Below are 55,357 nucleotides of genomic sequence, written 5' to 3'. Positions count from 1 at the left end.
GCAACTGCCACAAGTCGATCCTGCACGCGATCACGATGACGGGCGCGATCCCGGTGTTCCTGACGCCGACGCGCAACCACTTCGGGATCATCGGGCCGATCCCGCGCGACGAATTCAAGCCGGAGAACATCCGCAAGAAGATCGAGGCGAACCCGTTCGCGCGCGAAGCGATGCGCGAGAACCCGGACATGAAGCCGCGCATCCTGACGATCACGCAGAGCACGTACGACGGCGTCGTCTACAACGTCGAGATGATCAAGGACCTGCTCGGCGACCTGCTCGACACGCTGCACTTCGACGAAGCGTGGCTGCCGCACGCGACGTTCCACGACTTCTACCGCGACATGCACGCGATCGGCGACGGCCGTCCGCGTACCGGCGCGCTCGTGTTCGCGACGCACTCGACGCACAAGCTGCTCGCGGGCATCTCGCAAGCATCGCAGATCGTCGTGCAGGATTCGGAGAACCGCACGTTCGACAAGCACCGCTTCAACGAGGCGTACCTGATGCACACGTCGACGAGCCCGCAGTACGCGATCATCGCGTCGTGCGACGTCGCGGCCGCGATGATGGAGCCGCCGGGCGGCACCGCGCTCGTCGAGGAATCGATCGCCGAGGCGATCGACTTCCGCCGCGCGATGCGCAAGGTCGACGCCGAATACGGAGACGACTGGTTCTTCAGCGTGTGGGGCCCGGACAACCTGTCGGAAGAAGGCATCGGCTCGCGCGAAGACTGGATGCTGAAGCCAAACGACCACTGGCACGGCTTCGGCCCGCTGGCGGAAGGCTTCAACATGCTCGACCCGATCAAGGCGACGATCATCACGCCGGGGCTCGACGTAGACGGCGAGTTCGGCGAGACCGGCATTCCGGCCGCGATCGTCACGAAGTACCTGGCCGAGCACGGGATCATCGTCGAGAAGACCGGCCTGTACTCGTTCTTCATCATGTTCACGATCGGCATCACGAAGGGCCGCTGGAACTCGATGGTGACCGAGCTGCAGCAGTTCAAGGACGACTACGACAACAACCAGCCGCTGTGGCGCGTGCTGCCGGAATTCGTCGCGCAGCATCCGCGCTACGAGCGCGTCGGCCTGCGCGACCTGTGCGCGCAGATCCACGACGTGTACCGTGCGAACGACATAGCGCGCCTGACGACGGAGATGTACCTGTCGGACATGGAGCCGGCGATGAAGCCGTCGGACGCGTTCGCGAAGCTCGCGCACCGCAAGATCGACCGCGTGCCGCTCGACGAGCTCGAAGGCCGCGTGACGAGCATCCTGCTCACGCCGTACCCGCCGGGCATCCCGCTGCTGATCCCGGGCGAGCGCTTCAACAAGACGATCGTGAACTACCTGCGGTTCGCGCGCGACTTCAACGAGCGCTTCCCGGGCTTCCACACCGACATCCACGGCCTCGTCGCGGAAGAGGTGAACGGCCGCGTCGAGTACTTCGTCGACTGCGTGCGCGACTGATGGCGACGCACGGACGAATCCAGGCGATGCGCGCGGCGCTGGCCGCGCTCGTCGTCTGGGCGGCAGGGTCGGCCGGGCTGGCGGGCGTGGGTGTCGCGCATGCGGAAGTCGCGGCGGCCGACCCGATCGACGTCGCGATGCGGCAATGCCTCGCGCGGCGCGACCGGTCTTCGCCGGCCGGCCAGATCCAGTGCATGGGCGAAACGCAGCAGCAGTGGCAGGCCGTGGTGGACGGCGCGTATCAGCGCCTGTTGAAGGATGCGCCGGCCGACGCGAAGCGTGGCTGGCAGGACAGCCAGCGCCATTGGCTCACGTGGCGCAAGGACGAAGTGCATCTGCTGAAGGCCGTGTATGACACGACGCGCGGCACGTCGTACGCGATGTCGAGTGCCGACCTGCAACTGCAGCCCGTGCGCGATCGCGCGCTGGCGCTGCGCGCCGCGGCGGATCGCTATGCGCCGCCGCCCGCTGCCGTGCCGGTCGCGGCGACGAGCGGCGCGCAGGGCAGTGCGAGCGATGCCCCGAGCGCGGCCAAACCGAACGGCAAGCCGGCGAACGCCCCGCGCGATCCGGCCGTGCGCCGCGTGCGGCCGTGCGAACAGGACGCCGCATGCGAGCACGCGCTGTTCGACCTGAACCGCTATTACCAGAAGTTGCGCCGCAAGATGCCCGCGCATTCGGCCGCGACGCTCGTCCGCGCGCAGCGCGCGTGGGTCGGGTTCCGCGATGCGACGGCGCCGCTCGTCGGCGAAGAGGGCCGCGTCGACCTGATCGGCGCGCGCATCGCGACGATGAAGCGGCTGTCGGAGACGGCCGGCAACCAATAAGCGCAAGCGCGACGCCGATTGTGCGGCGATACGGCAAAACGGGCACCCGAGGGTGCCCGTTTTGCATTGAGCCGCAGGTGATCTACGCGGGCCGCTGCGTATCGTGCCCGCCGAACCACGACGGCACGAGCGCGACCGCATCGTCGAGCGAGGCGAGCACATGCAGGCTCAGCGCGACGATTTCGGGCGTCGGCGCCTTCAGGTCGGGCACGGTGACGACCGATGCGCCGGCACCGGCGGCCGACTGCGCGCCGAAGTCGCTGTCTTCGAATGCGACGCATGCGTGTGCCGGCACGCCGAGGCGTTCGGCCGCGAGCCGGTAGACCGCCGGGTCGGGCTTGCCGCGCGCGACTTCGTCGCCGCCCGCGATTGCGCGGAAGAACGGCAGCACACCGACCGCGTCGAGCCGCGCGCGGATCACGTCGCACGCGGACGACGACGCGACCGCACACGGAATGCCGGCCTGCGCGAGTGCGTCGAGCAGCGCGAACGCACCGGGCTTCAGCGGAAACTTCGGATGCGGTTCGGGCGCCGCGAGCTGCTCGCGCACGCGGGTGCGCACCGCGTCGAACGTATCGGGGTTGCCGATCAGCCGCGCCAGGATGACCTGGCCCTCGGCGAACGAGCGGCCGACGATCTGCAGGTAGTCGGTGGTGGTCAGCGTGACGCCGTGTGTATTCGACACGTCGATCCACGTATTCATGATGGTCCGCTCGGAATCGACGAGCAGGCCGTCCATGTCGAAGAGCGCGGCGGAAAAGGTCATCGGCGGCATTCGGGAAGCAGGGAAGGCGATGGGCGGCGCGACGGCCGCCCGAATGAAAAACGGACGCCGAAGGCGTCCGTCCGGAACAGCGGGCTTACTGGCCGAGCGCGGCGCGCGCAGCCTTGACCGCTGCACGTACCTGGTCGGGCGCGGTGCCGCCCGGGTGGTTGCGGCTGGCGACCGAACCCTCGAGCGTCAGGTAGCCGAACACGTCTTCGCCGATCAGGTGCGCGACGTTCGGCAGCTCCTGCTTCATTTCGTCGAGCGTCAGGTCGGCGAGATCGATGCCGCGGTCGTCGCAGATCTTCACGGCGTGCGCGACGGCTTCGTGCGCATCGCGGAACGGCAGGCCGCGCTTCACGAGGTAGTCGGCGAGGTCGGTGGCGGTCGAGAAGCCCTGCAGCGCGGCCGCGCGCATCGCGTCCGGCTTCACGGTGATGCCGGCAACCATCTCGGCGAAGATCCGCAGCGTGTCGGCGACGGTGTCGACCGTGTCGAACAGCGGTTCCTTGTCTTCCTGGTTGTCCTTGTTGTACGCGAGCGGCTGGCCCTTCATCAGCGTCAGCAGCGCCATCAGATGGCCGTTCACGCGGCCCGTCTTGCCGCGTGCGAGTTCAGGCACGTCCGGGTTCTTCTTCTGCGGCATGATCGAGCTGCCGGTGCAGAAGCGGTCGGCGATGTCGATGAAGCCGACACGCGGGCTCATCCACAGCACGAGTTCTTCGGAGAAACGCGACACGTGCGTCATCACGAGCGCGGAGGCGGCCGTGAATTCGATCGCGAAGTCGCGATCGGACACCGCGTCGAGCGAGTTCGCGCAGATACCGTCGAAGCCGAGCGTCTTCGCCACGGCGTGACGATCGATCGGGTAGCTCGTACCGGCGAGCGCGGCCGCGCCGAGCGGCAGGCGGTTCACGCGGGTGCGGCAGTCGCGCATGCGCTCCGCGTCGCGCGAGAACATCTCGACGTACGCGAGCAGGTGGTGGCCGAACGTGACGGGTTGCGCGACCTGCAGGTGCGTGAAGCCCGGCATGATCGTGTCGGCGTTCTGTTCCGCGAGGTCGAGCAGCGCGCCGCGCAGGTCGTTCAGCAGGCCGCCGATGCGGTCGATCTCGCCGCGCAGCCACAGGCGAATGTCGGTCGCGACCTGGTCGTTACGCGAGCGGCCCGTGTGCAGGCGCTTGCCGGCGTCGCCGATCAGCGCGGTCAGGCGCGCTTCGATGTTCAGGTGGACGTCTTCCAGGTCGAGCTGCCATTCGAATTCGCCGCGCTCGATTTCACCCTTGATCTGCGCCATCCCGCGTTCGATCGCGGCCAGGTCGTCGGCGCTGATGATCTTCTGCGCGGCGAGCATGTTCGCGTGCGCGAGCGAGCCGGCGATGTCGACGAGCGCGAGGCGCTTGTCGAAAAATACCGACGACGTGTAGCGCTTGACCAGCTCCGACATCGGTTCCGAGAAGCGGGCCGACCAGGCCTCGCCCTTTTTGTGCAGTTGGGACGTCATGGCGATTCTTCGAAGGGAGATTGAGCGGCGTGCGCCGCCGAGGGATCCCGCGATTCTAACATTCGCGGGCCTGCCCGCCGCGGCGCGCGGCCGTTCGCGGCGGCTTGCCGGCCGTGGCCGGCGCAGGCCGGCCCGTTCAGTCGCGCACCAGCACCACCAGCTTCAGGTCCTCGCGGTGCGCGGGCTTCAGCGTGATCTGCTGGTACACGAGGCGGCCGTCGGCCGGATGGTCGAATTCGCGCAGGCCGCCTTCGCGTTCGAACACGTCCTGCGATGCCCAGTACTGCGCGAAGGCGTCGCTGCCGGCGGTCAGCGCGTCGATCAGCGCGCGCGTGGGCGCATCGGTCAGGTGACGGATCGAATCGGCGCGGAATTCGGCCGCGAGCCGCCGCGCACGGGTTTCCCAGTCGACGATCAGCGTGCGCGCGGCCGGCGACATGAACGTGAAGCGCAGCAGGTTGCGGTCGTGCTCGCCATCGAGCCAGCCGGAGAACAATGCGGCGGCCGGTGCGTTCCATGCGAGGGCGTTCCATTGCCGGTCGAGCACGTACGCAGGTGTCGCGATTGCCGCGACGGTCGCGGCGAGCGTCGGCGGCAGGTCGCCGCCCGCGACGTCGGGCTCGGCCGGGTCGCGCTGCGCGGCCAGTTCGAACAGGTACGCGCGCTCGGCCTTCGACAGCTGCAGTGCGACGGCGATCCGCGCGAGCGCGTCAGCCGACGCAGACACGGGGCGGCCCTGTTCGATCCACGTGTACCAGGTCGGGCTGACGCCGCACAGCTGCGCGACTTCCTCGCGCCGCAGCCCCGGCGTGCGGCGGCGCGGTCCGGGCGGCAGGCCGACGGCCTGCGGCGACAGCCGCTCGCGGTGAGCACGGATGAATTCGCCGAGCGCACGGGCGGGCGTGGCGTCGAGCGGCAGGACGGGGGCGGAGGACGGGTGGTTCATGCGGAAACGGCGAAAGGGAAGCGGGGATGCGGCAACGATCAGACAGGTGTTTCGAATACCAGAATAACTGCTTAACTTGTACTGGTACAAACGCAGGCCTATTGTAGCGGCTCGCGCGCTGGCACGGCAGCGGGCGTCCCACAAAACGCGTTGCATGGGGCCGGAACAGGCGCTGAGGCGTCTGTCGCACCGGCAACGGTACCAAGGAGCGAACGATGAAACACCACGACCAGGTCGCCGACGCATTCGGCACGACGGCCGCCGCCTATCTGACGAGCACGGTCCACGCGACGGGCGCCGATCTGCAGACGCTCGCCGACGCCGTGCGCGCGACGCCCGATGCCGCGGTGCTCGATCTTGGCTGCGGCGCCGGCCATGCGAGCTTCGCGGTCGCGCCGCACGTGCGCGACGTGGTCGCCTACGATCTCGCCGCGCAGATGCTCGCGACCGTCGACGCCGCCGCGCGCGAGCGCGGGCTCGCGAACATTCGTACGCAGCAGGGCCCGGCCGAGCAACTGCCATTCGAGACGGCGACGTTCGACTGGGTCGTGAGCCGGATGAGCGCACACCACTGGCATGACATGCGCGCGGCGCTCGCCGAGGTACGCCGTGTGCTGAAACCGGGCGGTCGCGTGCTGATGATCGACATCGCCGGCAACGACCATCCGCTCCTCGATACGTACCTGCAGGCCGCGGAAGTGCTGCGCGACGCGTCGCACGTGCGCGACTACCGCGCGGACGAATGGCTCGCGATGTTCCGCGATGCCGGCTTCGACGCACACGTGCACAGCCGCTGGCGCCTGCCGATCGATTTCGATACGTGGGTCGCGCGGATCCGCACGCCGGCCGACAGCGTCACCGGCATTCGCGCGCTGTGGGCGCATGCGCCGGACGAGGTGCGCGGCTACTACGCGGTGCAGCCCGACGGCTCGTTCGAACACGACGCACTGCTGATCGACGCGCACTGAGCGCGCGGTGTGCGGCTACTGTTTCGCCGGCGCATGAAAAAAGCCGCGATACGCACCGTGGGTACGGTGGCGTATCGCGGCTTTCACGATGCCGGTTGGCGCGGAATCACACCGCGCCGCATGCGGGTCAGCCCGTGTTGCGCAGGCCGGCCGCGATCCCGTTGATCGTCAGGTGAATCCCGCGGCGCAGCCGCGCGTTCGTGTCGCCCGCGCGGTGGCGCTTGATCAGCTCGACCTGCAGGTGGTTCAGCGGATCGAGATACGGGAAGCGGTTCTTGATCGAGCGCGCGAGCAGCGGGTTGGTCGCGAGGCGGCCTTCGTGCCCGGTGATTTCCGCCAGCGCCTGCGACGTGCGCTCCCATTCCGCGACGATCCGCTCGAACACGTGCTTGCGCAGCTTGCGGTCGGAAACGAGCTGCGCGTAGCGCGACGCGACCGCGAGGTCGGTCTTCGCGAGCACCATGTCCATGTTCGACAGCAGGTTCGCGAAGAACGGCCAGGTCTTGTTCATCTTCTTCAGCAACGCGACGCGCTTCGTGCGTTCGGCGTCGTCCTGCGCGCCGTCGAGATACGCGCTCACCGCGCTGCCGAAGCCGTACCAGCCGGTCAGCAGCAGCCGGCACTGGCCCCACGAGAAGCCCCACGGAATCGCGCGCAGGTCCTCGATCTTGCGCTGCTTCGGATCCTGCAGCTTGCGCGAAGCCGGGCGACTGCCGATGTTCAGCTCGGCGATCTCGGTAATCGGCGTCGACGAGAAGAAATAGTCGGTGAAGCCCGGGGTTTCATAGACGAGCGCGCGGTACGCGGCCATCGCCGAATCGGACAGCGTCTGCATCGCGGCCTCGAACGCCGGTAGTTGCGCGGGCGCGTTGTTCTGCGGCAGGAGCGTCGCCTCGAGCGTCGCGGCGACGACCGTCTCGAGGTTGCGGCGGCCGATCTCCGGGTTCGCGAACTTGCTCGCGATCACCTCGCCCTGTTCGGTCAGGCGGATCTGGCCGTTCACGGTGCCCGGCGGTTGCGACAGGATCGCCTGGTAGGTCGGGCCGCCGCCGCGGCCGACCGTGCCGCCGCGGCCGTGGAACAGGCGCAGCGTGATCTTGCGGTCGCGGAACAGGTCGACGAGCGCGAGTTCCGCGCGATACAGCTCCCAGTTCGACGTGAGGAAGCCGCCGTCCTTGTTGCTGTCCGAATAGCCGAGCATCACTTCCTGCTCGGCGCCTTGGTGCGCGATCAGCGCGTCGATGCCCGGCAGTGCGAAGTATTCGCGCATGATGCGCGCGGCGTCGCGCAGGTCGGGAATCGTCTCGAACAGCGGGATCACCATCAGGCTGTTCTTCGCATCGCCGCCCGGTACGCCGAGCGCGCCTTCGAGCAGGCCCGTCTCCTTCTGCAGCAACAGCACTTCGACGAGGTCGCTGACGGTTTCCGTATGCGAAATGATGTAGTTGCGTACCGCGCGTGCGCCGAATTGCGCGCGGACTTCGCGCGCTTTCTCGAACACGCCGAGCTCGCTCTGCGCGAGCGCCGAGTATTCGAAGTACGGCGAGCGCAGCGGACGCGGATCGGCAAGCGCGGCGAGCAGCACGCGCAGCTTGTCTTCCTCCGCGAGCGCCGCGTAGTCGGCCTCGACGCCCGCGCGCGCGAACAGTTCGGCGACCACGGCTTCGTGGACGTCGGAGCTCTGGCGCAGGTCGATGCTCGCGAGATGGAAGCCGAACACTTCGGCCGCGCGCACGAGCGGCGCGAGGCGCGGCGCGGCGAGCGACGTGCCGTGGTGTTCGTCGAGCGACGCGGTCAGCACCTTCAGGTCGGCGACGAACGCTTCGGAATCCGCATACGGGATCGCGCGCACCGGCGGCGCGCCGCGGCCCGCGCTGCGCACGGGCACCGTGCCTTCGCCGAGGCGCACGCGCGCGCTGGCGGCGAGGCGCGTGTAGATGCCGATCAGCGCGCGGCGATACGGCTCGTCGACGCGGTGCGGCGACTGGTCGGGGGACGCTGCCGCGAGCGCCTTCACGGCGTCGTTCGCGCCGACGAGCAGGTTCGACACCGACAGCTCGGCGCCGAGCTTGTGCACCTGCTCCAGATAGTGCTCGAGGATCACCGCGGCCTGGCGGTTGATCGCCTCGTCGAGCGTCGGGGCCGTGACGTTCGGGTTGCCGTCGCGGTCGCCGCCGATCCAGCTGCCCATCTGGAAGAACGCCGGCACGCGCGCGGACAGGCCGTGCTCGGCGAGCGCGGCCTCGATGTCGCCGTACAGCGCGGGCAGTTCGTCGAGGAACGTTGCGCGGTAGTACGACAGCGCGTTCTCGATTTCGTCGCCGACCGTCAGGCGCGCGTCGCGCAGCATGCGCGTCTGCCACAGCGTGGTGACGCGGGCGCGCAGCATCGACTCGTTGTACTGCCGCTCACGGCCGGTCAGCTCCTGGTCGCGCTCGGCGAGCAGGCGCGCGATGTCGTGCTGTGCATCGAGGATGCTCTTGCGCTGCACTTCGGTCGGGTGCGCGGTCAGCACCGGCACGATCAGGGCATCGTCGAAGAAGCGCTGCAGCAGGCGCTTCGACGCGTTGCCGGTCGTCTTCAGCTGTTCGAGCGCGTACGCGACCGTGCCGGGCTGCGATGCCGAGCCGGCCAGCGCGTGGATGCGGCGGCGGCGGTTGTGATGACGGTCTTCGGCGATGTTCGCGAGATGCGAGAAATAGCTGAACGCGCGCACGACGCTCACCGTCTGCTCCGGCGTCAGCTTGCGCAGCTTCTTCTCGAGCGTCTGCGCGGCTTCGCTGTCGTCCTCGCGGCGGAATTTGACCGCGGTCTGGCGAATCGTCTCGACGACGTCGAACACGGTGTCGCCTTCCTGCTCGCGCACGACGTCGCCGAGCAGGCGGCCGAGGAAGCGGATGTCGTCGAACAGCGGGCCGTCCTTGTCTTCGCGCGTGCGCGTGCCGGACTTCGTCGCACCGGCCGTGCGGGCCGCGGTGCGGGCTGCCGGGCCGGCGGTTTTCGCCGGGCGTTTTGTCTGACGTATCGGGTCTTTCGGTTTCGTTGCCGTTTTCGCACGGCCGTTCGCGGCGGTGGCGACGGTGTCCGTCGAGGCGTCGGAGGAGGACAGGGCAGCATTGCGGCGCGCCGTACGCGCCGATCCGGAAGACTTCACGATGGGTTTCCTTGGGAAAGCTCGAGTCAAAAGGAACTGCGGAAACTGCGAAACTGCGGTCAAGCAACCAGCTACGTGCGGCACATCCGCACATCGGCGCCGCGACCCGCTCGGCGGCAGGCCGGGCGCAGGCTCCGGGCCCGGGCGGGCAGGGGCGTGCGTGCTACCATTGTTCGATCTTCAATCCCGTTCTTCGATGTTCCAGCAATGAATTCCGAGACCCCTGCGGCCGGGCCGCAACAGGCACTGTCGCCCACGACGTTGACGATTGCTTCGCGCGAAAGCCGCCTGGCGATGTGGCAAGCCGAACATGTGCGTGATGCGCTGCGCAAATTATATCCAGCTTGTGACGTGAAAATCCTCGGGATGACGACGCGCGGCGACCAGATTCTCGATCGCACGCTGTCGAAGGTCGGCGGCAAGGGCCTGTTCGTGAAGGAACTGGAGGCCGCGCTGGCCGACGGCCGCGCCGATCTCGCCGTGCATTCGCTGAAGGACGTGCCGATGGCGCTGCCCGACGGCTTCTCGCTTGCCGCGATCATGGAGCGCGACGATCCGCGCGATGCATTCGTGTCGAACGACTACGCGTCGCTCGACGCGCTGCCGGCCGGCGCCGTGGTCGGTACGTCGAGCCTGCGCCGCGAGGCGATGCTGCGCTCGCGCTACCCGCACCTGGACGTGCTGCCGCTGCGCGGCAACCTCGACACGCGCCTGTCGAAGCTCGATCGCGGCGACTACGCGGCGATCATCCTCGCGGCCGCCGGCCTGAAGCGCCTCGGCCTCGAAGCGCGGATTCGCGCGCTGCTCGACGTCGACGCGAGCCCGCCCGCCGCGGGCCAGGGCGCGCTCGGCATCGAGATCGCATCGCACCGCAGCGACGTCGCCGCGTGGCTCGCGCCGCTGCACGACCCGCAGACCGCGCTCGCGGTCGAGGCGGAGCGGATGGTGTCGCGCGCACTCGGCGGCAGCTGCGAGGTGCCGCTCGCCGCGCACGCGGTGTGGCGCGCGGGCGAGCTGTACCTGACGGGCCGCGTGTCGACGACCGACGGCAAGCGCGTGCTGACGGCCGAGGAGTGCGGGGCCGTCGTGACCGTCGCCGATGCGCTCGCGCTCGGCCGCGCCGTGTCCGACGAACTCGAGGCGCAAGGCGCGCTCGACATCGTCCAGGCGCTGCTCGCGGGCTCGCCGGCCGCCGGCAAGGGCGACGCCTGATGGCGGGCGGCGCGCGCGCGTTCACCGCTGTCCTGACGCGCCCGGACGGCCAGTCCGGCGCGCTTGCGTCGCAACTGGCCGAGGCCGGCTGCGACGTGCTCGAATTTCCGTTGATCGACATTGCGCCGGTCGACGATCCGGCGCCGCTCGACGAGGCGTTCGCGGCGCTCGCCGACTACGCGCTGGTGATTTTCGTGTCGCCGAATGCGATCGACCGCGCGCTCGCGCAGTACGGCGCGATCTGGCCGAACGCGCTGCCGGTCGGCGTGGTCGGGCCCGGCAGCGTCGCGGCGCTCGAGCGGCACGATATCGCGGCGCCCGCGCATCGCGTGATCGCGCCGCAGGCGCCGGCCGACGGCGGCGTACCCCATTACGATTCAGAAAGCCTGTTCGCGTGCATCGAGGCCGCGTTCGGCGGCGCGCAGGCGCTGGCGGGCAAGCGCGTGCTGATCGTGCGCGGCGACGGCGGGCGCGAATGGCTCGCCGAGCGGCTGCGCGAGGCCGGTGCGGACGTCACGCTCGTCGCCGCGTACCGGCGCGTCGTGCCCGAGCCGCGCGTCGGCGCGTGGGAGCGCGTGCATGCGCTGCTCCACGGCGAACCGCATGCGTGGCTCGTCACGAGCTCGGAAGGCGTGCGCAACCTGCACGAACTTGCGCGGTCGCACCTGAACGATGCCGAGATCGATGCGCTGAAGCATGCGCCGCTCGTGACGCCGCATCCGCGGATCGAGCAGACCGCGCGTGCATTGGGTTTTGATAGGATTACGCTGACCGGCGCGGGCGATGAGCGCATCGTCCGCGCGTTTCGAACGATGGCCGACGAGGCCGTCCAACCGGCGACAGCCGCACCGGTGACTAAACGCATGACAGATACCAACGATTCCAAAAGCGTCGCTTCCCAGCCGGCCGCTGCATCCGCACCGCCGTCCCGTCCCGCCTATATGGCGTCCGAACCGCCTGCGCGCCGCGGCGGCAGCGCGGTGCTGTGGTTCGTCGTCGTCGTGCTCGGCTGCGCGGCGGGCGTCGGCGGCTACGCGCTGAACCGCAAGATCGACCGGCTCGACGGCACGTTCGTCGCGCGCCAGAAGGCGCTCGATGCGCAGACGGCCGAGACGCGCACGAAGACCGAGCAGGCGCTCGCGAGCGCGCATCAGGTCGACACGCAGCTCGCGCAGCTCGACGGCAAGCTTGCCGACGCACAGAGCGCGCAGCAGGCGCTGCAGCAGCAATACCAGGACCTGTCGCGTAACCGCGATGCGTGGATGCTCGAAGAAGTCGACCAGATGCTGTCGAGCGCGAGCCAGCAGCTTCAGCTGACCGGCAACACGCAGCTTGCGCTGATCGCGCTGCAGAATGCCGACGCACGCCTCGCGACGTCGCAGAGCGCGCAGGCCGTCACGGTGCGCAAGGCGCTCGCGCTGGACATCGAGAAGCTGAAGGCCGCACCGGCGGCCGATCTCACGGGTCTCGCGATCAAGCTCGACGACGCGATCGCGAAGATCGACGCGCTGCCGCTGTCCGGCGAGGCGATCGTCCCGCACGAAGCGCCGAAGGCCGCGCCGGCTGACGCCGCGTCGTCGGCCGTGGCCGGCGAGCCGCGCTGGAAGGTGTGGTGGCACGACTTCTCGGCCGGCCTCGGCCAGCAGTTGAAAGGGCTCGTGCAGGTGCGCCGGATCGACAACGCGGACGCGATGCTCGCGTCGCCCGACCAGGGCTACTTCGTGCGCGAGAACGTGAAGCTGCGCCTGCTGACCGCGCGCCTGTCGCTGCTCGCACGCAACGACAGCGCGATGAAGGCCGACCTGCACGCCGCGCAGGCGTCGCTCGGGAAGTATTTCGACCAGGCATCGAAGGACACGCAGACCGTCGAGGATCTGCTCAAGCAGGTTGACGGTGCATCGCTGACGGTTGCGGTGCCGAACCTGAACACGAGCCTGAACGCCGTTCAGCAGTTCAAGAGCCGGGGGTAACGATGACGCTTCGAGGAATCGTCTGGCTCGCGGTCCTGTTCGCGATCGCCGCTGCGCTCGCCACCGTCGGTCGTTTCGACGCGGGGCAGGTGCTGCTCGTCTATCCGCCGTACCGGATCGACGTGTCGCTGAACCTGTTCGTGATCGCCATCGTCGTGCTGTTCATCGTCGTGTATGCGCTGCTGCGCATCGTGCGCAACATCTGGCGCATGCCGCAGCGGGTCGCCGCGTATCGGGCGCGTTCGCGCAACGAGAAGGCGCAGGCATCGCTGCGCGACGCGATCGCGAACCTGTACGCAGGCCGCTTCTCGCGCGCCGAGAAGGCCGCGCGTGAAGCGCTGTCGGTCGATGCGAACCAGGGCGCGGCGAGTCTCGTCGCGGCCACCGCCGCGCACCGGATGCACGAGTACACGCGCCGCGACGACTGGCTGTCGAAGGTCGACGCACCTGAGTGGCAGGATGCACGGTTGCTCGCCGCGGCCGACATGCGCGCGGATGCGCGCGACGCCGACGGCGCGCTCGCCGCGCTGGCCGACCTGCAGGCGGGCGGCAAGCGCATTCATGCGCAGCAGGTCGCACTGCGTGCGCAGCAGCAGCTGAAGAACTGGGCCGAGGTGCTGAAGCTCGCGAAGGCGCTCGAGAAGCGCGAGGCGCTGCATCCGGCCGCGGCCGTGCGGCTGCGCCAGCAGGCCGCGGAAAACCTGCTGCGCGAACGCCGGCACGACCCGGACGCGTTGCTCGAAGTGTGGCAGTCGCTGTCGCCGGTCGAGCGCCAGTCGCCGCGTCTCGCCGATCTCGCGGCCGATCTGCTCGTGCCGCTCGAACGTCGCAACGAAGCGCGCCGCATCGTCGAGGACGCGCTTGCGCACAACTGGGATGCCCGTCTGCTGCGCCGTTACCCGGACACGGCCGGCGCCGATGCGCTGCCGCTGATCCAGAAGGCGGAAGGGTGGAAGAAGGATCACCCGGAGGATGCCGATCTGCTGTTCGCGCTCGGCCGCCTGTGCCAGCAGCAGCAACTGTGGGGCAAGGCGCAGTCGTTCCTCGAATCGGCACTGAAGCTGGCCGACAACGAGGCGCTGAAGGTGCGTGCGCATCGCGCGCTCGCACGCCTGTTCGAGCATCTCGGTGAATCCGACAAGGCTGCGAAGCATTATCGCGAAAGCGCGCTCGCGATTACCGTGGTCTGATGCGGGCGATGTGGCTGCCTGCTGCAGGCGGCTCGCGCCACTCGCGCAAAAAAGCCCCGAATGCTGGAAGGCATTCGGGGCTTTTTTTCGTCCAGGGTGACCTGGACGACACGTCATGCACCGAGCTTGCGCAGCAGGTCGTCCTCGTTCGCGACGAACCACACCGATGCGCCGCGATTGGACTCGCGAACGAGCGCGCGAAGCGCTTCGCTGCGTGCAAGCCAGCGGTCGATATCACCGACCACACCGAGCCGGACGCCGTAGTTGACGAGTTTCTGCAGTACCGCGCCCGCCAGCCCGCTGTCGAGCCGGTAGAAATCGTCGTGCAGCGCGTCGGCGGGGAGCGCGATCCAGTCGGCTTCATGCTCGTGCGCGAGCGCGACGAGGTCGAGTGCATCGCTTTCGCGCTGGACGAGACTGGCGGCAGGATCTCGGACCAGCACGCGATGGCCGGCTGCCTGGACGATTCGGTGGTGCATGCAGGTTGGCTCCGTCGACATGAGAAATGCGAGCACGGTGTCGCGCTGCCCGCGGATGAAGTGGTATTGATCCGGAAGAAACCGGACCTGCGCGTGCGGCACGAGACGCATCAGGCGATCGCACGTATCGCGCGAATCGAGCATGACGTCGCGACCGCCGACGATCGCCAGCATCGGCGGGGACAGCGTGCGCAGCGCGCCGTCGCCGAACACCGGGATCGTTTCGAGGCGCGGCCGAAGGCCGCGATCCACGGCGCGCATGAGCGAGAATGCGTCGCGCTCGGCCGGCGTCGACGCGGGCGGCAGACGGCCGAGCACGCGCCGTCGTACGCACGCGCGTCCCGCATCGCCGAACAGCAACAGCGGCAGCGCCCACCACAGAAACGGCTTCTGCCTGCCGATGCCGGATGGGCAGAGCAGCGCAAGCCGCGTGACGCGCACCGGCCGGCGCAACGCGAAATCGAGCGCGGTTCGCGCACCCAACGAGATGCCGACGAACGCGGCGCGCGACACGCCCAGGCCGTCGAGCACGTCGTCGAGCCATTGCGCGTACGCGTCGCTCGCGAGCGATGGTCGCGACGGCGCGCTGGGTCCTGCTTCACCGATCACGTCGATCGCATAGAGCCGGAAGTGCGTCGACCATTCGGCCGCGAAGTGCTGCCAGCTTGCCGCTGTCGTCTGCGCGCCGTGGATCAGCACGACCGGCGGCGCGTGCTCGGGGCCGCAGGCGATCACGTGCGTTGCGCCATGGCGCGTCTGCACCGTGATGCGCCGATGCCCGGCCGGCCAGTGCGACAGCGCAGCCTCGTAAGCCGCGCGAATCGCGCGGGCGTGGCGGGTCGACCTGAAGACCGCGCTCATGTCCCGCTTTGCTGCAGCAAAGCGTCGACCGACGACATCAGCGCGGCCGTGTCGGCCGGCGTCGCGGCGACGATGATCTTGACCAGGCTCGCGGCGGGATCGAACGTGACGTCGATTCGCACCGGGTCGACGTACGACGTGCGGCCGGACGCCATCGCTTGCAGCGATCGCGACAGGTACTGGTGCAGCGATTGCGACGCGTCCGGAACGTCGACGATGCTGGTGACGCGCACCGCACGCGGCACGGGCGCGGCCGGCTTCGTTTGCGCGAACGCGGCAAGGTCGGTGTCGAGGATGCGGTATGCACGGCCGACCCGCGTGGCGTGCAGCTTGCCCTCGCGGATGAAGCGCAGGACGGTCTTCGGGTGGAGGCGCAGGTGTGCGGCGGACTCTTCGACGGTATGGAACATGATCGGCCAGTGGCGCTCAAAATGTTCCCTATTGTTCCATGATAAATGGATCAATAGGGAGTATTTTAAGAGAAGGGCATCACCATTGGCGAGTCACCGAACCGCATCGTCCGGGCGGCGTGCGTGGAAGCAGAAACGCCCCGCCGACCGGATCGGTTCCGGCCAGCGGGGCGTTTCAGGTGCCGGTCATCAACCGGCGGGCGCCCGTGCGCCCTGCGTCATTTGTCGACCAGCCGCTTCGGCACCGACAGCGCCAGCAGCCCGCCTAGCACGAGGAACCCGGCGAGCATGTACATGCCCGAATCGTTGGCCCCGGTTGCCTGCTTGAGCCAGCCCATCATGTACGGGCTGAGGAAGCCGGCGAGGTTGCCGATCGAGTTGATCATCGCGATGCCGGCTGCGGCTGCCGTGCCGCCGAGGAACGCGGTCGGCAGGCTCCAGAACAGCGGCAGCGTCGTCAGGATGCCGATCGTCGCGAGCGTGAGGCCGAGCATCGCGAGCGCGGTCTGGTGCGCCCAGATCACCGACAGCACGAGCCCGAGCGCGCCGATTGCGGCCGGAATCGCGACGTGCCAGCGGCGTTCGCGGTGCTTGTCTGCGCTGCGTGCGATCAGGATCATCGCGACCACCGCCGCTGCATACGGAATCGCCGACAGCAGGCCGATCATGAACGTGTCGGTCACACCGGTGGCCTTGATGATCGTCGGCAGCCAGAAGCCGACGCCGTAGAGCCCCATCACGAACGAGAAGTAGATCAGCGCCATCAGCCACACACGCGGGCTCGACATCACGGCGCCGAGCGGCAGATCTTCCTTGGTCGCTTCTTCCGCATCGACGTTGCGCGTGAGCAGCGCCTTTTCGTCGTCGGTCAGCCAGTTCGCCTTCGCGATCCGCTCGTCCAGCTTGAGGAACACGATCACGCCGACCAGCACCGACGGGATACCCTCGAGCAGGAACAGCCATTGCCAGCCGTGCCAGCCGCTCATGCCGTCGAACGCCTTCAGGATGAAGCCCGAGAGCGGCCCGCCGATCACGCCGGACAGTGCGACGGCCGTCATGAAGAATGTCGTCATCCGGCCGCGCCGGTGCGCGGGATACCAGTAGGTGAGATAGAGGATCACGCCGGGGAAGAAGCCCGCTTCGGCGACGCCGAGCAGGAAGCGCATCACGTAGAACATCGTGGGCGTCGTGACGAACATCGTCAGGATCGAGATCACGCCCCACGTCGCCATGATCCGCGCGATCCACACGCGCGCGCCGACCTTGTGCAGGATGATGTTGCTCGGCACTTCGAACAGGAAATAGCCGAAGAAGAAGATCCCGGCGCCGAGCCCGTAGACGGTGTCGCTCAGGTTCAGGTCGCTCGCCATCTGCAGCTTCGCGAAGCCGACGTTCACGCGGTCGAGATACGCGACCACGTAGCACAGCAGCAGGAGCGGCACGAGCCGCCACGACACCTTGCGGTAGGTTGCTTCCTCGAATGCGCCGGACGAACCCGGCAGCGACTGCGTCGATATTGCCATGTTGTCTCCTGTCCTTGTAATTGACCGGGGCAGGCGTATCGGCGCCAGGCCCGGTTTCGTGCGAAGCAATGCGTGGATGTCGAGCCGGCCGGTGAAACCCGGCACGGCGCGCGAACAGCACGGTGCGGCTAGATGCAGCGCCCGCCGTCGACTTCGAGGCAGACGCCCGTGATGAATTCAGCTTCGTCGGATGCGAGGTAAAGCGCCGCGTTCGCGATGTCCTGCGGCGTCGAGAAGCGGCCGAGCGGGATCGTCGCGAGGAAGCGGCTGCGGTTCTCGGGGGTATCCTCGCAGCCCATGAATTCGGTCATCAACGCCGTCTCGCCGAGCACGGGGTTGATGCAGTTCACGCGGATGCGGTCGGCGCCGAGTTCGGCCGCGAGCGACTTGCTCGCGGTGATCATCGCGCCTTTCGTGCTGTTGTACCAGACGAGGCCCGGCCGCGGCCGCACGCCGGCCGTCGATGCGACGTTCACGAACACGCCGCCGCCCTGTTCGCGGAAGTACGGCACGAAGGTTTGCACGCACCAGAACAGGCTCTTCATGTTGACCGCGTACACGCGGTCGAATTCGGCTTCCGTCACGTCGAGCACCGGCTTGTTGCGGTGCGTGGTGCCCGCGTTGTTCACGACGATCTGCACCGTATGGAAATCGTCGAGCGCGGCCTGCAGCAGCGCATGCCAGTCGTCCTCTTTCGATACGTCGCCGGCCACCGCGATCGCCTTGCCGCCCGCGAGCGCGATCTCGCTCGCGACGCGCTCGGCTGCCGCGCCGTTCAGGTCGTTGACGACGACGTTCGCGCCTTCGCGCGCATACGTCTTCGCGATGCCTTCGCCGAACCCCGAGCCGCCGCCCGTGACGATGGCCGTCTTGCCGCTCAACCGCATGATGTGTCTCCTCTGCTGGATATGAGTGTCGTCGTGCTTCGGCATGCGGCCGGGCGCTGCCGGCCGCGTGCCGCTTGCCGTTTTCCGCGCGTTCAGCCGTGCCGGATCGCGATCGTTTTCAGCGCGGTGAAGCCGTACAGTGCCTCGAAGCCTTTCTCGCGGCCATGCCCCGAGTGGCCCACGCCGCCGAACGGCAGCTCGACGCCGCCGCCCGCGCCATAGTTGTTGATGAACACCTGGCCTGCGCGCAGGCGTCGCGCAAGACGCATCTGGCGCGCGCCGTCGCGCGTCCAGATGCCCGCGACGAGGCCGTACGGCGTGCCGTTCGCGAGCGCGACGGCTTCGTCTTCGTCGACGAAACGCATCGCGGCGAGCACGGGGCCGAACACTTCCTCCTGCGCGAGCCGGTGTGACGGCGGCACGTCGCGCAACAGCGCGGGCGCCTGGTAGAAGCCGCTTTCGGGCGCGTCGGCGACGACCTGCCCATGCGCGGCCATCGGAATGCCGTCGTGCTGCGCGTCGGACAGGAAATCCCACACGCGCTGCTGCTGCTTCGCGTTGATCAGCGGGCCGCAGTCGAGATCGGCGCGGCTCGGGCCGACGCGCAGCCCGTTGAACGCGGTGGCGAGCCGCTCGATAAGCGGCTCGTACACCGCGCGCTCGATCAGCACGCGGCTGCCGGCCGAGCAGGTCTGCCCGCCGTTCTGCACGATCGCCGACACGAGCACGGGCAGCGCCGCTTCGAGATCGGCATCGGCGAACACGATCTGCGGCGACTTGCCGCCGAGTTCGAGCGTGACGGGCACGTGGTTCTCGGCCGCCATCTGCGTGACCAGCTTGCCGGTGGCCGGCGAACCCGTGAACGAGATGTGGTCGATGCCGGGATGACGAGCGAGCGCGGCGCCCGCTTCATGGCCGTAGCCGGTGACGATGTTGAGCGCGCCGGCCGGCAGTCCGGCCTCGGCGGCCAGCTCGGCGACGCGCAGCAACGACAGGCACGCATCCTCGGCCGGCTTGACGACGCAGGCGTTGCCGGCCGCGAGCGCGGCGCCGACGCTGCGCCCGAAGATCTGCATCGGGTAGTTCCACGGCACGATGTGGCCCGTGACGCCGTGCGGCTCGCGCACCGTCAGCACGGTATAGCCCGCTTGATAGGGGAGGGTTTCGCCGTGCAGCTTGTCGGCGGCGCCCGCGTAGAACTCGAAGTAGCGCGCGAGCGCGGCTGCGTCGGCGCGGGCCTGTTTCAGCGGCTTGCCGGTGTCGCGCGCCTCGATCGCGGCGAGTTCCTCGAGGGAATTAGCCACGCGCGCCGACAGTCGCATCAGCACGCGGCCGCGCTCGGCGGCGCTGGCGGCGCCCCACGGGCCCGCGAATGCGTCGCGGGCTGCGGCGACCGCACGCTCGATGTCGGGCGCGGTGCCGCGGGCGATCGCTGCGAATGGCTGGCCGTCGGATGGATCGACGACCGCGATGGTTTCCAGTTGTGCGGGCAACGTCCATTCGCCCGCGATGAAGTGCTTCGCCTCTTCCATGCCAGCTCCTGTCGACCCGAGTTAGCGCTTCAGCGTTTACTCAGGCCCCATGCTTTGCGGTCGACCCGAGTTAGCGCTTCGGCGCTTACGCGGGCCCCATGCTTCGCGGTCGCCCCGAGTTGGCGCTTCAGCGCTTACGCGGGCCCCATGCTTCGCGGTCGCCCCGAGTTGGCGCTTCAGCGTTTACTCAGGTCCCATGCTTTGCGGTCGACTCAAGTTAGCGCTTCAGCACTTACTCAGGTCCCATGCTTCGCGGTCGCTCCGAGTCAGCGCTTCAGCACGTACTCAAGCCCCATGCTTCACGATCGCCCGGCGACGGCGCATCGGCGCCGACGCCGATTCCATATAACGCGGCCAGTGGTTCGACGGCCGGGCATCCGGAACGATTATCGGCCGATCGTCATCCGGACGCCACCGGTCGATTGGCTATAATGGCGCATTCCTTTGCGGGACGCCTGCGGCGATGCATCGGCCGCGGCGCCCTGTCCCGAATTCCCATCGACCTACAGAGAGTGCTCATGAGCTTCAATCATGTTCCGGCCGGCAAGGACCTGCCGCAAGATTTCAACGTGATCATCGAGATTCCGGCGCAAAGCGATCCGGTGAAGTACGAGGCGGACAAGGAACTGGGCCTTCTCGTCGTCGACCGCTTCATCGGTACGGGCATGCGCTATCCGGTGAACTACGGCTACATCCCGCAGACGCTGTCGGGCGACGGCGATCCGGTCGACGTGCTGGTGATCACGCCGTTCCCGCTGCTGGCCGGCTCGATCGTGCGTTCGCGCGTGCTCGGCATGCTGCAGATGACCGACGAGTCGGGCGTGGATGCGAAGCTGGTCGCGGTGCCGCACGACAAGGTCTGCCCGATGACGGCAAACCTGAAGTCGATCGACGACGTGCCCGAGTACCTGAAGGACCAGATCAAGCACTTCTTCGAGCAATACAAGGCGCTCGAGAAGGGCAAGTGGGTGAAGGTCGAAGGCTGGGCCGGCATCGAAGCCGCGCACAAAGAAATCACCGACGGCGCAGCAAACTACAAGAAGTAAGCGGCGTACCGGCCGACGGCCGGTTCGTGCGAAACGCAAACCGCGCGTGTCTCCTCAGGAGGCCGCGCGGTTTTGTTTTGTGCGCGGCGGGTGTTTGCGCGCGGCGGTGGGCACGGACGCTGGCGACGTGGCGGTGGACGGCGCGTCCTTCGTGCGCTTCGCGCGGCGAGGGGCAACGGAGGCCGCAATGGCCTCGGCGGCTTTGGTTGCTTTCGAGGCAGACGGGCGGCGGCGGGCCGGTGCGGGCGAGGCGCCTTCGCGTCCGTTCGTGGCGGGTTTGCCGCTGGCTGCCGATGTTTTTCCTTTCGACGAAGCGGGCACGGCCGGCTTGTCCTTTTTTACCGGGGTGTCGCGCGATGCAGTCTTTCTTGCGACCGCATCGCTGTCCGGCTTCGTGCGCTTCGCAACCGGTGTGGCTTTTGTTGCCTTGGGCGGCTTGGCAGCTTTTCCGGACTTGTCGACCTTCTCGGCTTTCCCTGCCTTTCCGGCCTTCCTGGTGCCTTTGTCCGTCTTCGCCGTCTCAACCGTCTTCGCCGCGCGCTCGACGTTCTCCGCCTTCGCCTTCTTCCGCTCGCGCGCACCGACCTTCTTCAACCCGGCCGCATCGCCACTCGTATCGACGGCCACCACGGCAGGCAGCACCGACTCCAGCGTTCGCACCCCGGCGGCCAGTTCCCGCTTCTGCGCAGCCGTGAGCCGCTTCACCCAGTATTCGGCGCGCGACGCGCTCGACCGGTCGGGCAGCGGAAACGACGCGAGCACCGCACGCGGCTTGCGCGAGCGCGTGTAGCGCGCGCCCTTGCCGGATGCGTGCTCGTCGAAGCGCGCGGCAACGTCGGTCGTGATGCCCGTGTAGACGCTGTCGTCGGCGCATTCGATCAGATACAGAAACCAGGACATGGCAGGGCGGCGGGATGCGAAGCCGCCAGTGTCTCAGAAAAAGCACCCGTCAACGCCACCGATCGCCGTGTCCGTCACGGAAGCGGCTCGGCGCCGCGCCGAGTTCGCGCGTGAAGAAGCGCGTGAACGCGCTCGTCGAGCGGAAGCCGACCCGCACGCCGATCTCGCCGATCGGCAGTTGCGTGTTCAGCAGCAGGTCGCGCGCTTCGCCGAGCCGTGCCTGTGCGACGAGCGCATGAAACCCGACCGCTTCGCGATGCAGCCGCCGGCGCAGCGTCCAGCGCGACATCGCGAAGCGCGTGCACACGTGCTCCATCAGCGTGTCGGCCGGCACGTCGACTTCGTCGGACGTGCGCAGCCAGTCGCGCACACATTGCTCGACCGACGACCCGAATGTCGAGCGGGCGCGCACGCGCTCGCGTGCGGTGTCGGCCGCGTGACGCTGGATGCCGGCGAGCGGCGCGTTGTAGCGCTCGAACGGCGTGTCGAAGCGCGTGGAGCGCAGCACGAGGCGGTTGTGCGCGGCGTCGAACGACACCGGCGCGCCGAGCATGTCGCGCAACGCGGCGGCGGGCGCGAACGCGCGGCCGGCGAATGCGGCGTCGTCGATGCGCACGTGCGGATCGTACAGGCGCGCGAGCGCCGCAAGGATCGCGAGGTTGGCGAATGCGCTGCCGTCGTGCCGGCCGTCTCCTTCGTTCACGTATTCGAGTGCGATCGCGTCGCCGTTCTCGTGCGCGAAGACCCAGTCGACGTTGCCGATCAGCTCGCGATAGTGCAGGTAGCCGTGCAGCGCGTCGCGCAGCGTCGCCGCGTTGCACGTGACGCCCGCGAGTTCCGGGAACGGCACGAGCCACGGCACGGCCTGAGGCGGCGGGCGATGCCACGACAGCGGCCATTCGCTCGTCAGCTGCATCGCGGCAACGTGCCGGTCGCCCGCGACGCGTCGCGTGTCGTCCGCCAGCTCGGCCGGGCCGATGCCGAGCGTCTCATAAAGCGGCGCGAGATCGATGCCGTTCGCGCGCGCGTCTTCGCACAGCCAGCGGTAGATCCGGACGGATACCGATTTCTGTCGCAACTCCATGTCTGTCTCCCTGTCGTCATGCCGTTCGGGTTTGTCCCCGCTGCGAGAGGTCAACGCATGCTCCTGCCGGTCAAGCATGGTGACCGGTCGATTTTTAGACTCGGACGCTGGAGTGTGGCGACAAGTACAACAGATCGATTCAGGAGGATCAATGAAAACTTCGCTGTTCCGGTGTTCGACGATTGCGTCCGCGTGCACGCTCACGGTGCTGCTCGCGTCGTGCGGCGGCGACGACATTCACGCAGGCCCGGCCGACCCCGATGCCGCAGCCGACCAGCGTGCAGCCGCGCTCGTCGCGCAACTGACGACCGACGAGAAGCTGCAGCTCGTACACGGCACGGGCATGCCCGCGCTCGACATGGGCGGCCCGTTTCCGGCCGACGCGCTGAACGGCGCGAGCTACATCCCGGGCGTGCCGCGGCTCGGCATTCCGGCCGTCAGCAGTGCCGATTCGGCAGGCGGCGTGAACGTGAAGAACGCGCGCGTGACCGCGCTGCCCTCGCCGGTCGCGCTCGCGGCGACGTGGGACCCGGCGCTGGCCGGCACCTACGGCACGCGCATCGCGCTCGAGTTGCGCGCGCTCGGCTTCGCGGAAGGGCTCGGCGGCGGCGTGAATCTCGCGCGCGAGCCGCGCAACGGCCGCACGTTCGAATACATGGGCGAGGATCCGGTGCTGGCAGGCACGCTGAGCGCCGCGCGCACGCAGGCGACACAGGCGCAGAAGGTGATCGCGACGATCAAGCATTTCGCGTTCAACGACCAGGAAACCAACCGGATGACGATCGATTCGGTCGTCGACGAGCGAACCATGCGCGAGGCCGAACTGCTCGCGTTCGAGATCGGCGTGAAGGACGGCCAGCCGGGCAACGTGATGTGCTCGTACAACAAGCTGAACGGCGTGTATGCGTGCGAGAACCCGTATCTGCTGACCACGGTGCTGAAGAACGAATGGGGCTTCAAGGGCGTCGTGCAGTCGGACTGGGGTGCGACGCATTCGACGGTCGCGGCCGTGCAGGCGGGGCTCGACGAGGAGGAGCCGGGCGCGGCGGACGACAACAACGCGCCGCTCGGCTCGTTCTTCAACACGAAGCTGCGTGCCGCGCTGCAGGCGGGCAGCGTGTCGGCCGCGCGGCTGAACGACATGGTGCAGCGCAAGCTGCGCACGCTGATCCGCATCGGCGTGATGGACGCGCCGCCGAAACCGGGCGGCGCGATCGACGAAGCGGCCGGCAACGCCGATGCGCTCGCGATCGCGCGGCAATCCGCGGTACTGCTGAAGAACGCGGCCGTGCCGGGCGATGCGCAGCCGGTGCTGCCGCTGGTGGCCGGCGCGCTGAAGTCGGTCGTCGTGATCGGCGGGCATGCGGACGCGGGCGTGCTGTCGGGCGGCGGCTCGGGCGCGGTGCCGGCGATCGACGGCAATGCGGTGACGACCTGCCAGCAACCGGCCGACATGCTGTTCGGCGGCTGTGCGACCTGGTACAAGTCCGCGCCGCTTGCGGCGATTCGCGCGAAGGCGCCGAACGCGTCGGTCAGCTATCTCGACGGGACCGACGCGAATGCCGCGGCGAGCGCGGCCGCGCAGGCCGATGTCGCGATCGTGTTCGCGACGCAGTGGCAGACGGAAGGGCTCGACCTCGCGAGCCTGTCGCTGCCTGATGCGAAGGCCGATCCGTACAACCAGCGGTACGACCAGAACGCGCTCATCGCGGCCGTCGCGGCGAAGGCGAAGCGCGTGATCGTCGTGCTCGAGAACGGCAGCCCCGTGCTGATGCCGTGGCTCGCGAACGTGCATGGTGTGCTCGAAGCGTGGTATCCGGGCGCGCAGGGCGGTCAGGCGATCGCCGACCTGTTGTTCGGCGATGCAAACCCGTCGGGCCGGCTGCCGCTGACGTTCCCGAAGCAGGAGGCCGACCTGCCGCAGCCGGCGATCGATCCGGCGCGCACGCAGACCGTCTATGCGGAAGGGCTCGCGTACGGCTATCGCTGGTTCGACGCGAAGGCGATCGAGCCGTTGTTCCCGTTCGGCTACGGGCTGTCGTACACGACGTATGGTTTGTCGGCGATGTCCGCGCAGGCCGATGCAGCGGGCAACGTGACGGTCGGCGTGACGGTGAAGAATACGGGCGCGCGGGCCGGGGCGCAGACGGTGCAGATCTACGCGGCGCTGCCTGCGTCGCTCGGCGAGCCGCCGAAGCGGCTCGTCGGCTGGACCAAGGTTGCGCTGCAGCCGGGCGAGGCGCGTACCGTCAGCGTCGCGGTGCCGGCGCAGCGCTTCGCGGTCTGGGATGCGAATGTGCATGCGTGGCGGATCGCGGCGGGCAGCTACGGGCTGTCGGTGGCCGCTTCGTCGCGCGATCCGCAGGCGTTGTCGCAGACGGTGACGCTCGCTGCGCACTGACCCTGACGCGGCCGTATGGCTTGCGGCGAGGCCGATCGTGGTCTCGCCGCAAGCCGGTGGGCGTGATGATGCTACGCGGTGCCGCGCCGGAACGGATCGTGTTCGCGCAATTCGTCGACGTACGCGTGGATATGGTCGGTCTCGCGTTCGAGAAAGCGCGCGACGGCGTCCGAGAATGCCGGGTGCGCGAGCCAGTGCGCGGAGTGCGTGACGGTCGGCAGGAAGCCGCGCGCGAGCTTGTGTTCGCCCTGCGCGCCGCCTTCGAACGTGTCGAGCCCGGCCTCGATGCAGAATTCGAGCAACTGGTAATAGGCCGTTTCGAAATGCAGGCACGGCACCTGTTCGACCGCACCCCAGTAGCGGCCGTACAGCGTGCCGCCGCCGTGTTCGCCGCGCCGGTAGACGGCGAGCGCACTCGCGATCGGCTGGCCGCCGGCTTCCGCGATCACGAGCAGTAGGTTCTCGGGCATCGTCGCGCCGATCGTGCGGAAGAAATCGAGGTTCAGGTACGGGCTCGAATAGTGTTCGCGATAGGTCTGCCGGTAGCAGCGCGAGAAGAAGCGCCAGTGGGCGTCGGTGATCTGGTCGCCGGTCAGCCGGCGGAACGTCACGCCCGCGTCGTGCACCTTGCGCCGCTCCGCGCGGATGTTCTTGCGCTTCTTCTGCTCGAGCGTGCCGAGGAAATCGTCGAAGTGACGGTAGCCGTCGTTGATCCAGTGGAACTGCACGCCTTCACGCAGCATCATCCCCATCGATTCGAGCAGCGCCGCTTCGTCGCCGGTCGGGAACAGCACGTGCAGCGACGACACGTCGCTCTGCTCGGCGAACGCGAGCAGCGTGGCCGCGAGCCGGCGGCGCGCGTCGTCGTCGGCCGCGAGCAGGCGCGTGCCCTGCACCGGCGTGAACGGCACCGCGCACAGCAGCTTCGGGTAGTAGGGCAGGTCGTTGCGCTGGTACGCGTCAGCCCAGGCCCAGTCGAACACGTATTCGCCGTACGAATGCTGCTTTGCGTAGACGGGTGCGGCAGCCGCGAGGCGGCCGGTGCGCTCGTCGGTCAGCGTGACGAAGTGCGGCGACCAGCCGGTATCGTCGACCGCGCAGCGCGCGATGTGCAGTGCGTCGAGGAATTCGTGGCGCAGGAAGGGCGTCGGCTGCGCGTCGCGGGCGAGCAGCGCGTTCCATTCGTCGGCCGGCACCTCCGCGGGGGACGACAGGATGCCCGTGCGATAATCGATGCGTTCGTGTTTCAAGCGTGAATCCGTACTGTTCTGTGTCACCGGATGCGACGGCCTGCGCGGCCCGCACCGGGACGATTTCGTCAGCCGTTCAGGGCGCGCCGCCAGGCTGCGCCGATCCCGCCATGAAGACCCGACTCGCTCTCGCCCAGATCAACGTCACCGTCGGCGATTTCGCCGGCAACGTCGCGCGGATCGTCGCGGCCGCGCGCGCCGCGCACAACGATGGTGCGCAGCTGATGGTCGCACCCGAACTCGCGCTGTCCGGCTATCCGCCGGAAGACCTGCTGCTGCGGCCCGCGTTCTATGCGGCGGCGGCCTCGGCACTCGACGCGCTCGCCGATGCGCTGAAGGCGTTCGACGGGCTCGCGGTGCTGGTCGGCCATCCGCTGCGCGGCGCGGGCGACGGCGCGCACGCGTCAGCCGTCGATGGTAATGCAAACCGCCCGATCGAGCGCGGCGTACCGCCCGTCGATACCTACAACGCGGTATCGCTGATCGTCGGTGGCAAGATCGTCGGCACCTACCGCAAGCAGGATCTCCCCAACGCCGAGGTCTTCGACGAGAAGCGCTATTTTGCGACGGACGCCGAGCCGCTCGTGTTCGAGCTGAACGGCGTGAAATACGGCGTGATCATCTGCGAGGACGCGTGGCACGCATCGGCCGCGCAGATCGCGAAGGCGGCCGGCGCGCAGGTGCTGCTGATCCCGAACGGCTCGCCGTACCACATGAACAAGGACGCGGTGCGCATCGACATCCTGCGCGCGCGGATTCGCGAAACCGCGCTGCCGATGGTGTACGTGAACCTCGTCGGCGGCCAGGACGAGCTCGTATTCGACGGCGGCTCGTTCGTGCTCGACGCGCAGGGCGCGCTCGTCGCGAAGATGCCGCAGTTCGACGAAGGGCACGCGATCGTCGAATTCGACGGCGCGCGGCCGCTGCCGGGTGCGATCGCGCCCGAGCTGTCGACGGACGCGCAGGTGTACCGCGCGCTCGTGACGGGCGTGCGCGACTACATCGGCAAGAACGGCTTTCCGGGCGTGCTGATCGGGCTGTCGGGCGGCGTCGATTCGGCGCTGGTGCTGGCCGTCGCATGCGATGCGCTCGGGCCCGAGCGCGTGCGCGCGGTGATGATGCCGTCGCGCTTCACGGCCGACATCTCGACCACCGACGCGGCGGAAATGGCGCGGCGCGTCGGCGTGCGCTACGACGAGATCGCGATCGCACCGATGTTCGATGCCTTCCGCGCATCGCTCGCGGGCGAGTTCGCGGGCCGCGCGGAAGACGCGACGGAGGAGAACATCCAGGCGCGCATCCGCGGCACGTTGCTGATGGCGCTGTCGAACAAGTTCGGCTCGATCGTGCTGACGACCGGCAACAAGAGCGAGATGGCGGTCGGCTACTGCACGCTGTACGGCGACATGGCCGGCGGGTTCGCGGTGATCAAGGATCTCGCGAAGACGCTCGTGTACCGGCTTTGCCGCTATCGCAACGAAACGGCCGACTACCCGCTGTGCGACGTGATTCCCGAGCGGATCCTGACCCGCGCGCCGTCGGCCGAGCTGCGCGAGAACCAGACCGACCAGGACAGCCTGCCGCCGTACGACGTGCTCGACGCGATCATGCGGATGTACATGGAAGAGGACCGGCCGCTCGCCGAGATCGTCGCGGCCGGTTATGCGCAGGCCGACGTCGAACGCGTGACGCGGCTCATCAAGATCAACGAATACAAGCGCCGCCAGGCGCCGATCGGCATTCGCGTCACGCATCGCGCTTTCGGGCGCGACTGGCGCTACCCGATCACGTCACGTTTTACCGAACGTCTCGATTGAGCCGTGCTGGGCCGCATGCGGCTCGCAGGCTTACAATCGGGGTCGCGATTTTTCATCCAAACGAGCATTGGGGGACAACCACCATGAAACGCATCACTGCCATCATCAAGCCGTTCAAGCTGGACGAAGTCCGCGAAGCGCTCGCCGAAGTGGGTCTCACGGGCCTGACCGTGACGGAAGTGAAGGGCTTCGGCCGCCAGAAGGGCCATACCGAGCTGTATCGTGGCGCCGAATACGTCGTCGACTTCCTGCCGAAGATGAAGATCGAGGTGGTCGTCGCGGAAGCGCAGGTCGACCAGGTGATCGACGCGGTGATCGGCGCGGCGCGCACCGGCAAGATCGGTGACGGCAAGATCTTCGTGTCGGACGTCGAGCGCGTGATCCGCATCCGCACCGGCGAAGAGAACGAAGCGGCCGTCTGAGCGCCGTATTCGTCGATGGGCCCTAGGGCCACCAATAAAAAACGGTGCGATACCCGGTTGGGTACCGCACCGATACGCGCCTCTCGCAGCAGCGTGGAAAACGTCGTTGAATCGATTCTTTGAGAACGGCGCCTGATCAGAACAGGTGCTGGATACCCGCGTAGACGCCGGTCTGGCTGCCGCCCGGATTCGGGTTGCCCGTCGACACGGCCGTACCGGCGCCGTTCGCGTTCAGGCCGAAGTTGGCGTTCTTGCTGTTGCGCACCGTCGCGACCTGCAGGTCGAACAGCGTGCGCTTCGAGATGTTGTACGAGCCGCCGACCGTGTAGATGTTCGCGTTGCCGCCGCCGTGGTTCGCGTTCACGTGATACACGGCCGCGATCAGCGCCGCTGCCGGCGTTGCCTGCCACGTCACGCCGCCCCAGACCTGCTGGGTGCCCGTCACGCCGGCGTTCACTGCCGGGCCGCCGCTACCGTCCGCGCGCGATGCCTGGTAGGCCGCTTGCACCTTGAACTGGCCGAGGAACACGTTCACGCCCGCGAAGTATTCACGCGAGTAGTTGAACACGTCCGAGAAGCGGCCGTTGCTGTCGCGCGTTTCGTCGTAGATGCCGCGCAACTGGAACAGCGAATTCGTATAGGTGACCTGTGCGCCGGCTGCACGGCCCGGTTGGCCGGCCGTCGTGTTGCCGTTGAAGCTGGTCGAGTTCGAGAACGAGAACTGGCCGTAGAAGTCGAGGCCGTAGAACTGCGGCGACTGGTACGACACGTTGTTGCTGGTCTTGTTCCAGTTGCGGCCGCGCACCAGCGATGCCGTCGACCAGGCCGACTGGCCGAACGGGTCGAAGTCCCACACGCCGTTGGCGATCGCGAGCTCGCGACCCAACAGCAGCGTACCGTAGCGGTCGTTGGAGATGCCGACCGTCGCATAACGATCCCAGATCGAGCCGCTGAAGCCGCCCGTCATCGTGTTGAACGCGCCTTCGAGGTGGAACAGGACCTTGTTGCCGCCGCCGATGTCCTCGGTGCCCTTCAAGCCCCAGAGGCTCGTGCCCCAGTCGCCGCTTTCCGCGCGCACTTGGTGGCCGTTTTGCAGGCCGTTCATGTACTCGATGCCCGCATCCAGGCGGCCATACAGCGTGACGCTGCTCTGCGCGTGCGCCGTCACCACCCCAGCAGCCATCAGCGCGGCCGCGACCAAAGCTTTCTTCATCATCTCCTCCATACCCTGTCAAAAAGTCAACCCAGACTGCACGAGATGCCCGGAGCGCGAGCGCCGGGCAAAAGCGGGATAACCAGGGAGACCTCGTGCAGGGCCGGTAAGCGCAGCACGCGGGCAAGCGGACGGAAAACCGTTGAGCGGTCCCGCGCAGCCGGGTCGGCCTGCGGGGTCTCCTTGTAGTGTCGTGAAGCTAAACTACATTTCACGAACTTCGTTTTGCTACTTTGGTTACTAATTTAGCAAAAATACAATTTTGTGGCGATGGAAATCGTTGTTTGACTAACACCTGTCGTCAAATTGCCATGCAACACGGTGCGCAACAGGTGGGGCAAGGGTTTGCAATTAACGGAAAACCCTTGTCCCGCAAGGGAGACACGAATTTCGCAAACAGGGGTCAAGGATTGCCACTATTGACGTTGCGTGGCGTGCGGGCGTAAGCGCCAAATGCGAGAATTGGTAAGTATTTCGTAATGTCTGGGCGGCTGCCGGACGTCGCCGGCAGCTGCCTGTAGCGCCTACCCGGCAACGCGCAGCGCGGTGTGCCAACGTGTGCCGGTCAGGCGGTGGCCGGCTTCGCGTCGAGCAACTGCGCGCGGATCCAGCGATGCGCATCGGTGCGCGCATGCTTCGCGTGCGAGTAGACCTTCACGGTGTAGCGGGGGATCTCGAACGGCGCGGGAAAGATGCGAATCGGCGTCGCGTGCCGCAGCGCCTGCGCGGCGCGGTTCGGCAGGGTCATCAGGAGTGCAGATTCGGCGATCACGAACGGCGCGGCCAGCACGCTCGGCAACTGCACGGCGACCTGCCGCGCGAGGCCGAGCCGGTCGAGCACGTGGTCGACGACGCCGCGCGACTCGTTCCACGGCGTGACGACCACGTGGCGCGCCGCCAGGTACTGGTCGAGCGTCAGCCGCCGGTGGATGTCCGGATGCGTGGCGCTCGCGATCACGACGTAGTCGTCGGAGAACCAGTCGAAGTCCTCGATGCCCGGCGCGTCGGCCGCCGATTCCTCGTGATAGCCGAGCGCGAAATCGATGCGGCCGGCCGCGAGTTCGTCGACCGAGATCTTCCGATCGGAATGCACGACGCGGATCCGCAACTGTGGCGCGACATGCTGGATACGCGCGAGAAATGCCGGCAGCACCGCGAACGCCGTGTAGTCGGTCGCCGCGAACACGAACGTGCGGTCGCTTTGCTCGGGATCGAAGCGGCGCGCGCGGGCGAGCCCCTTCGACATCGCATCGAGCGCGTCGCCGGCCCAGGTGGCGATGTCGTCGGCGCGCACGGTCGGCTGCATCTCGTTGCCGAGGCGCACGAACAGCGCATCGCCGATCGCGTCGCGCAGCCGCGCGAGTGCGTGGCTCAGGGCGGACGGGCTCAACGCGAGCTCGTGCGCGGCCGCGGCGACGGACCGGTGGCGGTACAGCGCGTCGAACACGAGCAGCAGGTTCAGGTCGAGGCGGCGCAGATCGGGATGCATCATGTTCATGTCTGGATGAAGAAACTGCACTTCCTGCAGGAGCAGCATGAACGTAGCATGACGATCTGATTGGCGCCAGCGCGGGTGCGCGGCGCCGCTTTCCGTTTCAAGTCCGGGCCGTAGGAGGGCTCAAATCGTGCAAATCGACATCCGTTCCGCCACCGTCGCCGACGTGCCGCAGATCCTGCGTTTCATTACCGAGCTGGCCATCTACGAGAAGGCGGAACACGAAGTGATCGCGACGCCCGCGTCGCTCGAGCGCAGCCTGTTCGGCGAAGGCTCGCCGGCGCGCGCGCTGATCTGCGAGGTCGACGGCGAGCCGGCCGGCTTCGCCGTGTACTTCTTCTCGTATTCGACGTGGCTCGCCCGGCAGGGGCTGTATCTCGAGGATCTGTATGTATCGCCGCGTTTTCGCGGCGCGGGCGCCGGGCTGCGGCTCTTGAAGGCGCTCGCGCGGATCGCGGTGGAGTCGGGCTGCGGGCGTTTCGAGTGGAGCGTGCTGGACTGGAACGAGCCGGCGATCCGCTTCTACGAGAGCGTCGGTGCGGCGCCGCAGAGCGAATGGGTGCGTTACCGGCTCGCGGGCGACGAGTTGCACGCGTTCGCCGACGCCGCACCGGTCGACGCCGCATAACGCCGCGTCAATGCAAAACGGGCGCCGCGCGGCGAACCGCGGGGCGCCCGTTCACGCGTCGCGACGCGTGGCGTGCTGCATGCGATGTTACTTGAGGCTGCCCGACAGGAACCCGCGCAGGCGCTCGCTCTTCGGGTTCGCGAACACCTCGGACGGCACGCCTTCTTCCTCGACGCGGCCCTGGTGCAGGAACATCACGTGGTTCGACACGTTGCGGGCAAAGCCCATCTCGTGCGTGACGACGATCATCGTGCGGCCTTCCTCGGCCAGCTTCTGCATCACCTTCAGCACTTCGCCCACCAGCTCCGGGTCGAGCGCGGAAGTCGGCTCGTCGAACAGCATCACGTCCGGATGCATCGCCAGCGCGCGTGCAATGGCCACGCGTTGCTGCTGGCCGCCCGACAGGTGCGACGGATACTGCTTCTCGACGCGCGGCGCGAGGCCGACTTTCTCGAGATACGTGCGCGCACGTTCCTCGGCTTCCTTCTTCGGGATGCCGAGCACGTTCACGGGCGCTTCCATCACGTTCTCGATCACGTTCATGTGCGACCAGAGGTTGAAGTGCTGGAACACCATCGACAGCTTGGTGCGCACGCGCTGCAGCTGCTTCGGATCGGCCGCGCGCAGCGCGCCGGTCTTGTCCTTCGTGGTGCGCACTTCCTCGCCGTCGACGACGATGCGGCCCGCATTCGGCTGCTCGAGGAAGTTGATGCAGCGGAGCATCGTGCTCTTGCCGGAACCCGACGAGCCGATCACGCTGATCACGTCGCCCGAGTTCGCCTTCAGCGACACGCCCTTGAGCACCTCGTTGTCGCCGTACCGCTTGTGCAGATCGTCGACGAAAAGCTTCTGAGTCTGGGAATTCATCAATAGTCCTGCGAAAACTTACTTGCCTTGCGGGCGCAGATACGCGAGCCAGCGGCGCTCGGCCTGGCGGAACAGCCAGACGAGCGTGAACGAGATCACGAGATAGAGCAGGGCGGCAATGCCGAACGCATGGAACGACATGTAGGTCGCCGAGTTCACGTCGCGGGCGATCTTCAGGATGTCCGGCACGGTCGCCGTGAACGCGACGGTGGTCGCGTGCAGCATCAGGATCACTTCGTTGCTGTACAGCGGCAGCGCGCGGCGCAGCGCCGACGGCAGGATCACGCGGCGGTACATCGTGAAGGAGGACATCCCGTACGCGCGCGCGGCTTCGATCTCGCCGTAGGAGGTCGCCTTGATCGCGCCTGCGAAGATCTCGGTGGTGTACGCGCAGGTGTTCAGCGTGAACGCGAGCAGCGTGCAGTGCATCCCGTCGCGGAAGAACGCGTCGAGCATCGGCGTGCCGCGCACGACCTGCAGGCTGTAGAGGCCCGTGTAGCAGAGCAGCAGCTGCACGTAGAGCGGCGTGCCGCGGAACACGTACGTATAGAGCCACACGGCGCCCGACAGCCACTTCTTCTTCGACACGCGCGCGACCGCGAGCGGCACCGACAGGCAGAAGCCGAGGCCGATCGACACGACCAGCAGCCACAGCGTGATCGCGACACCGGTGATGCGGTAGCCGTCGGTGAAGAGATAGTTGCGCCAGTATTCTTGGATGAGGTCGATCATAGGTCAGCCTTGCGGACGCCGGTCGAGTAGCGCTTTTCGAGCCACATCAGCACGAAGTTCGAGATCGTCGTGATCGCGAGGTAGACGGCCCCCGCGATCAGCGTGAAGAAGAAGAACCGCAGCGTGCCCTTGCCGGCGTCCTGCGACGCCTTCACGACGTCGGCCAGGCCAATGATCGACACGAGCGCGGTCGACTTCACGAGCACCTGCCAGTTGTTGCCGATCCCCGGCAGCGCGAAGCGCATCATCTGCGGGAACATGACCCGCGTGAACACCTGCCAGTTCGTCATCCCGTACGCGCTGCCGGCTTCGAGCTGGCCGCGCGGCACCGACAGGAACGCGCCGCGGAACGTCTCGGTGAAATACGCGCCGTAGATGAAGCCGAGCACGAGCACGCCGGCGAGGAACGGGTCGATGTCGATCTGGTCCCAGCCGAGCGCGTCGGTCGCCATGTTCAGCCAGATCTGCAGGCTGTAGAACAGCAGCAGCATCAGCACGAGGTCGGGCACGCCGCGGATCAGCGTCGTGTAGACGGTGCCGACACCGCTCGTGAAGCGGTTGCGCGACAGCTTCGCGCCCGCGCCGAGCAGGCCCAGCAGGAACGACAGCGCAAGCGACAGCACCGCCAGTTTGACGGTTTGCCAGGTGCCAGCGAGGATCAGCGGGCCGTAACCTTGTAGAAACATATGTGGTCCCTGGTGTGGTCCTTTAGGGCGCACGCGGTGCGCCGCGAAAGACGCGCCCGCCAAGCTGCGCGGAACGCCCCGTACGTATCATGACCGTCCGCCCCGGCGTCGGTGCCGGGCCCGCCCGTCGCGCGAGCGGCGGGCAAGGGGGCGGGCGGCGCGTGGTTGACTGTCTGTACTGCGCGGATACGGGGCCGCCCCCGCATCCGTTGTCTCTTCTTTTCGTTGCTCAGCGGGCCGAAGCCGAATAGACGCTGAACGCGAAATACTTGTGCGACAGCCGGTCGTACGTGCCGTCCTTGTGCATGTCGGCCAGCGCCTTGTTGATCTTGAGCTTCAGGTCCGTATCTTCCTTGCGCAGGCCGATCGCGGTGCCGTCGCCGATCGTCTTCGGATCCTTCACTTCCGGTCCGGCAAACGCGAAACCCTTGCCGCGCGGCGTGCGCAGGAAGCCGTAGTCGGCCTGCAACTCGTCCTGCAGCGTCGCGTCGAGGCGGCCCGAGCCGAGATCGGCGTAGACCTGGTCCTGGTTCTGGTAAGGAATGATCGTCACGCCCTGCGGCTCCCAGTAGGTCTTCGCGTAGGTTTCCTGCGTCGAGCCCTGCTCGACGCCCACGCGCTTGCCCTTCAGCGAGGCGATCGTCGGCAGCAGCGGCGAGCCGGTCTTCGCGATCATCCGCGCCGGCGCGTCATAGACCTTGTCGGAGAAGTCGATCTGTTCGCGGCGCTTGTCCGTGACGGTCAGCGACGACACGATGACGTCGTACTTCTTCGCCTTCAGCGCCGGGATGACTCCGTCGAGATCCTGCGCCACCCACACGCATTTCACGTTGATCCGCTTGCAGATTTCCTTGGTGAGATCGACGTCGAAACCGACGATCTCGCCGCTCGGCGCGGTCGACTCGAACGGCGGGTAGCTGGCGTCGACGCCGATCCGCACGGTCTTCCACTCCTTCGCGAAGGCGCTGCCCGCCATGAGGGCGAGGGCGGCGCACAGGGCGGCCTTCTTCATTTCCATCCTTCTGTTGCTGACTTTTCGGGAGCGCTCGCGGCCGGTCGAACCGGGCGCCGCGGCGTATTCTAGACGGCCAAAATTCGCCGATCGGCGCTCTGGCGATGGCGACCGCCGGAACGGCGAACGCCAAAAGGGCGGTATTTTACCCGAACGCGATACCCGCAAACCGGCAATCCGGGCCGACCGGTCGATTCTTCGACGCATTGATCCGGCTGTTGCGACAATCATTGTATTTGCAATGGACATTGCATTGATTGCATTCGCAGGTGCAACGATGCGGTGCGCAGGCGGCGGATTGTGGCGCGATTGGCACACTCATACAGTGGCGGCATGCCACAACAACGCATCTCACGGAGTGTCCGTCCCATGTTCCAGATTCGCCGCGCCGCCGATCGCGACCAGCGTAGCCAAGGCTGGCACGAATTCCATCACAGCTTTCCTTGTGGGGCCGGTCGGGGCGGTTCGCCGGTCTTCGGCGCGTTGCGTGAGCTGAACGAGGAATGCATCGCGCCGACCCGCGGCTACGGGATGCGGCCGTACCGGGACGCGGAAATCGTCACCTACGTGCTCGACGGCGCGCTCGCGCATCGCGACAGCCTCGGCAACGGCGCGATCGTCCGCGCGGGCGGCGTGCAGCGCATGAGCGCCGGCTCCGGCGTGATGCTGAGCGAAACCAATGCATCGTGTGACGAGCCGTTGCACCTGCTGCGGATCTGGCTTGCGCCAGCCAGGGCGGGCGGCCGGCCCGGCTACGTGCAGACGCGCTTCGCCGACGACGAGAAACGCGGCCGGCTGCGGCTCGTCGCGGCGCCGGATGGTGGCGACGGCGCGCTGCCGATGTGTGCGGACGCACGCATCTTTACGGGGCTGATCGACGGCGACGAGGCGACGGCGTTCGACGTACCGGCCGGACGCCGCGCCTATGTGCATGTGGTGCGCGGCGACGTCGAGGTGAACGGTCGCGCGCTGGCCGCGGGCGACGGCGCGCGGATCGGCGGCGTGGACGCGGTGGCGTTCGCGCGCGGCCGGGCGGCCGAGGTGCTGCTGTTCGACGTCGCCTGAAACGCAAAAAAGGGGACGCGGGCCGGTGCCCGCGTCCCCTTCGATGCCGCTCCGCGGAGCGGCCCGCAGGCTTACTGCGCCGGCGCCGACGCGGCCTTGGCCGCACGATGCTGCTCCCAGCGCTCCTTCATCTTGTCGTGGCGCTGCTCCATCTTCGCGAACTGCTGCTTGAGCGCCGTGCTGACCGTGGTCTTCTGCTGGTCGTTCAGCCCGTTGTAGAACGCGAGCCATGCGGCGGACGTCTGCTCGCGCAGCTGCGCGTTCTGCTGCTCGGCCTGCTGGCGGGCGGTGTGCATCGCGTTCAGGTCGAGAATCGGCTGGTTCTGCTGCGCCTTGAACTGCTCGCGCATCTGCTCGTGGCTCTTGCGCATCGCATCACGGTTCTGCTTCATCGTGTTGATGGCCGTCTGCCATTGCTGTTCCTGCGACGCGTTGAGCTTCAGCTGGTCGTGCAGTTTCATGATCACGCCGAACGGGCCGCCGTCGTGCCCGCCGTGCATCTGGTGGGCGCCGGGGCCGCCCGGAGGCGGCATGTCGTTGGGCTGCGCGGCGTGTGCGGTGCCGAATGCGAGAGCGAGCACGGTGGCGGCCGCGATGGCCACGCGGGAAGTCTTTTTATACATTTCAGAAACTCCTTGTATCCAATGGGTCCGGCGATGCGGTACCGGGCAAGCCGTGTACCGCATCCGGTAAGACGCAGGTTAGCGATGCGGGCCCCGGCTGGTGTTACGTGGGGCGGTGGCCGGGTTACCGCGCATTACAGTTCCCTTGCGCCGTAACCCGCAGTAACCCTTTCGTCCCTTTGTTTCGTTCTTTGACTCCGCCCTCGCGCGCTAAACTTCGAGCCATGACTACCCAGATCCTCATCGTCGACGACGACCAAGAACTCCGAGACCTGCTGCGCGACTACCTCGTGCGCCAGGGGATGGAAGTGTCCGTGCTGCACGACGCGGCCACGCTCGAGAAGCGCCTTGAGCGCGAGCGGCCCGACCTGATCGTGCTGGACCTGATGATGCCGGGCGTCGACGGCCTGACCGCGCTGCGCCAGCTGCGCGCGGCCGGCGACGACATCCCCGTGATCATGCTGACCGCGCGTGCGGACGACGTCGACCGCATCGTCGGGCTCGAGCTCGGCGCGGACGACTATCTCGGCAAGCCGTTCAACCCGCGCGAGCTGCTCGCGCGCGTGCAGGCCGTGCTGCGCCGCCGCCGCGCGACGCCGTCGGCGGCGGCGCCCGAACAGCGCGAGCCGTTCGCGTTCGGCCGCTTCGTGCTCGACTTCCAGGCGCGCACGCTGTCGGTCGACGGCAAGCCGGCCACGCTGTCGAGCAGCGAATTCGCGCTGCTGAAGATCTTCGTGAACCATGCGCTGCGCACGCTCACGCGCGAGCGGCTGCTCGAGCTGCTGCACGGGCCCGAGTACGACGGCACCGACCGCGGCATCGACGTCCAGGTATGGCGCCTGCGCCGCATCCTCGAAACGGATCCGTCGACGCCGCGCTTCATCCAGACGGTCCGCGGGCGCGGCTATGTGTTCGTGCCCGACGGCGAGGCCCATGCGCAAACCCATTGATTCACTGTTCGGGCGGCTGGCGCTGCTCGTCATCGGTGTCCTGCTCCTGTCGCACTTCGCGTGGTTTTTCGCGATGCGGCTCGAGCGCAGCCAGATGCAGACGCGCTACGCGGTCGAAGAGGCCGCGTTCCTGGTCGACGCGGTGCGCCAGCACGTCGAGCGCACGCCCGACCAGCCGTTGCCGTCGCGTGTGCGGCTCGTGACACCGGGCAGCGCCGACGTGCCGAATGGCGATCCGTCGAGCCTGCCGGCGGCGCTCAAGCGGTTCCGCGACGACGTGAGCGAGCGGATGCCGCCCGGCACGCGCGTCGAGATCGGCGCGCCCGGCCATCCGCCCGTGCTGTGGGTGAAGGAGCCGACCGACCGCAACTGGATCGTGGTGCCGGTGCAGCCGCTGCGGCCGCCGCGCTCGCTCGACCGGATGCTGCTGTGGCTCGGCACGATCTTCTCGGCCGGCGTGATCGCCGCGCTGTTCGCGGCGTGGCAACTGCAGCAGCCGCTGCGGTCGCTCGCACGTGCGGTTGCGCGCTTCGGCCGCGGCCAGCCGGTGCCGCCGCTGCGCGAGCGCGGCCCGCGCGAGCTGCGCCAGCTCACGCATGGCTTCAACCAGATGGTGGAGCAGGTGTCGCAGGCCGAGAGCGACCGGGCAGTGATGCTGGCCGGCGTGGCGCACGACCTGCGCACGCCGCTTGCGCGGATGCGGCTGCGGGCGGAAATGATGGACGACGTCCGGTTACGCGACGGGGTGGTGCGCGACGTCGATTCGATGTCGCATATCGTCGATCAATTCCTGGTGTTTGCACACGGCGGCTCCGATCGCAGCGAACCGGTGCCGGTCGATCAGGCGTGCGAGCGGATCGCGCGCAGCTACCGTGCGGTCGCGCCGAACGCGCCGACGGTCCAGACCCGGCTCGACGCCGATCCGGGCTTCCGGTTACCGACGGCGACGCTCGACCGGATCCTGTCGAACCTGCTGGACAACGCGCATGCGTACGGTGCGCCGCCCGTGCTGGTGGAGACGGCGCGCACGCCGGCCAGCTACGTGCTGTCGGTCAGCGACAGCGGCGGCGGGATCGCGCCGCGCGACCTCGCGGCGGCGACGCGGCCGTTCGTGCGGCTCGACCCCGCGCGCGGCGGGAACGGCCACAGCGGACTCGGGCTCGCGATCGTCGAGCGGCTCGTACTCAGGCTGGGTGGGGCGTGCGACATCGGCAACCGCCCCGAAGGCGGCCTGCGCGTCTCGATGACATTCCCGTTCGAGGTCGTGCCGAAGGACGAGCCCCACGCACAGGCCGCATAAGCGGCTGCGGCGCCAACCCGGCCGGGCTGGCGCCGCGCGGCATCATTCGAACAGCGTGCCGAGCGTTTCGGCCGCGTTGCTGTCGATGGTGTTGTAGGTCACGGTGGTGGCCTCGAAGATATAGACGGTCGTGTACCGGCCGAGGCGCTCCAGGATTTCCTCCTGCAGCGATTCAGGCACGACGTTCATGTTCAGGTACCACGCCGTCGACGACAGCCGCGTCTGGAACGACCCGTACTCCTGCATCAGTTCGTAGAACGCGTCGGCATCCTGATCGCGGCAGACGATCACCAAGTTTCCTGCCATTCCCTTTCCTCCCGCTCGTCGATCGATCCCCAGGGCCTGTTGACAGAAGGAACGCGCATGCGTTGCCATCAGAACGGCCGCCACCGACCCCAAGGGCCAGCCCCGATCATACCCGCATAGTCGTATCCGGCTGGTGACGCTGGACAGGGTTTGTGCGCGCGTGCGGCTGGCGGGTTCCCGGCCGGGCCGGATCACGGCATAATTCGGGCCTGCATGCCGGCCGAAGGACTGCGGCCGGGCTGCTCGAACCGCGCATCCGCCATCCGCCCGCGCGCCAGGCACGATCCGTGCGCCGCCTGCGCCGTTCCCGGACGGTTGTACCTGAAATACAGGTTGGTGTAGTGTCGTGCCGTCGCGGGCCGACTCGTCGGGGCGCGGCAGCGCATGCACGCACGGCGCCTCGCGCTCGCGCGCGATCGTCAGTCAATCGAATTACCGCATCCGTGCGCTTTGCCATGAATCAACATCGACTGCCGGCTTCGTTCGGCCTTACCGGGGAGGGCGCCTGATGGACGTCGGATTCTTCAATCCGAACCGGACCGCCAACGCGTCCGCGTGGCGCGTTCTGCCGAACCGGTGGGACTTCATCGCGTTTCCGCTGATCATCTGCCTGATCGCGATGGCGGTCGTCGGTTTCCACGAAACGATGGCGCCGATCGGCACCCTGCAGACGCAGAAGATCTCGCTCGACCCGTCGAACCTGCCCGAATACGCGTTGCGCACCACGCTGCGGATGCTTGCCGCGATGGTCGCGTCGCTCGTGTTCACGCTCGTCTACGGCACGCTCGCGGCCAAGAGCCGGCGTGCGGGCATGGTGCTGATCCCGATCCTCGACATCCTGCAGTCGGTACCGGTGCTCGGCTTCATCTCGTTCACCGTCACGTTCTTCCTCGCGCTGTTCCCGAGCCGCGTGCTCGGCGCCGAGCTCGCGGCGATCTTCGCGATCTTCACGAGCCAGGCGTGGAACATGACGTTCAGCTTCTACCAGTCGCTGCGCACGGTGCCGCGCGACCTCGACGAAGTGGCGCGGAGCTTCCACCTGACGTCGTGGCAGCGCTTCTGGAAGCTCGAGGTGCCGTTCTCGATGCCGGGCCTGATCTGGAACATGATGATGTCGATGTCGGGCGGCTGGTTCTTCGTCGTCGCGTCGGAAGCGATCACCGTCGGCAACCAGACCATCACGCTGCCGGGCGTCGGCGCGTATCTCGCGCAGGCGATCTCGGACAAGAACCTCGGTGCGATCGGCTGGGTGATCCTCACGATGACGGTCGTGATCGTCGCGTACGACCAACTGTTGTTCCGCCCGCTGATCGCGTGGGCCGACAAGTTCCGGATGGAGAACACCGCGTCGGGCGATGCGCCGCAATCCTGGCTGCTCGACCTCGTGCGCCGCACGCGCCTGATTCATCAGCTGCTCGTGCCGGCCGGCTGGTTCTTCGCGAAGGCCGCGCGGATTCCGCTGCGCTTGCCGCTGTCGGATGCGATGCGCTTCTCGCTGCCGAAAGTCGAGAGGAAGGCATCACGCACGGTCGACATCGCGTGGGCGATCCTCGTGCTGATCGGTACGGCCTATATCGTGTGGCGCGTCATCAGCTTCGTGTCGACCGGCGTGACGATGGCCGAGGTCGGCCATGTGCTCGTGCTCGGGCTCATCACGCTGCTGCGCGTGGTCGTGCTGATCGCGATCGCGTCGGTGATCTGGGTGCCGATCGGCGTGTGGATCGGGCTGCGCCCGCGGCTCGCCGAGAAGCTGCAGCCGCTTGCGCAGTTCCTCGCCGCGTTCCCGGCCAACCTGCTGTTCCCGGCGTTCGTGATCGTGATCGCGCGTTTCCACCTGAACGCCGATATCTGGCTGTCGCCGCTGATCGTGCTCGGCACGCAGTGGTATATCCTGTTCAACGTGATCGCCGGCGCAACTTCCTATCCGAACGACTATCGCGAAGCGGCGACGAACTTCCGCATCCGTGGCTGGCAGTGGTGGCGGCAGGCGATCCTGCCCGGCATCTTCCCGTACTACGTGACCGGTGCGATCACCGCATCGGGCGGCGCGTGGAACGCGAGCATCGTGTCGGAAGCCGTGCAGTGGGGCAATACCAAGATCGAGGCGCACGGCCTCGGTGCCTATATCGCGCAGACCACCGCCGCCGGCGATTTTCCGAAGATCATCCTGGGCATCGCCGTGATGTCCCTGTTCGTCACCCTGTTCAACCGCCTGCTGTGGCGTCCGCTGTATGCCTTCGCGGAAGCGAAGCTGCGGCTCGACTGAGACCGATTGAGAGCGAAACGCGATGCACAATCCGAATGCTGTAAACGCCCCCGTCCAGACGAACCAGCCGCCGCGCCTCGGTGAGGAAATCCTGCGCGTCGATCACGTCTGTCGCGGCTTCAACAAGACGCAGGGCGAACTGCTCGTGCTCGACGATGCGAACCTGTCGCTGCGCGAAGGCGAGATCGTCGGCCTGCTTGGCCGCTCCGGCTCGGGCAAGTCGACGCTGCTGCGGATCATTGCCGGGCTCATCGAGCCGACCGGTGGTGAAGTGACCTATCTCGGCAAGCCGCTGACCGGCCCGGCCGAAGGCGTCGCGATGGTGTTCCAGACCTTCGCGCTGTTCCCGTGGCTCACCGTGCTGCAGAACGTGGAAGCCGGTCTCGAGGCGCTCGGCGTCGGCGCGCGCGAGCGGCGCGAGCGTGCGCTCGCCGCGATCGACCTGATCGGTCTCGACGGCTTCGAAAACGCGTACCCGCGCGAGCTGTCGGGCGGCATGCGCCAGCGCGTGGGCTTCGCGCGCGCGCTCGTCGTCGATCCGACGATCCTGCTGATGGACGAGCCGTTCTCGGCACTCGACGTGCTGACCGCCGAGACGCTGCGTACCGACCTGCTTGACCTGTGGACGCAGGGCCGGATGCCGATCAAGTCGGTGCTGATCGTCACGCACAACATCGAGGAAGCGGTGTTCATGTGCGACCGGATCCTCGTGCTGTCGTCGAACCCGGGCCGCGTGATCGCCGAGATCAAAGTGCCGTTCAAGCATCCGCGCAACCGGCTCGACCCGGCGTTCCGCAAGCTGGTCGACGACATCTACGCGAAGATGACCGCCCGCCAGACCGGTGAGGCGACGAAGAAGGGGCTGGAACTCGGCAGCTGGCTGCCGCAGGTGTCGACCAACCTGATGGCCGGTCTGATCGAGACGCTCGCGATGGCGCCGTACCATGGCCGCGCTGACATGCCGGAAATCGCGCGCACGCTGCATCTGGAGGTCGACGACCTGTTCCCGATCGCGGAAGTGCTGCAGTACCTCGGTTTCGCGGACGTGCGGGAAGGCGACGTGTTCCTGACGCCGCCGGGACGCGTGTTCGCGGAATTCGGCACGCAGGAGCGCAAGCTGATGTTCGCGGATCACCTGTTGAAGCACGTGCCGCTTGCGGCGCGGATCAAGAAGGTGCTGAACGAGCGCCCGGGGCATCGTGCGCCGCGCGTGCGCTTCGAGCAGGAGCTGGAGGATTTCCTGTCGGACGGCGCCGCCGAGGAGACGCTCGACGCGGTGATCGACTGGGGCCGTTACGGCGAGATCTTCTCGTACAACGACCAGACGGAGATTTTCAGTCTCGAGGACGTCGAGTCCTGAAGTCGGCGGGGCATTCGGGCGCATGTCGCCTGAATGCCGGTTTTGCGGTTTCGCGGTTTCATTCGACCGCTTCGAGTCAATGCGAACGCGGCTTATCCGTGGCGCCGGGTTCGCCGGCGTAGCAGGACGCTGCGTGCGTTGCGGCCGGGACATCTGCCGGAGATGCGCATCGCTGATGCGCTGACAGGAAAGAGGCCGGAGGCTCGCGCGATGAATCCCTGCGATTGCGTCGCTGATTCGATGCCTTCGTGCCTCGTCAACGATCCCAACGGCACCCATGAACGAGAAGCAGGGGCTTTATACCGTCGCGGCGGAAACCTTCGATCTGGTGCTCATAGCCGTTCTCGATTCTCCGCGCCCGCAAGTTTTTCGTGCGAAGGTCGAGCGCATCTATTCCACTGGAAAGTGCATCACACAGGACCATCTCGGGGCAGAGATCGAGTTCGTCGGCGGTCCACCGACTTGGGGTAACGTACCGCTGCAAGTCGGGGAGCGTGCCCTCATGTTCGTCCGAGCGCTAGCCGGTTCGTTCCACGAATATCCGCGGTGCGGACACATGGTTCTGGAGGAAATCGCGGGCGGAACCTACACCAGGCTGCACGTTCCGGAGATGTGGCTGAGGGATGATTTGCCGGTCGACGTCAGGGCCGCGGCGAGTCCGCATCCGACGTGGCGGAATGCGTCGATCGTCCGGTTCAGCGTGCTGGAGCGCTATCTGAGCGATCTGATCGGGAAAGCCGTCCGCTGAGCCGGATCGATTGTCCGGAATCCGGACGATGCATTGTCTGCCGGAATCGAGGGCAGGGTGACGGGGGCTCGCGCGAAGTCCGGGGCAGCGGGGGCTGCTTACTGCAAATTCCCCCACCGATCGACCGCCGGTTCCACCGACGCCCACTTCCAGTGCGTGCCTTGCTGGCAGGCATTTGCGAAATACCAGTCGGCCTTGTTGCCGTCCTTCACCGAGAACGCGAATTCCTTGCACAGCGCGAGCGGCGTCGAGTAAGCGCGCGCGACGCGCACCTCGCCTTCGCCGTTTTCCAGCGGCAGCGTGTTCTTCACCTTCCACGGCTTCACTTCGCCGACGGCCAGGCTGCCGACCACCTTCGCGATCGCGTCTTGCTGGTTCTGATGGAGCTGCTTCATCGTGCGGTTGACGGCTTCGTCGGTCGCGGCCTGCACGGCAATGCCGACACCGACGCCGACCGCCGGATTCGCGGTGACGAGGCCCGTCGCCGCGCCGGCGAGTGCGCCGCTCGCTGCACCGACCGACCCGCAGCCCGACAGCGTGGCCGTCGCCGCGCACAGCGCGCCGATGGCCGCGATACGGAGCGCGACGCTCATTGCAGCGCGCCCCAGCGTTCGGTCGCCGGTTCGGCCGACGCCCATTTCCACACGGGGCCGTCGCGGCAGATCGTGGCGACGTAGAACGCCGATTGCGCGGCCTTGTCGGGCTTCGCGGGCGTGTCGACTGCGAATACGATTTCCTTGCAGTCGAGCGGGCCGACACTGATCATCCGGCTGACCGTCACGCGACCCTGCTCGTCGTCCTCGATCGGGAACGAGTGGTGCGTCGACCACGGCGCGACGCCGCCCACGTCGAGCGGGCCGGCGGCCTTCGCGATCTGTTCCTGTGTGTAACGGTGTGCGACGCGCTGCGTGTACTGGACACCCGCACGCGCACCGGCGACGGCGCCGAGACCGATGCCCGTCGCGACGGCGGCGTTGTTGGTGACCTTGGAGGCGATCGCGGCGCCCGCGATACCGGCGCCGGCTGTCGCGCCCTCGCTGTACAGCGAGTTGCAGCCGGACAGCAGTGCGGCCGTGGCGATCGCGGCCAGCACGACGCGCGCCGGCATGGCCCGGCGCGGCGATTCGAAACGAATGTTCATCCCTGAGTGCAAGTCCTGTCTGGGTGAGCGGCAACGCGTGCGCGCCCTCATGCCGCGTCATTGTTTCGCAATTGTCATAGGAAAACTGCAAAGCTTTGACAAATCGCCGGTCGGCATGCCGCGCGCGTGCGCGCGGCGCTATTGTCGGATAGATGAATCGTGAGGGGTCGAAACGTTACAAATTGAAGGCAATTGTTACTCTGACGTGCAAGGAAGCGACCTAGACTGTTCAGTTATGGAATGTTTCTACGACGGCCTCGGGCCGCGCCGCACATGAGACACCCAGCCATGCGCCGTTCGAAACGGTTTTCGCCTCGGCCGCCCGATGCTGGGGCGGATCGGCCGCGTCCGCAGACCGACGCGCCGTCGGCACCGCCTGCCGGCGCGCCCGGCGAGACGCCGCCGTCCGACGGCGATCACAACCAGGGCGGCGCCCGCCCGGAAGGGCTCGACTATCAGCGCGATCTCGGCCAGGAGCAGGACGCCTGATGCCGTTGCCGCCGAATTCCGCCGCTGCCTTTCACACCTGCATTGCTCACAACTGAATCGCCGCATGGCCGCCTTCAGGCAGCCGTGTCCGCCTTGGCGCGCGCCGCGCGCCAGCCAATCGAATCGAGGAGGGGAAGCCGCATGAGCAGATTGATCGTGGTATCGAACCGTGTCGCCGCCGGCGAGGACACGCGCCCGAGCGCGGGCGGCCTGGCGGTCGGCGTGATGGACGCGCTGAAGGAAACGGGCGGCGTCTGGTTCGGCTGGAACGGCGAGATCGTCGGCGCCCCTGACACCGAGCCCGCGATCCAGCGGGACGGCAACGTCACCTATGCGACGGTCGGGCTGACCCGGCGCGACTACGACCAGTATTACCGCGGTTTCTCGAACGCGACGTTGTGGCCGGTGTTCCATTACCGCGGCGATCTCGCGCGCTTCGATCGCCAGGAGTACGCGGGCTATCTGCGCGTGAACGCGATGCTCGCGAAGCAGCTCGCCGCCTTGCTGCGTCCCGACGACCTGATCTGGGTGCACGACTATCACCTGTTGCCGTTCGCGCATTACCTGCGCGAGCTCGGCGTGAAGAACCCGATCGGCTTTTTCCTGCACATTCCGTTTCCGTCGCCCGACATGCTGCGTCTCGTGCCGCCGCACGAGGAGCTCGTGAAGTTCATGTGTGCGTACGACGTGGCCGGCTTCCAGACCGAGGCCGACAAGCAGGCGTTCACCGACTACATCGAGCGGCGCGGGATCGGCGCGGCGAGCGACGACGGGATGCTGCATGCGCACGGTCGCGTCGTGAAGGTCGCCGCCTATCCGATCGGCGTGCATCCCGACGCGATCGCGCAGGCGGCCGTCCAGTACGGCACGCGCAAGCCGGTGAAGATGCTGCGCGAGGCGCTCGACGGCCGCAAGCTGGTGATGAGCGTCGACCGCCTCGATTATTCGAAGGGGCTCGTCGAGCGCTTCCAGTCGTTCGAGCGGATGCTCGCGAACGCGCCGGGCTGGCAGGGGCGCGTGTCGCTCCTGCAGATCGCGCCGCCGACGCGCTCCGACGTGAAGACGTATCAGGACATTCGCGAAACGCTCGAAGGCGAGGCCGGTCGCATCAACGGTCGCTTCTCGCAGCTCGACTGGACGCCGATCCAGTACCTGAACCGCAAGTACGAGCGCAACCTGCTGATGGCGTTCTTCCGGATGTCGCAGGTCGGCTACGTGACGCCGTTGCGCGACGGGATGAATCTCGTTGCGAAGGAGTACGTCGCGTCGCAGGATCCGGCCGATCCGGGCGTACTCGTGCTGTCGGAGTTCGCGGGCGCGGCGGCTGAGCTGACCGGCGCGCTCCTCGTCAATCCGTACGACCTGTCGCAGATGGCCGAGGCACTCGAGCGCGCGCTGTCGATGCCGCTCGCGGAGCGGCAGGCGCGCCACGAGGAGAACCTCGCGCGGCTGCGCGGGAACGACCTGTCGGTCTGGCGCGATACGTTCGTCGCCGACTTGCGCAGTGTCGCAGCCGCCGCGTCGGTCACGCGGCGCGCGGGCCGGCGGATCGCGCATGCGTGAGTTCGTGCAGGCGCCCGGCGGCGCCGACGACGCGACCGACGACGCCACCCGCCGCTTTTTCGTCGTGACCGGTGGCCCGGGATCGGGCAAGAGCACGTTGCTCGACGCGCTTGAGCACGCCAGCTTCGCGCGCTCGCAGGAAGCCGGGCGCGGCGTGATCCGCGACCAGATGGCGATCGACGGTCAGGCGTTGCCGTGGCGCGACCCGGCTGCGTTCGCCGAACTGATGCTGAGCTGGGAGATGCGCTCGTATGATCTCGCGCACCACGCGCGCGGGCCCGTGTTCTTCGATCGTGGCGTGCCGGACGTGGTCGGCTACCTGCGGCTGACGGGTCTGGCGGTACCCGCGCATGCGGAAGCCGCGGCCCGCCGTTTCCGCTATCACGGGCGCGTGTTCATCGCGCCACCGTGGCCGGACATCTATGCGCAGGATACCGAGCGCCGCCAGGATTTCGCGGAAGCCGTGCGCACCTACGACGCGATGGTCGAGTGCTACACGTCATATGGCTACCGGCTGATCGAACTGCCGCGCGAGAGCGTGCAGGCGCGCGTGCGTTTCGTGATGGACGCGCTCGACGCCGAATGACGCGCGGATCGGCGGGCGGTGTGCGGCGGTGTCAGGTCGCGGCGTCCGGCCGTGGCGACGCGATGCGCAGCATGCTGACGACCGCGGCCACTGCCGCGAATGCCGCGGCGACATAGAGCGCAATCGTCGGCCCGCGATCGGGCACGAGCCCGAAAATCAATGCAACGAGCGCGGCGCCAAGCGTCTGCCCGGTCAGCCGCGCGGTGCTCAGCATGCCACCCGCGCCACCGCTGCGTTCGCGCGGCGCCGACGACAGCATCGCGCGGTTGTTCGGCGACTGGAACAACCCGAAGCCCGCACCGCACAGCGCCATCCGCCACACGATGTCGACGGTGCCCGGATGCGCGCCGATCGTCGCAAGCGACAGCAGCCCGGCTGCGAACAGCGCGAGCCCGATCCCGCCGAGGATGCCGGCCGAATAGCGATCCGACAGTACGCCCGCGAGCGGCGCGGCGAACACGATCACGAGCGGCCACGGCGTCATGTAGAGGCCCGTCTCGACCTGCGAGAAGCCGAGCGAGTTCTGCAGCCAGAACGGCAGCGCGACGAACGCGAGCATCTGCGACGTGAACGACGCCATCGACGTATAGACCGACAGCGCGAACATCGGGATGCGCATCAGGTCGACGGGCAGCAGCGGCGCCGGCTGAGACAGCTGGCGCTTCACGAAGAAGTAGCCGACGACGAACGCGACGGCCAGTTCGGCCGCGACGTACGCATGGCCTTCGCCGTGACCGAGTCCGTCCACGGCCGTGATCAGCAGGCCGAACACGCATGCGTTCATCAGCGCGCTTGCGAAATCGTATGGCGCATCGTGCAGCGTGTTGGCCGGTAGCGCGCGCAGGCTACCGAATACCGCGGCGATGCCGATCGGCACGTTGACGGCGAAGAGCCACGGCCACGACGCGAACGACAGGATCGCGGACGCGACCGTCGGCCCGATCGCCGACGACAGCGCCACCACCATCGCGTTGATCGACAGCCCGCGCCCGAGCATCGACGACGGGTAGATCATCCGCACGAGCGCCGCGTTGACGCTCATGATGCCGGCCGCGCCGAAACCCTGGATCACGCGCATCACGGCCAGCATCGGCAGCGAGCCGGCAAGCGCGCAACCGAGCGACGCCGCGGTGAACAGCGCGAGCCCGGCGATGTAGACGCGGCGATAGCCGATGCGTTCGCCGAGCGACGCGAGCGGCAGCAGCGTGATCGTGACCGCGAGCTGATACGCGTTGACGATCCAGATCGATGCGGCGTCGGATGCGTGCAGGTCGCGCGCGATGGTCGGCAGCGCGACGTTCGCGATGGCGCCGTCGAGCACGGCGAGCGTGATGCCCAGTGCGACGCAGAGGATTGCCCAGTAGCGTTGCGGAAGCGGCAGGCCGGTATCGGCGTTCATGGCGGGAGCAAATGCGTGGTTGTCCGCGCGCCCGGTTGCCGGTTGCGTGCGCAACCATGCGGAAGGGTGGAGGCGGCGATGAGCGGCCCGGCCGGCGCAACGGCACCGGAGCGGGGCCGGTCGAGTGTATCACCGGGCCGCATTGCGCGACGCCGGCACTCAGCCTTCGAAGTCGAGGCCGCCGAGCCGCACGAGCGGGTCGGCCTGCGTGCGCGACAGGAGATCGATGTCGCGTGCGCCCTGCCACGCGCCCAGTTTTTTCGGCAGTGCGGCCAAGTAGTGCTCGAAGCGCTGCGGGCCGTCCGGGTCCATCAGCCGCTCGATTTCGTCGGTGTCCCAGGTCAGCTCGAGGTTCAGCGGATGCTCGAAGCCGCTGACATGCTCATGCGGCGCGCTGCGGATCTGCACGCGCGTCGGGTGCCCGTGGCCGCCATACGGGACGACGTCGGTCAGCACGTGTTCGGCGAAGAAGGCGGCGATCGCCTGCGCGATGCGCGGGGCGAATTCGGTATCGAAACGGCGGGCGGTTTCGGGCTGCATGAAGGCGTCTCCTGTATGCCGAAAATCGTAGCACGGCGGCGGCGCGTTTCGGTGTGCGTGATACCGGTAATCGCGCGTTACCACTTGCTGCATCTATTACGGCCGCGTGCCGCCACAATGCATCGCATCCAGTACCACTTCGCGTGGGAGTCCATCATGAAAAAAATTGCCGCAGTGTGTGTCCTCGCCGGTTCGCTTGCCGTGGCAGGCCCGGCGTCCGCGCATGGCCGCGACGGCGGCGCCGTCATCGGCGCATTGATCGGCGGCGCGGTGCTGGGCGCGATCGTGACGTCCGCGATGAATCCGCCCGTCGCGTATCAGGCACCCGCGTACCAGGCACCGGCCTATCAGCCGCCGACGTACTACCAGGCGCCCGCGTACCAGCAGCCCGCCTATCCGACCTACCAGCAGGCGCAATACCAGGACGACGGCCCGAACTATTGCTACGACCGCTACCAGCGCGCGTATGTGTGCGGCGCGCCCGTGTCGGGCGGCTACGCGCAGCCGGCCGGCTGGTAAGCAGGCGGGCGCGCGGTGCGTGTGCGGTCGGCGTCGGACGTCCGACACCGCAGACGGTCACTTCTCCGCAGTGGACGACAGAAGGCCCTCGCTTGACGCGAGGGCCTTGGTCTTTTGCGCAGCCGTTCGTCTGCGTGACGTATCGGCCGTCGGCGGGCCGTGCACGGATACAAACGGTTGCAAATGTGCGTCAGTGGCGATGGCCGCCGCCTCCGCCGCCATCGTTCCAGTCGCCGCGGCGCCCGTCGCCGTGCCCCCAGCCGTTGCCGCGATTGCCGCGGTCGCCATGATCGCCACGGTTGCCGCGATCACCGTCCCAGCGATGGTAATCGCGCCGGCCGCGATCCCAGTCGCGTCCGCCGCCACCGCCCCAGATATTGACCGTGCCGTACACGGGCGACGGCGCGTACCCGTAGCCGGGATCGGAATAGTAGGGCTGCCCGTAGCCGTATCCGGCGTCCGGGGCGACGACGCAGCCGGCCAGCAGGGTCGCTACGCCGGCGGCAGCAATGAGCTTCAGCATGATGTTCTCCGTTGGTTCCCCTATAAATACCGCGCAAGGGAATTGCCAGCTGTTTGCAATTGTGTCTTCAAATTACAGCGTCGTAAGGTCGTGCGGCGAAAGTGTTAGCATCCGGGGCTCATTTGTTTTCAGGAGTACATCGATGAAATTCGCGATCCGGGCCGCGCTGGCCGCCTTCTGCGTGACGACTGCCGCCGCCTGCGTGGCCGGGCCTGCATCGGCGCCCGCCGTGCCGGCCGAGTCGATCAAGATGTTTCCGCAGGCAGCGGCCGGCCAGCAGCGCGTCGTGATCGCGCTGCCCGCGCTCGAGAACGAAGGCGATGCGCGCGTCGAGCTGATGATCGGCAAGACGCTGCAGACCGACTGCAACCAGCAGTGGTTCGGCGGCGAGCTGACCGCCGAGGACGTGAAGGGCTGGGGCTATACGTACTACCAGCTCACCGACGTGAAGGGGCCGGCATCGACGCTGATGGCGTGCCCGGGCCAGGCGCCGCAGCAACGGTTCGTGCAGGTGCGCGGTGACGGCCAGCTGCTGCGCTACAACAGCCGCCTGCCGCTCGTCGTCTATGTGCCGGATGGCTTCGAGGTGCGCTATCGCGTGTGGCATGCGTCGAAGGACGTGCAGCACGCGGCAAAGCAGTAACGTGCCGGCGCGGCGCGCGGCGGCGTCCTGCCGTTACGCGCCACCTGCGCCACCCGTGCCGACGAGTGCCGGCCAGGCGGCCAGTGCGGCTTGCGCGACGGCCTCCAGATCGCGACGGCTCGCACCGTCGCGAGCCTGAATCGACATCCCCTGCTGGACCGTCACGTAGTACCGCGCGATCGCGTCGAGGTTCGCTTGCGCCGCAATCTCACCGGTCGCGACACCTTGCGCGAGGCGTTCGCGCAGATTCTCGACCGTGCGCTCGCGCATCGCGATCAGCGTTTGCCGGACCGTGTCGGAGCGTTCGGCCGGGTGCAGCGCCGACAGTACGATCAGGCAGCCTGCCGGCTTCGACCGCCGCGTGAACACGCGTGCGGTATCCATCAGGTAGTTCCGCACGGCATCGTGCGCGCTGCCGGCCTGTTCGACGCCCCCCCAGATTTCCCGCCCTTCCGTTGCGCCGTAGTGCTCGAGCGCCTGTCGGAACAGCGCTTCCTTGCTGCCGAACGCCGCATACAGGCTCGGTGACGCGATGCCCATCGCGGCCGTCAGGTCGGTCATCGACGCGCCTTCGTAGCCGAGGCGCCAGAACACCTCCATCGCGCGCTCCAGCGCCGCTTCCTTGTCGAAGCTTCTCGGTCGGCCTCGCTCAGCCATTGCGTCCGTTCCTTCATCGATATCTGTATCGATCGATAAATTAAATCAATTGACTGTGCCGCGCAACTTGCCACATTCTGTGTCGGTCGTTACATAAATTAGGAAAGGAACCGACATGAACCGACTTCAGGGCAAGCGTGTACTCATCACGGGCGGCAGCCGCGGCATCGGTGCGGCGATCGCGAAACGGCTGGCGGCCGATGGCGCGGACGTCGCGATTACCTACGAGAAATCGGCCGAGCGGGCGCAGGCCGTCGTCGCCGGCATCGAGGCGCTGGGCCGCCGCGCCGTCGCGATCCAGGCCGACAGCGCCGATCCGGTGGCCGTGCGCGACGCGGTCGATCGTGCCGCGGAGGCGTTCGGCGGTCTCGACATCCTCGTCAACAACGCGGGGATTTTCCGGGCTGGCGCGCTGGACGACCTCACGCTCGACGATATCGACGCGACGCTGAACGTGAACGTGCGCGCGGTGATCGTCGCGTCGCAGGCGGCGGCGCGGCATCTCGGCGAGGGCGGGCGCATCGTGTCGACCGGCAGTAGCCTCGCCACGCGCGTGCCCGATGCGGGGATGAGCCTCTACGCGGCGAGCAAGGCCGCGCTGATCGGCTGGACGCAGGGGCTCGCGCGCGATCTGGGCCCGCGTGGCATCACGGTCAATATCGTGCATCCGGGGTCGACGGATACCGACATGAATCCGGCTGACGGCGAACATGCCAGCGCACAGCGTTCGCGGATGGCGATTCCTCAGTACGGCAAGGCGGACGACGTGGCGGCACTTGTCGCGTTCGTGGTCGGGCCGGAAGGGCGGTCGATCAACGGGACCGGGTTGACGATCGATGGTGGTGCGAACGCGTGAATGCGCGGACGCCCGGCGTGATTTGACCGGGCGGTGTTGCGTTCGTTATCGGCAGTCGAGCCGTTGATGCTCGGCTTCGAGGTCGGCGCGCTTGTCGTAGGCGCGCAGTTCGTTGCGCGGCTTGCCGTCCGGGCCCATCCCGCGCACGACCTTATGGCCGCGGTCGGGGGCGTGCTTGACGGCGTCGATACCGGCGGCCAGTTCACGGCAGCGTGAGTCGGAAGAGAGGTGTTCCGCGCGCGGTGCCGCTGCGCCCGTGACGTTGGCGATGCCGGGGCTGACATAGCGCGGCTTCGCAGGCGCGATGATGGTATCGGCGGCAGCAGCCGTGCCGGCCATCGCTGAAAGCGCGGCGAGTGCCGCGATCGCTCGAATCATTGCGTGAGCCCGGATGGCTGAAGAAGGTTCGGAATTCTACACAATGTGCGGTGTGAGGCCGTAGCGATCGGACGGGTTGCGATCGTGTGCCGCAGGGGATGCCGGCGGCTGATTGTGCGTCGATTCGTATGCGCGGCTGCCAGGCAGTGCGCACGCAGCAGTGCATGCGGAAAGCAAGAAGCCCGCTTGCTTTCGCAGAGCGGGCTTCGGTATTGGTTGCGGGGGTAGGATTTGAACCTACGACCTTCGGGTTATGAGCCCGACGAGCTGCCAGACTGCTCCACCCCGCGGCGCGTAGTGTACTGGGGCTGATGTTGAGAGTCAATCGATCTTTGATCGCAAGTCGAACGAAACCGGTGCTCTACCGAGCGCGACGAGTCGATTTGGCGAGTGTGTTGAATGCTCGTGCTTCCCGATCAGCTTCAACGTCATGCGCTTTTCGTCGCTGCCGTTGCCGTACTTGATCGCGGGAAAGTGGATGAAGGCTGGCGACTTGTCCGCTGTGGAGGCGATGCTGTTAACGCAGGCAAACACGCTGGACATGGTTTTCAATCAACTGGCGCGCAAATCGGCGCACTGCGAGTATCTGAATCAGATGGAGGCGAACCTACGGCTAGCGCTCAAAGCGCAATCTCAATGCCGCACGACGCTCGAGGCGCTGGCCGAGATTAAGAACCCGCGCAACATCCACATTGTGCAGCGGACCAACATCGCGGCGGGTCATCAGCAGGTCAACAATACTTATGCAGGTATGCAGTCGCATACGGATGTCATGCGCACGGGAAATTTTGAGAGTGCGCCAAACGAGCTATTAACCGACAACAGGGCGGCGCGACATGCCGCGACACGGGGCACCGGAGCAACGGAAAGCGCAAGCCGAGGCAATCAGGCGCTGGCAACCGTGGACGAAAGCGACCGCACCTAGGGCGCAAGCAGGTAAAGCCTAGGTGTCCCTGAACGCCTACAAGGGCGGACACCGTGAGTATCTGCGGGAGCTATCGAGGCAGGTCACCGCCGAGCTGTGGGCGGCGCGCGAGATGGTCCGGCAACTGCGCGAGACCGAAGGGTTCGAACCTTCGCCCCTCTGGTCCCGAATCAGATGATGAAACGAACCGCAGAAGCGCGCCAGATAAAGCGATCCGCGATGCAATCCCTCATAAGTTGCACAGAAAACAAACACGCAGCCATGCGGGTTTGCGGTCGACTTGAGGGCAATTATTAGGGAAATATAGCGGGAGCAAACGAGCATAGCCGCGCTAGGCCTCGACCATCTCTGCCATCGCCTCGCCCCGGCGACGTCGTATAGAATCCGGCGACACGATTCCTCATATCAGTCGTATGGCCCAAAAAAACAACTTCGACTTCGTCCGGATCGTCGCTGCGCTCGCCGTGCTCGTGAGCCATGCGCGGCCGATCCATGACGCGACCTTTCCGCTGGGAGATCTGGGCGCCGCCGCCGTATTTGCTTTCTTTGCGGTCAGTGGTTATCTGGTGAGCGCGAGCTGGGAGCGCGACCCGCATCCGTTCCGTTTCCTGCTGCGTCGCGCGCTGCGCATCGTGCCCGGCTTCTTCTGCGCGATCCTGCTTGCCGCCTGTGTGGTTGGCCCGATGCTCACGACACTGCCCGGGGCGGTTTATCTCACCGACCCACGGTTCGCACTGTACCTGCGCTCTCTACTGCTTTACCCGATGGGCTTCGTATTGCCGGGCGTGTTTGAGCACAATCCGCTCGCGAACAATGTGAACGGTTCGCTGTGGACACTGCCGCTAGAGGCGACGATGTACTTCGGCTTGTGCGCGCTCGGCAGGGCGCTCTACGTTGTGCGCAGGGCTACCGTGCCAGTTCTTGTCGCTCTGCTCGCGGCCGGATGCTGGTTGGAGATTCACCCGCCATCGGGAAACTTCTGCATGATGAACGCGCATGAGTTGGTGCGCGCCGGGACCAGCTTCGCGACCGGCGCGCTGCTCTGGCATCTGCGTAAGCGCATCCCGCTCTTCTCATGGGCATGGCTCCCTGTCGCAGCCGCGATCATCATGACTCGCGGCTCGGCGGTCGAGATATCGGCGCGAGTCAAGCTAGTTGTCGTCTCGGTCATGCTGCCAATGGCTCTATATCGGTCGAGCGCGTATACGTTTTGACGATGCAGTCGCGCTCGGGGTTCAGTGTTACCGCGCCGATAGGCGTCCA

Annotated in this window: 51 protein-coding genes, 2 tRNA genes and 1 pseudogene (1 of these 54 cut by a window edge); 25 read left to right on the top strand and 29 right to left on the bottom strand. The window is 67.3% G+C overall.

All coding sequences use genetic code 11. From position 1 onward, the window contains the following. Both QZM67_RS30050 and QZM67_RS30045 read left to right on the top strand, forming a co-directional pair. Positions 1-1,475: the 3' portion of an arginine/lysine/ornithine decarboxylase gene (locus QZM67_RS30050; RefSeq protein ID WP_043189799.1), read on the top strand. The gene continues 805 nt to the left of window position 1, outside the view; only the last 1,475 of its 2,280 coding nucleotides appear in the window; the start codon falls outside the window, past its left edge; the stop codon is at positions 1,473-1,475. Further along, positions 1,475-2,302 carry a lysozyme inhibitor LprI family protein gene (locus QZM67_RS30045; RefSeq protein WP_043189797.1) on the top strand — a complete coding sequence of 276 codons (828 nt, stop codon included), beginning with the start codon at positions 1,475-1,477 and terminating at the stop codon, positions 2,300-2,302. The genes QZM67_RS30050 and QZM67_RS30045 overlap by 1 nt, the downstream gene beginning before the upstream one ends. A gap of 82 nt (positions 2,303-2,384) precedes the next feature. On the opposite strand, the gene QZM67_RS30040 is transcribed toward QZM67_RS30045, so the two are convergent. From QZM67_RS30040 to QZM67_RS30030, 3 genes are all read right to left on the bottom strand, one after another. Further along, positions 2,385-3,068: an HAD family phosphatase gene (locus tag QZM67_RS30040; protein ID WP_175022468.1), complete on the bottom strand. Its 684-nt coding sequence runs from the start codon at positions 3,066-3,068 to the stop codon at positions 2,385-2,387. A gap of 94 nt (positions 3,069-3,162) precedes the next feature. After that, a complete protein-coding gene (gene argH / locus QZM67_RS30035) occupies positions 3,163-4,572 on the bottom strand; it encodes an argininosuccinate lyase (RefSeq protein WP_046544646.1) in 1,410 nt (469 codons plus the stop codon). 136 nt (positions 4,573-4,708) lie between these two features. Continuing rightward, positions 4,709-5,518 carry a helix-turn-helix transcriptional regulator gene (locus QZM67_RS30030; RefSeq protein ID WP_043189788.1) on the bottom strand — a complete coding sequence of 270 codons (810 nt, stop codon included), beginning with the start codon at positions 5,516-5,518 and terminating at the stop codon, positions 4,709-4,711. 215 nt (positions 5,519-5,733) lie between these two features. Between QZM67_RS30030 and QZM67_RS30025 the strand changes: the two genes are divergently transcribed. Next, positions 5,734-6,486: a class I SAM-dependent methyltransferase gene (locus tag QZM67_RS30025; RefSeq protein ID WP_043189785.1), complete on the top strand. Its 753-nt coding sequence runs from the start codon at positions 5,734-5,736 to the stop codon at positions 6,484-6,486. A 127-nt stretch (positions 6,487-6,613) separates the two neighbouring features. On the opposite strand, the gene ppc is transcribed toward QZM67_RS30025, so the two are convergent. Next, positions 6,614-9,640 (bottom strand): phosphoenolpyruvate carboxylase, encoded by a 3,027-nt coding sequence (gene ppc / locus QZM67_RS30020; protein WP_301808883.1) that lies wholly within the window; start codon positions 9,638-9,640, stop codon positions 6,614-6,616. Between the two features lie 207 nt (positions 9,641-9,847). Here ppc and hemC point away from each other — a divergent pair, with 207 nt between their 5' ends. Genes hemC through QZM67_RS30005 form a run of 3 tightly spaced genes read left to right on the top strand, consistent with a single transcriptional unit; the run spans position 9,848 to position 14,012 of the window. Then, positions 9,848-10,852 carry a hydroxymethylbilane synthase gene (gene hemC / locus QZM67_RS30015; RefSeq protein WP_301808882.1) on the top strand — a complete coding sequence of 335 codons (1,005 nt, stop codon included), beginning with the start codon at positions 9,848-9,850 and terminating at the stop codon, positions 10,850-10,852. Next, the gene (gene hemDX, locus QZM67_RS30010; protein WP_301808880.1) at positions 10,852-12,822 is read left to right on the top strand and encodes a fused uroporphyrinogen-III synthase HemD/membrane protein HemX; all 1,971 of its coding nucleotides are present in this window, start codon (positions 10,852-10,854) and stop codon (positions 12,820-12,822) included. The genes hemC and hemDX overlap by 1 nt, the downstream gene beginning before the upstream one ends. A gap of 2 nt (positions 12,823-12,824) precedes the next feature. Next, positions 12,825-14,012, top strand: a complete 1,188-nt coding sequence (locus QZM67_RS30005; protein WP_174941658.1) for a heme biosynthesis protein HemY — start codon at positions 12,825-12,827, stop codon at positions 14,010-14,012. Between the two features lie 113 nt (positions 14,013-14,125). Here the strand turns inward: QZM67_RS30005 and QZM67_RS30000 are convergent, their stop codons facing one another. The 5 genes from QZM67_RS30000 to QZM67_RS29980 form a co-directional block, all read right to left on the bottom strand. Beyond that, entirely contained in the window at positions 14,126-15,352 is a 1,227-nt protein-coding gene (locus QZM67_RS30000) for an alpha/beta fold hydrolase (RefSeq protein WP_301808876.1), read from the bottom strand. Beyond that, entirely contained in the window at positions 15,349-15,762 is a 414-nt protein-coding gene (locus QZM67_RS29995; RefSeq protein WP_175022462.1) for a helix-turn-helix domain-containing protein, read from the bottom strand. The genes QZM67_RS30000 and QZM67_RS29995 overlap by 4 nt, the downstream gene beginning before the upstream one ends. A gap of 218 nt (positions 15,763-15,980) precedes the next feature. Then, positions 15,981-17,285, bottom strand: a complete 1,305-nt coding sequence (locus QZM67_RS29990; RefSeq protein WP_043189766.1) for an MFS transporter — start codon at positions 17,283-17,285, stop codon at positions 15,981-15,983. 128 nt (positions 17,286-17,413) lie between these two features. Beyond that, complete coding sequence (locus QZM67_RS29985; RefSeq protein WP_043189764.1) at positions 17,414-18,172, bottom strand: SDR family oxidoreductase; 759 nt, start codon at positions 18,170-18,172, stop codon at positions 17,414-17,416. A 92-nt stretch (positions 18,173-18,264) separates the two neighbouring features. Further along, entirely contained in the window at positions 18,265-19,704 is a 1,440-nt protein-coding gene (locus tag QZM67_RS29980) for an aldehyde dehydrogenase family protein (RefSeq protein ID WP_301808872.1), read from the bottom strand. A gap of 518 nt (positions 19,705-20,222) precedes the next feature. Here QZM67_RS29980 and ppa point away from each other — a divergent pair. After that, positions 20,223-20,750 (top strand): inorganic diphosphatase, encoded by a 528-nt coding sequence (gene ppa, locus QZM67_RS29975; RefSeq protein ID WP_011352863.1) that lies wholly within the window; start codon positions 20,223-20,225, stop codon positions 20,748-20,750. A 54-nt stretch (positions 20,751-20,804) separates the two neighbouring features. On the opposite strand, the gene QZM67_RS29970 is transcribed toward ppa, so the two are convergent. After that, on the bottom strand, positions 20,805-21,650 hold the full coding sequence (locus QZM67_RS29970; protein ID WP_301808870.1) for a GIY-YIG nuclease family protein: 846 nt from the start codon (positions 21,648-21,650) through the stop codon (positions 20,805-20,807). A gap of 49 nt (positions 21,651-21,699) precedes the next feature. Further along, positions 21,700-22,734, bottom strand: a complete 1,035-nt coding sequence (locus tag QZM67_RS29965) for a helix-turn-helix transcriptional regulator (protein WP_301808868.1) — start codon at positions 22,732-22,734, stop codon at positions 21,700-21,702. 151 nt (positions 22,735-22,885) lie between these two features. On the opposite strand from QZM67_RS29965, the gene QZM67_RS29960 reads away from it, so the two are divergent. After that, entirely contained in the window at positions 22,886-25,135 is a 2,250-nt protein-coding gene (locus QZM67_RS29960) for a glycoside hydrolase family 3 C-terminal domain-containing protein (protein WP_301808867.1), read from the top strand. 71 nt (positions 25,136-25,206) lie between these two features. Here the strand turns inward: QZM67_RS29960 and QZM67_RS29955 are convergent, their stop codons facing one another. After that, positions 25,207-26,385 (bottom strand): GNAT family N-acetyltransferase, encoded by a 1,179-nt coding sequence (locus QZM67_RS29955; RefSeq protein ID WP_301808864.1) that lies wholly within the window; start codon positions 26,383-26,385, stop codon positions 25,207-25,209. A 110-nt stretch (positions 26,386-26,495) separates the two neighbouring features. Between QZM67_RS29955 and QZM67_RS29950 the strand changes: the two genes are divergently transcribed. Together QZM67_RS29950 and QZM67_RS29945 are read left to right on the top strand one after the other, a co-directional pair. Beyond that, on the top strand, positions 26,496-28,202 hold the full coding sequence (locus QZM67_RS29950) for an NAD+ synthase (protein WP_301808861.1): 1,707 nt from the start codon (positions 26,496-26,498) through the stop codon (positions 28,200-28,202). An 83-nt stretch (positions 28,203-28,285) separates the two neighbouring features. After that, positions 28,286-28,624 (top strand): P-II family nitrogen regulator, encoded by a 339-nt coding sequence (locus QZM67_RS29945; protein ID WP_006398637.1) that lies wholly within the window; start codon positions 28,286-28,288, stop codon positions 28,622-28,624. A 136-nt stretch (positions 28,625-28,760) separates the two neighbouring features. Here the strand turns inward: QZM67_RS29945 and QZM67_RS29940 are convergent, their stop codons facing one another. Then, on the bottom strand, positions 28,761-29,840 hold the full coding sequence (locus tag QZM67_RS29940; RefSeq protein WP_011352857.1) for a porin: 1,080 nt from the start codon (positions 29,838-29,840) through the stop codon (positions 28,761-28,763). A gap of 562 nt (positions 29,841-30,402) precedes the next feature. Continuing rightward, a complete protein-coding gene (locus tag QZM67_RS29935) occupies positions 30,403-31,329 on the bottom strand; it encodes a LysR family transcriptional regulator (protein ID WP_301808973.1) in 927 nt (308 codons plus the stop codon). A 133-nt stretch (positions 31,330-31,462) separates the two neighbouring features. Between QZM67_RS29935 and QZM67_RS29930 the strand changes: the two genes are divergently transcribed. Beyond that, positions 31,463-31,960: a GNAT family N-acetyltransferase gene (locus QZM67_RS29930; RefSeq protein WP_301808855.1), complete on the top strand. Its 498-nt coding sequence runs from the start codon at positions 31,463-31,465 to the stop codon at positions 31,958-31,960. A gap of 87 nt (positions 31,961-32,047) precedes the next feature. Here the strand turns inward: QZM67_RS29930 and QZM67_RS29925 are convergent, their stop codons facing one another. The 4 genes from QZM67_RS29925 to QZM67_RS29910 all read right to left on the bottom strand — a co-directional run bounded on the left by QZM67_RS29925 (position 32,048) and on the right by QZM67_RS29910 (position 35,257). Continuing rightward, positions 32,048-32,827: an ABC transporter ATP-binding protein gene (locus QZM67_RS29925; RefSeq protein WP_043189742.1), complete on the bottom strand. Its 780-nt coding sequence runs from the start codon at positions 32,825-32,827 to the stop codon at positions 32,048-32,050. 18 nt (positions 32,828-32,845) lie between these two features. Continuing rightward, positions 32,846-33,559 (bottom strand): ABC transporter permease, encoded by a 714-nt coding sequence (locus tag QZM67_RS29920; protein WP_043189740.1) that lies wholly within the window; start codon positions 33,557-33,559, stop codon positions 32,846-32,848. Further along, complete coding sequence (locus QZM67_RS29915; protein WP_175022455.1) at positions 33,556-34,245, bottom strand: ABC transporter permease; 690 nt, start codon at positions 34,243-34,245, stop codon at positions 33,556-33,558. Before QZM67_RS29915 ends, QZM67_RS29920 begins: the two co-directional genes overlap by 4 nt. 229 nt (positions 34,246-34,474) lie before the next feature. Then, positions 34,475-35,257 (bottom strand): ABC transporter substrate-binding protein, encoded by a 783-nt coding sequence (locus QZM67_RS29910; RefSeq protein ID WP_043189736.1) that lies wholly within the window; start codon positions 35,255-35,257, stop codon positions 34,475-34,477. A gap of 369 nt (positions 35,258-35,626) precedes the next feature. On the opposite strand from QZM67_RS29910, the gene QZM67_RS29905 reads away from it, so the two are divergent. Beyond that, complete coding sequence (locus QZM67_RS29905; protein ID WP_301808852.1) at positions 35,627-36,322, top strand: pirin family protein; 696 nt, start codon at positions 35,627-35,629, stop codon at positions 36,320-36,322. 71 nt (positions 36,323-36,393) lie between these two features. Here QZM67_RS29905 and QZM67_RS29900 read toward each other — a convergent pair whose 3' ends face one another. After that, positions 36,394-36,945 carry a periplasmic heavy metal sensor gene (locus QZM67_RS29900; RefSeq protein WP_301808851.1) on the bottom strand — a complete coding sequence of 184 codons (552 nt, stop codon included), beginning with the start codon at positions 36,943-36,945 and terminating at the stop codon, positions 36,394-36,396. Between the two features lie 224 nt (positions 36,946-37,169). On the opposite strand from QZM67_RS29900, the gene QZM67_RS29895 reads away from it, so the two are divergent. Together QZM67_RS29895 and QZM67_RS29890 are read left to right on the top strand one after the other, a co-directional pair. Further along, positions 37,170-37,895 (top strand): response regulator, encoded by a 726-nt coding sequence (locus tag QZM67_RS29895; RefSeq protein WP_009693256.1) that lies wholly within the window; start codon positions 37,170-37,172, stop codon positions 37,893-37,895. Next, entirely contained in the window at positions 37,879-39,195 is a 1,317-nt protein-coding gene (locus QZM67_RS29890) for an ATP-binding protein (RefSeq protein WP_301808849.1), read from the top strand. The genes QZM67_RS29895 and QZM67_RS29890 overlap by 17 nt, the downstream gene beginning before the upstream one ends. 42 nt (positions 39,196-39,237) lie before the next feature. Here QZM67_RS29890 and QZM67_RS29885 read toward each other — a convergent pair whose 3' ends face one another. After that, positions 39,238-39,501 carry a hypothetical protein gene (locus tag QZM67_RS29885; RefSeq protein WP_011352846.1) on the bottom strand — a complete coding sequence of 88 codons (264 nt, stop codon included), beginning with the start codon at positions 39,499-39,501 and terminating at the stop codon, positions 39,238-39,240. 508 nt (positions 39,502-40,009) lie between these two features. On the opposite strand from QZM67_RS29885, the gene QZM67_RS29880 reads away from it, so the two are divergent. The 3 genes from QZM67_RS29880 to QZM67_RS29870 all read left to right on the top strand — a co-directional run bounded on the left by QZM67_RS29880 (position 40,010) and on the right by QZM67_RS29870 (position 43,875). After that, entirely contained in the window at positions 40,010-41,767 is a 1,758-nt protein-coding gene (locus tag QZM67_RS29880; RefSeq protein WP_301808848.1) for an ABC transporter permease subunit, read from the top strand. A gap of 22 nt (positions 41,768-41,789) precedes the next feature. After that, complete coding sequence (locus QZM67_RS29875) at positions 41,790-43,127, top strand: AAA-associated domain-containing protein (RefSeq protein WP_039368511.1); 1,338 nt, start codon at positions 41,790-41,792, stop codon at positions 43,125-43,127. 277 nt (positions 43,128-43,404) lie between these two features. Then, complete coding sequence (locus tag QZM67_RS29870) at positions 43,405-43,875, top strand: hypothetical protein (protein ID WP_301808846.1); 471 nt, start codon at positions 43,405-43,407, stop codon at positions 43,873-43,875. A gap of 98 nt (positions 43,876-43,973) precedes the next feature. On the opposite strand, the gene QZM67_RS29865 is transcribed toward QZM67_RS29870, so the two are convergent. Both QZM67_RS29865 and QZM67_RS29860 read right to left on the bottom strand, forming a co-directional pair. After that, a complete protein-coding gene (locus QZM67_RS29865; RefSeq protein WP_175022449.1) occupies positions 43,974-44,468 on the bottom strand; it encodes a hypothetical protein in 495 nt (164 codons plus the stop codon). Further along, complete coding sequence (locus QZM67_RS29860; RefSeq protein ID WP_043189694.1) at positions 44,465-45,016, bottom strand: hypothetical protein; 552 nt, start codon at positions 45,014-45,016, stop codon at positions 44,465-44,467. The genes QZM67_RS29865 and QZM67_RS29860 overlap by 4 nt, the downstream gene beginning before the upstream one ends. A 288-nt stretch (positions 45,017-45,304) precedes the next feature. On the opposite strand from QZM67_RS29860, the gene QZM67_RS29855 reads away from it, so the two are divergent. The 3 genes from QZM67_RS29855 (at position 45,305) to QZM67_RS29845 (ending at position 47,654) form a co-directional block, all read left to right on the top strand. Then, entirely contained in the window at positions 45,305-45,505 is a 201-nt protein-coding gene (locus tag QZM67_RS29855) for a hypothetical protein (protein WP_175022448.1), read from the top strand. A 141-nt stretch (positions 45,506-45,646) separates the two neighbouring features. Beyond that, a complete protein-coding gene (otsA, locus tag QZM67_RS29850) occupies positions 45,647-47,068 on the top strand; it encodes an alpha,alpha-trehalose-phosphate synthase (UDP-forming) (protein ID WP_043189686.1) in 1,422 nt (473 codons plus the stop codon). Next, entirely contained in the window at positions 47,061-47,654 is a 594-nt protein-coding gene (locus QZM67_RS29845; RefSeq protein ID WP_175022446.1) for an AAA family ATPase, read from the top strand. The genes otsA and QZM67_RS29845 overlap by 8 nt, the downstream gene beginning before the upstream one ends. A gap of 31 nt (positions 47,655-47,685) precedes the next feature. On the opposite strand, the gene QZM67_RS29840 is transcribed toward QZM67_RS29845, so the two are convergent. Beyond that, positions 47,686-49,053, bottom strand: a complete 1,368-nt coding sequence (locus tag QZM67_RS29840) for an MFS transporter (protein WP_043189681.1) — start codon at positions 49,051-49,053, stop codon at positions 47,686-47,688. 159 nt (positions 49,054-49,212) lie between these two features. Further along, complete coding sequence (locus QZM67_RS29835; RefSeq protein ID WP_175022445.1) at positions 49,213-49,593, bottom strand: DUF5594 family protein; 381 nt, start codon at positions 49,591-49,593, stop codon at positions 49,213-49,215. Positions 49,594-49,710: 117 nt separating this feature from the next. On the opposite strand from QZM67_RS29835, the gene QZM67_RS29830 reads away from it, so the two are divergent. Then, complete coding sequence (locus tag QZM67_RS29830) at positions 49,711-50,112, top strand: hypothetical protein (RefSeq protein ID WP_011352835.1); 402 nt, start codon at positions 49,711-49,713, stop codon at positions 50,110-50,112. Between the two features lie 190 nt (positions 50,113-50,302). Here QZM67_RS29830 and QZM67_RS29825 read toward each other — a convergent pair whose 3' ends face one another. Next, positions 50,303-50,635, bottom strand: coding sequence for a hypothetical protein (locus QZM67_RS29825; protein ID WP_043189673.1), 333 nt, complete (start codon positions 50,633-50,635; stop codon positions 50,303-50,305). 142 nt (positions 50,636-50,777) lie between these two features. Here QZM67_RS29825 and eco point away from each other — a divergent pair, with 142 nt between their 5' ends. Beyond that, positions 50,778-51,278 carry a serine protease inhibitor ecotin gene (gene eco / locus QZM67_RS29820; protein ID WP_089451084.1) on the top strand — a complete coding sequence of 167 codons (501 nt, stop codon included), beginning with the start codon at positions 50,778-50,780 and terminating at the stop codon, positions 51,276-51,278. 33 nt (positions 51,279-51,311) lie between these two features. Here eco and QZM67_RS29815 read toward each other — a convergent pair whose 3' ends face one another. Beyond that, the gene (locus QZM67_RS29815; protein WP_301808844.1) at positions 51,312-51,935 is read right to left on the bottom strand and encodes a TetR/AcrR family transcriptional regulator; all 624 of its coding nucleotides are present in this window, start codon (positions 51,933-51,935) and stop codon (positions 51,312-51,314) included. Between the two features lie 115 nt (positions 51,936-52,050). Between QZM67_RS29815 and QZM67_RS29810 the strand changes: the two genes are divergently transcribed. Further along, complete coding sequence (locus QZM67_RS29810) at positions 52,051-52,791, top strand: SDR family NAD(P)-dependent oxidoreductase (protein WP_301808843.1); 741 nt, start codon at positions 52,051-52,053, stop codon at positions 52,789-52,791. 45 nt (positions 52,792-52,836) lie between these two features. Here the strand turns inward: QZM67_RS29810 and QZM67_RS29805 are convergent, their stop codons facing one another. Both QZM67_RS29805 and QZM67_RS29800 read right to left on the bottom strand, forming a co-directional pair. After that, the gene (locus tag QZM67_RS29805; RefSeq protein ID WP_301808841.1) at positions 52,837-53,130 is read right to left on the bottom strand and encodes a hypothetical protein; all 294 of its coding nucleotides are present in this window, start codon (positions 53,128-53,130) and stop codon (positions 52,837-52,839) included. Positions 53,131-53,382: 252 nt separating this feature from the next. Next, positions 53,383-53,459, bottom strand: a tRNA-Met gene (locus tag QZM67_RS29800). Positions 53,460-53,647: 188 nt separating this feature from the next. Here QZM67_RS29800 and QZM67_RS29795 point away from each other — a divergent pair. Next, positions 53,648-54,094 (top strand): hypothetical protein, encoded by a 447-nt coding sequence (locus QZM67_RS29795; RefSeq protein ID WP_301808838.1) that lies wholly within the window; start codon positions 53,648-53,650, stop codon positions 54,092-54,094. A gap of 125 nt (positions 54,095-54,219) precedes the next feature. On the opposite strand, the gene QZM67_RS29790 is transcribed toward QZM67_RS29795, so the two are convergent. Next, positions 54,220-54,295 (bottom strand) — tRNA-Ser (locus QZM67_RS29790). 212 nt (positions 54,296-54,507) lie between these two features. Here QZM67_RS29790 and QZM67_RS29785 point away from each other — a divergent pair. Next, a pseudogene (locus QZM67_RS29785) lies at positions 54,508-55,197 on the top strand (acyltransferase family protein); the annotation flags it as partial. Between the last annotated feature and the right edge of the window lie 160 nt (positions 55,198-55,357).

This window comes from Burkholderia sp. AU45251 (assembly GCF_030482905.1).
In the GTDB taxonomy this organism is placed as follows: domain Bacteria; phylum Pseudomonadota; class Gammaproteobacteria; order Burkholderiales; family Burkholderiaceae; genus Burkholderia; species Burkholderia aenigmatica.
Note: the sequence above shows the minus strand (reverse complement) of the source record. Positions and strands in the feature narration are given on the sequence as shown.

What these genes read in the sequence shown, in the direction of transcription:
- QZM67_RS30045 (WP_043189797.1), top strand. Translation starts at nt 1,475, where the DNA reads ATGGCGACGCACGGACGAATCCAGGCGATGCGCGCGGCGCTGGCCGCG.
- QZM67_RS30040 (WP_175022468.1), bottom strand. Translation starts at nt 3,068, where the DNA reads ATGACCTTTTCCGCCGCGCTCTTCGACATGGACGGCCTGCTCGTCGAT.
- argH (WP_046544646.1), bottom strand. Translation starts at nt 4,572, where the DNA reads ATGACGTCCCAACTGCACAAAAAGGGCGAGGCCTGGTCGGCCCGCTTC.
- QZM67_RS30030 (WP_043189788.1), bottom strand. Translation starts at nt 5,518, where the DNA reads ATGAACCACCCGTCCTCCGCCCCCGTCCTGCCGCTCGACGCCACGCCC.
- QZM67_RS30025 (WP_043189785.1), top strand. Translation starts at nt 5,734, where the DNA reads ATGAAACACCACGACCAGGTCGCCGACGCATTCGGCACGACGGCCGCC.
- hemC (WP_301808882.1), top strand. Translation starts at nt 9,848, where the DNA reads ATGAATTCCGAGACCCCTGCGGCCGGGCCGCAACAGGCACTGTCGCCC.
- hemDX (WP_301808880.1), top strand. Translation starts at nt 10,852, where the DNA reads ATGGCGGGCGGCGCGCGCGCGTTCACCGCTGTCCTGACGCGCCCGGAC.
- QZM67_RS30005 (WP_174941658.1), top strand. Translation starts at nt 12,825, where the DNA reads ATGACGCTTCGAGGAATCGTCTGGCTCGCGGTCCTGTTCGCGATCGCC.
- QZM67_RS30000 (WP_301808876.1), bottom strand. Translation starts at nt 15,352, where the DNA reads ATGAGCGCGGTCTTCAGGTCGACCCGCCACGCCCGCGCGATTCGCGCG.
- QZM67_RS29995 (WP_175022462.1), bottom strand. Translation starts at nt 15,762, where the DNA reads ATGTTCCATACCGTCGAAGAGTCCGCCGCACACCTGCGCCTCCACCCG.
- QZM67_RS29990 (WP_043189766.1), bottom strand. Translation starts at nt 17,285, where the DNA reads ATGGCAATATCGACGCAGTCGCTGCCGGGTTCGTCCGGCGCATTCGAG.
- QZM67_RS29985 (WP_043189764.1), bottom strand. Translation starts at nt 18,172, where the DNA reads ATGCGGTTGAGCGGCAAGACGGCCATCGTCACGGGCGGCGGCTCGGGG.
- QZM67_RS29980 (WP_301808872.1), bottom strand. Translation starts at nt 19,704, where the DNA reads ATGGAAGAGGCGAAGCACTTCATCGCGGGCGAATGGACGTTGCCCGCA.
- ppa (WP_011352863.1), top strand. Translation starts at nt 20,223, where the DNA reads ATGAGCTTCAATCATGTTCCGGCCGGCAAGGACCTGCCGCAAGATTTC.
- QZM67_RS29970 (WP_301808870.1), bottom strand. Translation starts at nt 21,650, where the DNA reads ATGTCCTGGTTTCTGTATCTGATCGAATGCGCCGACGACAGCGTCTAC.
- QZM67_RS29965 (WP_301808868.1), bottom strand. Translation starts at nt 22,734, where the DNA reads ATGGAGTTGCGACAGAAATCGGTATCCGTCCGGATCTACCGCTGGCTG.
- QZM67_RS29960 (WP_301808867.1), top strand. Translation starts at nt 22,886, where the DNA reads ATGAAAACTTCGCTGTTCCGGTGTTCGACGATTGCGTCCGCGTGCACG.
- QZM67_RS29950 (WP_301808861.1), top strand. Translation starts at nt 26,496, where the DNA reads ATGAAGACCCGACTCGCTCTCGCCCAGATCAACGTCACCGTCGGCGAT.
- QZM67_RS29945 (WP_006398637.1), top strand. Translation starts at nt 28,286, where the DNA reads ATGAAACGCATCACTGCCATCATCAAGCCGTTCAAGCTGGACGAAGTC.
- QZM67_RS29940 (WP_011352857.1), bottom strand. Translation starts at nt 29,840, where the DNA reads ATGATGAAGAAAGCTTTGGTCGCGGCCGCGCTGATGGCTGCTGGGGTG.
- QZM67_RS29935 (WP_301808973.1), bottom strand. Translation starts at nt 31,329, where the DNA reads ATGATGCATCCCGATCTGCGCCGCCTCGACCTGAACCTGCTGCTCGTG.
- QZM67_RS29925 (WP_043189742.1), bottom strand. Translation starts at nt 32,827, where the DNA reads ATGAATTCCCAGACTCAGAAGCTTTTCGTCGACGATCTGCACAAGCGG.
- QZM67_RS29920 (WP_043189740.1), bottom strand. Translation starts at nt 33,559, where the DNA reads ATGATCGACCTCATCCAAGAATACTGGCGCAACTATCTCTTCACCGAC.
- QZM67_RS29915 (WP_175022455.1), bottom strand. Translation starts at nt 34,245, where the DNA reads ATGTTTCTACAAGGTTACGGCCCGCTGATCCTCGCTGGCACCTGGCAA.
- QZM67_RS29910 (WP_043189736.1), bottom strand. Translation starts at nt 35,257, where the DNA reads ATGAAGAAGGCCGCCCTGTGCGCCGCCCTCGCCCTCATGGCGGGCAGC.
- QZM67_RS29905 (WP_301808852.1), top strand. Translation starts at nt 35,627, where the DNA reads ATGTTCCAGATTCGCCGCGCCGCCGATCGCGACCAGCGTAGCCAAGGC.
- QZM67_RS29900 (WP_301808851.1), bottom strand. Translation starts at nt 36,945, where the DNA reads ATGTATAAAAAGACTTCCCGCGTGGCCATCGCGGCCGCCACCGTGCTC.
- QZM67_RS29895 (WP_009693256.1), top strand. Translation starts at nt 37,170, where the DNA reads ATGACTACCCAGATCCTCATCGTCGACGACGACCAAGAACTCCGAGAC.
- QZM67_RS29890 (WP_301808849.1), top strand. Translation starts at nt 37,879, where the DNA reads ATGCGCAAACCCATTGATTCACTGTTCGGGCGGCTGGCGCTGCTCGTC.
- QZM67_RS29885 (WP_011352846.1), bottom strand. Translation starts at nt 39,501, where the DNA reads ATGGCAGGAAACTTGGTGATCGTCTGCCGCGATCAGGATGCCGACGCG.
- QZM67_RS29880 (WP_301808848.1), top strand. Translation starts at nt 40,010, where the DNA reads ATGGACGTCGGATTCTTCAATCCGAACCGGACCGCCAACGCGTCCGCG.
- QZM67_RS29875 (WP_039368511.1), top strand. Translation starts at nt 41,790, where the DNA reads ATGCACAATCCGAATGCTGTAAACGCCCCCGTCCAGACGAACCAGCCG.
- QZM67_RS29870 (WP_301808846.1), top strand. Translation starts at nt 43,405, where the DNA reads ATGAACGAGAAGCAGGGGCTTTATACCGTCGCGGCGGAAACCTTCGAT.
- QZM67_RS29865 (WP_175022449.1), bottom strand. Translation starts at nt 44,468, where the DNA reads ATGAGCGTCGCGCTCCGTATCGCGGCCATCGGCGCGCTGTGCGCGGCG.
- QZM67_RS29860 (WP_043189694.1), bottom strand. Translation starts at nt 45,016, where the DNA reads ATGAACATTCGTTTCGAATCGCCGCGCCGGGCCATGCCGGCGCGCGTC.
- QZM67_RS29855 (WP_175022448.1), top strand. Translation starts at nt 45,305, where the DNA reads ATGCGCCGTTCGAAACGGTTTTCGCCTCGGCCGCCCGATGCTGGGGCG.
- otsA (WP_043189686.1), top strand. Translation starts at nt 45,647, where the DNA reads ATGAGCAGATTGATCGTGGTATCGAACCGTGTCGCCGCCGGCGAGGAC.
- QZM67_RS29845 (WP_175022446.1), top strand. Translation starts at nt 47,061, where the DNA reads ATGCGTGAGTTCGTGCAGGCGCCCGGCGGCGCCGACGACGCGACCGAC.
- QZM67_RS29840 (WP_043189681.1), bottom strand. Translation starts at nt 49,053, where the DNA reads ATGAACGCCGATACCGGCCTGCCGCTTCCGCAACGCTACTGGGCAATC.
- QZM67_RS29835 (WP_175022445.1), bottom strand. Translation starts at nt 49,593, where the DNA reads ATGCAGCCCGAAACCGCCCGCCGTTTCGATACCGAATTCGCCCCGCGC.
- QZM67_RS29830 (WP_011352835.1), top strand. Translation starts at nt 49,711, where the DNA reads ATGCATCGCATCCAGTACCACTTCGCGTGGGAGTCCATCATGAAAAAA.
- QZM67_RS29825 (WP_043189673.1), bottom strand. Translation starts at nt 50,635, where the DNA reads ATGCTGAAGCTCATTGCTGCCGCCGGCGTAGCGACCCTGCTGGCCGGC.
- eco (WP_089451084.1), top strand. Translation starts at nt 50,778, where the DNA reads ATGAAATTCGCGATCCGGGCCGCGCTGGCCGCCTTCTGCGTGACGACT.
- QZM67_RS29815 (WP_301808844.1), bottom strand. Translation starts at nt 51,935, where the DNA reads ATGGCTGAGCGAGGCCGACCGAGAAGCTTCGACAAGGAAGCGGCGCTG.
- QZM67_RS29810 (WP_301808843.1), top strand. Translation starts at nt 52,051, where the DNA reads ATGAACCGACTTCAGGGCAAGCGTGTACTCATCACGGGCGGCAGCCGC.
- QZM67_RS29805 (WP_301808841.1), bottom strand. Translation starts at nt 53,130, where the DNA reads ATGGCCGGCACGGCTGCTGCCGCCGATACCATCATCGCGCCTGCGAAG.
- QZM67_RS29795 (WP_301808838.1), top strand. Translation starts at nt 53,648, where the DNA reads ATGAAGGCTGGCGACTTGTCCGCTGTGGAGGCGATGCTGTTAACGCAG.